This window comes from Aeromonas sp. 600724 (assembly GCF_049175135.1).
Taxonomy (GTDB): Bacteria; Pseudomonadota; Gammaproteobacteria; order Enterobacterales; family Aeromonadaceae; genus Aeromonas; species Aeromonas veronii_A.
In genome coordinates this window covers 1-57,671 of record NZ_JAAKUM010000023.1, presented here as the reverse complement: position 1 = coordinate 57,671, position 57,671 = coordinate 1, and the positions used below count along the sequence as shown (strand labels likewise).

Annotated in this window: 49 protein-coding genes (1 of these 49 running past the window's edge); 27 read left to right on the top strand and 22 right to left on the bottom strand. The window is 58.7% G+C overall.

Features of this window, described 5'->3' with window-relative positions:
- Positions 1–542: the 5' portion of an LON peptidase substrate-binding domain-containing protein gene (locus G5168_RS18960; protein WP_040069721.1), read on the bottom strand. 25 nt of this gene lie to the left of the window's left edge; the window shows 542 of its 567 coding nt (coding positions 1–542); the start codon lies at positions 540–542; its stop codon lies beyond the left edge, outside the window.
- Between the two features lie 310 nt (positions 543–852).
- Here G5168_RS18960 and argS point away from each other — a divergent pair, with 310 nt between their 5' ends.
- The 15 genes from argS to mgtE all read left to right on the top strand — a co-directional run bounded on the left by argS (position 853) and on the right by mgtE (position 18,729).
- The gene (gene argS / locus G5168_RS18955; RefSeq protein WP_421252577.1) at positions 853–2,598 is read left to right on the top strand and encodes an arginine--tRNA ligase; all 1,746 of its coding nucleotides are present in this window, start codon (positions 853–855) and stop codon (positions 2,596–2,598) included.
- 3 nt (positions 2,599–2,601) lie between these two features.
- A complete protein-coding gene (locus tag G5168_RS18950) occupies positions 2,602–3,444 on the top strand; it encodes an SPOR domain-containing protein (RefSeq protein WP_421252576.1) in 843 nt (280 codons plus the stop codon).
- 35 nt (positions 3,445–3,479) lie between these two features.
- Positions 3,480–3,674: a DUF1737 domain-containing protein gene (locus G5168_RS18945; RefSeq protein ID WP_227341620.1), complete on the top strand. Its 195-nt coding sequence runs from the start codon at positions 3,480–3,482 to the stop codon at positions 3,672–3,674.
- A gap of 186 nt (positions 3,675–3,860) precedes the next feature.
- On the top strand, positions 3,861–4,394 hold the full coding sequence (hslV, locus tag G5168_RS18940) for an ATP-dependent protease subunit HslV (protein WP_204384878.1): 534 nt from the start codon (positions 3,861–3,863) through the stop codon (positions 4,392–4,394).
- Between the two features lie 64 nt (positions 4,395–4,458).
- Positions 4,459–5,787, top strand: a complete 1,329-nt coding sequence (gene hslU, locus G5168_RS18935) for an HslU--HslV peptidase ATPase subunit (RefSeq protein ID WP_227341621.1) — start codon at positions 4,459–4,461, stop codon at positions 5,785–5,787.
- Positions 5,788–6,055: 268 nt separating this feature from the next.
- Positions 6,056–6,697, top strand: coding sequence for a TetR/AcrR family transcriptional regulator (locus G5168_RS18930; protein WP_201995017.1), 642 nt, complete (start codon positions 6,056–6,058; stop codon positions 6,695–6,697).
- Positions 6,698–6,782: 85 nt separating this feature from the next.
- Positions 6,783–7,751, top strand: coding sequence for a secretion protein HlyD (gene hlyD / locus G5168_RS18925; protein WP_421231160.1), 969 nt, complete (start codon positions 6,783–6,785; stop codon positions 7,749–7,751).
- Positions 7,748–9,517, top strand: a complete 1,770-nt coding sequence (locus G5168_RS18920; RefSeq protein ID WP_421231161.1) for an ATP-binding cassette domain-containing protein — start codon at positions 7,748–7,750, stop codon at positions 9,515–9,517. Before hlyD ends, G5168_RS18920 begins: the two co-directional genes overlap by 4 nt.
- The gene (locus tag G5168_RS18915) at positions 9,514–10,623 is read left to right on the top strand and encodes an ABC transporter permease (RefSeq protein WP_213320503.1); all 1,110 of its coding nucleotides are present in this window, start codon (positions 9,514–9,516) and stop codon (positions 10,621–10,623) included. The genes G5168_RS18920 and G5168_RS18915 overlap by 4 nt, the downstream gene beginning before the upstream one ends.
- A 3-nt stretch (positions 10,624–10,626) precedes the next feature.
- Positions 10,627–11,715, top strand: coding sequence for an ABC transporter permease (locus tag G5168_RS18910; protein ID WP_005355575.1), 1,089 nt, complete (start codon positions 10,627–10,629; stop codon positions 11,713–11,715).
- A gap of 296 nt (positions 11,716–12,011) precedes the next feature.
- A complete protein-coding gene (gene nirB, locus G5168_RS18905) occupies positions 12,012–14,558 on the top strand; it encodes a nitrite reductase large subunit NirB (protein WP_421231162.1) in 2,547 nt (848 codons plus the stop codon).
- Entirely contained in the window at positions 14,558–14,875 is a 318-nt protein-coding gene (gene nirD / locus G5168_RS18900) for a nitrite reductase small subunit NirD (RefSeq protein WP_039039697.1), read from the top strand. The genes nirB and nirD overlap by 1 nt, the downstream gene beginning before the upstream one ends.
- A gap of 57 nt (positions 14,876–14,932) precedes the next feature.
- Positions 14,933–15,745 carry a nitrite transporter NirC gene (gene nirC, locus G5168_RS18895; RefSeq protein WP_005340778.1) on the top strand — a complete coding sequence of 271 codons (813 nt, stop codon included), beginning with the start codon at positions 14,933–14,935 and terminating at the stop codon, positions 15,743–15,745.
- A gap of 12 nt (positions 15,746–15,757) precedes the next feature.
- Positions 15,758–17,158 (top strand): siroheme synthase CysG, encoded by a 1,401-nt coding sequence (gene cysG, locus G5168_RS18890; protein ID WP_421252575.1) that lies wholly within the window; start codon positions 15,758–15,760, stop codon positions 17,156–17,158.
- A gap of 146 nt (positions 17,159–17,304) precedes the next feature.
- The gene (mgtE, locus tag G5168_RS18885) at positions 17,305–18,729 is read left to right on the top strand and encodes a magnesium transporter (protein WP_219296754.1); all 1,425 of its coding nucleotides are present in this window, start codon (positions 17,305–17,307) and stop codon (positions 18,727–18,729) included.
- 80 nt (positions 18,730–18,809) lie between these two features.
- On the opposite strand, the gene G5168_RS18880 is transcribed toward mgtE, so the two are convergent.
- Positions 18,810–19,751: a hypothetical protein gene (locus G5168_RS18880; protein WP_421252574.1), complete on the bottom strand. Its 942-nt coding sequence runs from the start codon at positions 19,749–19,751 to the stop codon at positions 18,810–18,812.
- A gap of 364 nt (positions 19,752–20,115) precedes the next feature.
- Here G5168_RS18880 and G5168_RS18875 point away from each other — a divergent pair, with 364 nt between their 5' ends.
- On the top strand, positions 20,116–22,107 hold the full coding sequence (locus G5168_RS18875; RefSeq protein WP_421236183.1) for a bifunctional 2',3'-cyclic-nucleotide 2'-phosphodiesterase/3'-nucleotidase: 1,992 nt from the start codon (positions 20,116–20,118) through the stop codon (positions 22,105–22,107).
- A gap of 266 nt (positions 22,108–22,373) precedes the next feature.
- On the opposite strand, the gene G5168_RS18870 is transcribed toward G5168_RS18875, so the two are convergent.
- From G5168_RS18870 to G5168_RS18855, 4 genes are all read right to left on the bottom strand, one after another.
- On the bottom strand, positions 22,374–23,339 hold the full coding sequence (locus G5168_RS18870; protein ID WP_005342529.1) for an ABC transporter permease: 966 nt from the start codon (positions 23,337–23,339) through the stop codon (positions 22,374–22,376).
- A gap of 2 nt (positions 23,340–23,341) precedes the next feature.
- Positions 23,342–24,460 carry an ABC transporter permease gene (locus tag G5168_RS18865; protein ID WP_005357011.1) on the bottom strand — a complete coding sequence of 373 codons (1,119 nt, stop codon included), beginning with the start codon at positions 24,458–24,460 and terminating at the stop codon, positions 23,342–23,344.
- The gene (locus G5168_RS18860) at positions 24,460–26,025 is read right to left on the bottom strand and encodes an ABC transporter ATP-binding protein (protein WP_075116180.1); all 1,566 of its coding nucleotides are present in this window, start codon (positions 26,023–26,025) and stop codon (positions 24,460–24,462) included. Before G5168_RS18860 ends, G5168_RS18865 begins: the two co-directional genes overlap by 1 nt.
- An 85-nt stretch (positions 26,026–26,110) precedes the next feature.
- Positions 26,111–27,109, bottom strand: coding sequence for a BMP family lipoprotein (locus G5168_RS18855; RefSeq protein ID WP_005340803.1), 999 nt, complete (start codon positions 27,107–27,109; stop codon positions 26,111–26,113).
- 507 nt (positions 27,110–27,616) lie between these two features.
- Between G5168_RS18855 and uvrD the strand changes: the two genes are divergently transcribed.
- A complete protein-coding gene (gene uvrD, locus G5168_RS18850; RefSeq protein ID WP_005340805.1) occupies positions 27,617–29,788 on the top strand; it encodes a DNA helicase II in 2,172 nt (723 codons plus the stop codon).
- Between the two features lie 465 nt (positions 29,789–30,253).
- Here uvrD and G5168_RS18845 read toward each other — a convergent pair whose 3' ends face one another.
- From G5168_RS18845 to ydfZ, 3 genes are all read right to left on the bottom strand, one after another.
- Complete coding sequence (locus G5168_RS18845; protein WP_158653277.1) at positions 30,254–30,400, bottom strand: hypothetical protein; 147 nt, start codon at positions 30,398–30,400, stop codon at positions 30,254–30,256.
- Between the two features lie 413 nt (positions 30,401–30,813).
- Positions 30,814–31,344, bottom strand: a complete 531-nt coding sequence (locus G5168_RS18840) for an REP-associated tyrosine transposase (protein WP_421252579.1) — start codon at positions 31,342–31,344, stop codon at positions 30,814–30,816.
- A 272-nt stretch (positions 31,345–31,616) separates the two neighbouring features.
- The gene (gene ydfZ / locus G5168_RS18835; RefSeq protein ID WP_005342516.1) at positions 31,617–31,814 is read right to left on the bottom strand and encodes a putative selenium delivery protein YdfZ; all 198 of its coding nucleotides are present in this window, start codon (positions 31,812–31,814) and stop codon (positions 31,617–31,619) included.
- 311 nt (positions 31,815–32,125) lie between these two features.
- Between ydfZ and G5168_RS18830 the strand changes: the two genes are divergently transcribed.
- Positions 32,126–32,626 (top strand): DUF1993 domain-containing protein, encoded by a 501-nt coding sequence (locus G5168_RS18830; protein ID WP_421252573.1) that lies wholly within the window; start codon positions 32,126–32,128, stop codon positions 32,624–32,626.
- A gap of 101 nt (positions 32,627–32,727) precedes the next feature.
- Here the strand turns inward: G5168_RS18830 and G5168_RS18825 are convergent, their stop codons facing one another.
- The 7 genes from G5168_RS18825 to G5168_RS18795 form a co-directional block, all read right to left on the bottom strand.
- Positions 32,728–33,240 (bottom strand): cupin domain-containing protein, encoded by a 513-nt coding sequence (locus G5168_RS18825; protein WP_421252572.1) that lies wholly within the window; start codon positions 33,238–33,240, stop codon positions 32,728–32,730.
- Between the two features lie 125 nt (positions 33,241–33,365).
- Positions 33,366–33,728 (bottom strand): cystatin domain-containing protein, encoded by a 363-nt coding sequence (locus tag G5168_RS18820; RefSeq protein ID WP_042054283.1) that lies wholly within the window; start codon positions 33,726–33,728, stop codon positions 33,366–33,368.
- A 100-nt stretch (positions 33,729–33,828) separates the two neighbouring features.
- A complete protein-coding gene (locus G5168_RS18815; protein WP_040069930.1) occupies positions 33,829–34,485 on the bottom strand; it encodes a DUF3313 domain-containing protein in 657 nt (218 codons plus the stop codon).
- A gap of 389 nt (positions 34,486–34,874) precedes the next feature.
- Positions 34,875–36,005, bottom strand: coding sequence for an ABC transporter substrate-binding protein (locus G5168_RS18810; protein ID WP_227341630.1), 1,131 nt, complete (start codon positions 36,003–36,005; stop codon positions 34,875–34,877).
- 57 nt (positions 36,006–36,062) lie between these two features.
- Positions 36,063–36,698, bottom strand: coding sequence for a LysE family translocator (locus G5168_RS18805; protein WP_227341631.1), 636 nt, complete (start codon positions 36,696–36,698; stop codon positions 36,063–36,065).
- A 40-nt stretch (positions 36,699–36,738) separates the two neighbouring features.
- Positions 36,739–37,560: a helix-turn-helix transcriptional regulator gene (locus G5168_RS18800; protein WP_005357044.1), complete on the bottom strand. Its 822-nt coding sequence runs from the start codon at positions 37,558–37,560 to the stop codon at positions 36,739–36,741.
- 198 nt (positions 37,561–37,758) lie between these two features.
- Positions 37,759–38,970 (bottom strand): 3-deoxy-D-manno-octulosonic acid transferase, encoded by a 1,212-nt coding sequence (locus G5168_RS18795; protein WP_321537298.1) that lies wholly within the window; start codon positions 38,968–38,970, stop codon positions 37,759–37,761.
- Positions 38,971–39,206: 236 nt separating this feature from the next.
- Between G5168_RS18795 and G5168_RS18790 the strand changes: the two genes are divergently transcribed.
- Together G5168_RS18790 and G5168_RS18785 are read left to right on the top strand one after the other, a co-directional pair.
- On the top strand, positions 39,207–40,268 hold the full coding sequence (locus G5168_RS18790) for a glycosyltransferase (RefSeq protein WP_216952611.1): 1,062 nt from the start codon (positions 39,207–39,209) through the stop codon (positions 40,266–40,268).
- 52 nt (positions 40,269–40,320) lie between these two features.
- A complete protein-coding gene (locus G5168_RS18785) occupies positions 40,321–41,298 on the top strand; it encodes a hypothetical protein (RefSeq protein WP_216952610.1) in 978 nt (325 codons plus the stop codon).
- A gap of 38 nt (positions 41,299–41,336) precedes the next feature.
- Here the strand turns inward: G5168_RS18785 and G5168_RS18780 are convergent, their stop codons facing one another.
- The 4 genes from G5168_RS18780 to rfaD all read right to left on the bottom strand — a co-directional run bounded on the left by G5168_RS18780 (position 41,337) and on the right by rfaD (position 46,475).
- Positions 41,337–42,413 carry a glycosyltransferase family 9 protein gene (locus G5168_RS18780; RefSeq protein ID WP_421252571.1) on the bottom strand — a complete coding sequence of 359 codons (1,077 nt, stop codon included), beginning with the start codon at positions 42,411–42,413 and terminating at the stop codon, positions 41,337–41,339.
- On the bottom strand, positions 42,410–43,636 hold the full coding sequence (locus G5168_RS18775; RefSeq protein ID WP_227341634.1) for an O-antigen ligase family protein: 1,227 nt from the start codon (positions 43,634–43,636) through the stop codon (positions 42,410–42,412). The genes G5168_RS18780 and G5168_RS18775 overlap by 4 nt, the downstream gene beginning before the upstream one ends.
- A 3-nt stretch (positions 43,637–43,639) precedes the next feature.
- Positions 43,640–45,400, bottom strand: a complete 1,761-nt coding sequence (locus G5168_RS18770; protein WP_227341635.1) for a polysaccharide deacetylase family protein — start codon at positions 45,398–45,400, stop codon at positions 43,640–43,642.
- A 118-nt stretch (positions 45,401–45,518) separates the two neighbouring features.
- Positions 45,519–46,475, bottom strand: a complete 957-nt coding sequence (gene rfaD, locus G5168_RS18765; protein WP_040069912.1) for an ADP-glyceromanno-heptose 6-epimerase — start codon at positions 46,473–46,475, stop codon at positions 45,519–45,521.
- 158 nt (positions 46,476–46,633) lie between these two features.
- On the opposite strand from rfaD, the gene G5168_RS18760 reads away from it, so the two are divergent.
- The 5 genes from G5168_RS18760 (at position 46,634) to G5168_RS18740 (ending at position 52,689) form a co-directional block, all read left to right on the top strand.
- Positions 46,634–47,278 (top strand): TetR/AcrR family transcriptional regulator, encoded by a 645-nt coding sequence (locus G5168_RS18760; protein ID WP_227341636.1) that lies wholly within the window; start codon positions 46,634–46,636, stop codon positions 47,276–47,278.
- Positions 47,279–47,393: 115 nt separating this feature from the next.
- Entirely contained in the window at positions 47,394–48,584 is a 1,191-nt protein-coding gene (locus tag G5168_RS18755; protein ID WP_227341637.1) for a glycine C-acetyltransferase, read from the top strand.
- 55 nt (positions 48,585–48,639) lie between these two features.
- Positions 48,640–49,668 (top strand): L-threonine 3-dehydrogenase, encoded by a 1,029-nt coding sequence (gene tdh, locus G5168_RS18750; protein ID WP_005340852.1) that lies wholly within the window; start codon positions 48,640–48,642, stop codon positions 49,666–49,668.
- A gap of 197 nt (positions 49,669–49,865) precedes the next feature.
- Complete coding sequence (locus G5168_RS18745) at positions 49,866–50,321, top strand: c-type cytochrome (RefSeq protein WP_227341639.1); 456 nt, start codon at positions 49,866–49,868, stop codon at positions 50,319–50,321.
- Between the two features lie 85 nt (positions 50,322–50,406).
- Entirely contained in the window at positions 50,407–52,689 is a 2,283-nt protein-coding gene (locus G5168_RS18740; RefSeq protein ID WP_216979758.1) for a putative bifunctional diguanylate cyclase/phosphodiesterase, read from the top strand.
- Here G5168_RS18740 and rep read toward each other — a convergent pair.
- A complete protein-coding gene (rep, locus tag G5168_RS18735; RefSeq protein ID WP_227341640.1) occupies positions 52,686–54,698 on the bottom strand; it encodes a DNA helicase Rep in 2,013 nt (670 codons plus the stop codon). The genes G5168_RS18740 and rep overlap by 4 nt on opposite strands.
- 181 nt (positions 54,699–54,879) lie before the next feature.
- Between rep and G5168_RS18730 the strand changes: the two genes are divergently transcribed.
- Positions 54,880–56,100 carry an aminotransferase class V-fold PLP-dependent enzyme gene (locus G5168_RS18730; RefSeq protein WP_421252570.1) on the top strand — a complete coding sequence of 407 codons (1,221 nt, stop codon included), beginning with the start codon at positions 54,880–54,882 and terminating at the stop codon, positions 56,098–56,100.
- A 13-nt stretch (positions 56,101–56,113) separates the two neighbouring features.
- A complete protein-coding gene (locus tag G5168_RS18725; protein ID WP_227341642.1) occupies positions 56,114–56,548 on the top strand; it encodes a SufE family protein in 435 nt (144 codons plus the stop codon).
- A gap of 39 nt (positions 56,549–56,587) precedes the next feature.
- Here G5168_RS18725 and tcdA read toward each other — a convergent pair whose 3' ends face one another.
- Positions 56,588–57,406, bottom strand: coding sequence for a tRNA cyclic N6-threonylcarbamoyladenosine(37) synthase TcdA (tcdA, locus tag G5168_RS18720; protein WP_268011228.1), 819 nt, complete (start codon positions 57,404–57,406; stop codon positions 56,588–56,590).
- Positions 57,407–57,671: the final 265 nt, after the last annotated feature.

Here is a 57,671-nt window from a genome sequence, read left to right as displayed (position 1 = left end):
TTGAGCAGGGCGATGGCGGGCTGATTGTCGGCGGCAGCCAGCAGCAGTTGCTTCTGCTCGGGGGGGATCGGCAACACCTCCAGCCAGCGCTGGGCCACCCAGTTGCCATCGTCCCAGCAGGGGGCAGGATAGAGGGCGGCATAGTCGGGATAATCGGCAAACACCTCCCGCAGCGCATCAACCAGTGGCAGTTGATCGGGATGGAGCCGGCGGGGCGGCCAGGCCGTCAGCGGCGTCACCTCGCCGATACGCAGGCCATCCTGCTCCTGCCACAGATCCTCTATCTGCACCCGCTCCACCCCCTGCACCGTGATCCCCAGCATGCCGTCCGGCAGCCGGTCGAAATCGATGATGGTGACCCGGGTGGCGATGGGCAGCATGTTGCGCAGGGCGTCGGGCTGGCGAGGGTCCACCATGCAGAGGGCAAAGCCGGACTCCCCCGCCTCGGCGATCATCCGCTGGTATCTCGGTTCGAAGATCCGCAGCGGCATGACACCGCCTGGCAGCAGGTGGGCAGATAGGGGAAACAGCGCCAGTCGCATCGCAAACTCCTCGGTTGGGAACCTCTGTTGATACGCCGGGCCAGAGGGAGGAGATCATTCCCGTCAGCGGAAAGGAAAAACCCTTAACAATCAGGGGAAAATAGCCTGGACAAGCCGCTTCGATATGCAGTAGAAATGGATAAGCACCGTAATTTCCGCCCAATATTCTGGAATATGGCGCCAAACGCAGTGAAATATCCGCCCGACAGCGAGCGGCGGGTCATCCCTATAGTTTTCTCGAGCCGATGCGGGTAAAATTCACGCCCTTATATATCAGTCATTTTTCGACGCGCAACCTTGGTGGTCAGTTATGAAAGAGCATATTCATCATCTACTTGAACAAACGGTAGCCAATCTCAAGTCAGCAGGCGTCCTGCCGGCGGACCTGGAAGCCCGCGTGCAAGTAGACCGATGCAAGGAAAAAGCTCACGGCGACCTGGCTACCAACCTGGCCATGCTGCTGGCCAAGCCGGCCCGCAAGAATCCCCGTGAGCTGGCGTCTGCCATCATCGAGCACCTGCCTGCCTCCGACCTGATCGCCAAGGTCGAGATCGCCGGTCCCGGCTTCATCAACTTCTTCTTCGACCAGCGCTGGCTGGCCGGTCAGGTCGAGGCCATGGTGACCTCTGCCAACGCCAACGTACGGTTGCCCGCGCCACAAACCGTGGTGGTGGACTACTCCGCCCCCAACGTGGCCAAAGAGATGGCGGTGCACCACATCCGCTCCACCGTACTCGGTGACGTGGCTGCGCGCGCGCTGGAATTCCTCGGCCACAAAGTGATCCGTGCCAACCACATCGGCGACTGGGGCACCCAGTTCGGCATGCTGATCGCCTATCTGGAGAAAATGTCCAACGAGCACGCCAGCGACATGGCGCTCAAGGATCTGGAAGCCTTCTACACCCAGGCCAAGCGTTGCTACGACGAAGACGAAGCCTTCGCCGAGCGTGCCCGTAACTACGTGGTCAAGCTGCAGGGTGGCGATGAGTACTGCCGTACCATGTGGAAGAAGCTGGTCGACATGACCATGGAACAGAACCAGATCAACTACGACCGCCTGAATGTCTCCCTGACCAACAAGGACATCATGGGCGAGTCCATGTACAACGACATGCTGCCGGAGATCGTTGCCGACCTGAAAGCCAAGGGGCTGGCGGTCGAGAGCGAAGGCGCCACCGTTGTCTTCCTGGACGAGTTCAAGAACAAGGATGGCGAGGCCATGGGCGTCATCATCCAGAAGAGCGATGGCGGTTTCCTCTACACCACCACCGACATCGCCTGTGCCAAATACCGTTATGAAACCCTGGGCGCCGACCGTGTCATGTACTTCATCGACTCCCGTCAGCACCAGCACCTGATGCAGGCCTGGACCATCACCCGCAAGGCGGGTTATGTGCCGGAATCCGTGCCGCTTGAGCACCACGCCTTCGGCATGATGCTGGGCAAGGATGGTCGTCCCTACAAGACCCGCTCTGGTGGCACCGTCAAGCTGGTTGACCTGCTGAACGAAGCCGAAGAGCGCGCCGCTGCGCTGCTGGAGAGCCGCAACAGCGACCTCTCTGCCGAAGAGAAGGCCAATGTGGTCAACGCCATCGCCATGGGCGCGGTCAAGTATGCGGATCTCTCCAAGAACCGTACTACCGACTACATCTTCGACTGGGATCTGATGCTGTCGTTTGAAGGCAACACTGCCCCTTACCTGCAGTACGCCTACACCCGTATCCAGTCCATCTTCCGCAAGGCCAACATCGATGCCGAGACGCTGACCGGCAACGTGACCCTGAACGAAGAGGCCGAAGAGGTATTGGCCCAGAAGCTGATCCAGTTCTCCGACGCGGTCAACGGCGTGGCCGACAAAGGCATGCCACACCTGCTCTGTACCTACCTGTACGAGTTGTCAGGCAACTTCATGACCTTCTATGAAGCCTGCCCGATCAACAAGGATGGCGTGGACGAGGCAACCCGTCAGAGCCGTCTGCTGCTGTGCGCCGCCACCGCCAAGGTACTGAAACTGGGCCTCGGCGTACTGGGCATCCATACCCTGGAGCGCATGTAATAGATGGCAACCCGGGATTATGTCGGCAGCCGCCCGCGACGTCGGGCGGGTGGCCGCAATACCAAGAAAGCGGCCCCTCGCCGCTTTCCTGTTATTCCAGTGCTGCTGGTCGTGGCACTGCTGGCAGGCTTTGGTGGCTTCCTTTACATGATCAATGGCAAGGGCAGCGACGCCCCCACCATCGAAGAGCAGGTAAAGGCCAACAAGCCAAAACCACAGAACAACGGGTTGCCACAGGAGAAGTGGAGCTACATCGAACGGCTTGAGAACAAGCAGGTCGATGTTATCGAGCCACCGCCCCAGCCGGGCGTGCTGCCACCGCCCCCCGCCGATACTCTGACACTGCAGCCGGAAAAGCTGCCGCAACCGGTACCGACCGAGATTCCCCAACCGGGGACGCCCATCGGCCAGTCCAAACCCTATCAGACCAATCCGGCGACAACGCCTGACAACGGTGCGCCCGTTGCCAGCGCTCGGGAACAGGTGATCGATCGCCAGGCCGAACGGGAACGGATGGAGCGGGAGATCCGTGCCGAGCTGGAGCGGGAGCGGGCCGAAGCGGCCAAGGCCAAAGCGGCTACCCCGCCAGCCCAGACCGCAGCCGCCGACAGCAGTCGCTATATGATGCAGTGCGCGGCTCTGCGCTCGCAGGATTCCGCAGAGTCGCTAAAGGCACGTATCGCCTTCACCGCCGGTCTCTCTTCCAGCCTGCAGGTGGTCAACACGGCCAACGGCACGGTCTACAAGGTGATGGTGGGCCCCTTCAACGGCAAGGCGGCCGCCGACGCGGCCAACGGCAAGCTGCAGAGCTCCGGCATCAGCGGCTGCATTGCCAAGAAGGGTTAGCATACTGTCAGGCTGAACCAGCAGAGAACCAGAACATGACAAATTCGAAACAGCCACCAAATGGCCTTCCGGTTTACCGCTTGATTACTGGGCCTGATGACGCGGCATTTTGTTTTCGTGTCAGCGAAGCACTAGCTCAAGGCTACACGCTGTATGGTTCTCCCTCGGCGACGTTCAATGGCCAAACTGTGATCGTGTGCCAAGCGGTAGTCTGGTCTGAAACAACATAATGCGGACAGTTTGCAGCAGGGCCGGGTGGCAACACCCGGCCCTGTTCTTTTGGTGTCACTCGCACCCACCCTGATTGCTACCCCGTTTATCCCGACCAAAGGCAGGGTTGAAAAGCCCGTTTGCCATCCCCATCTTTCTTGCCATGCACAGTCAGGCCGTCATTCGGCTCAAGCGAGGTAAGTAAAGTGACTACCATAGTTTCAGTTCGCCGCAACGGTCAGGTCGTCATCGGTGGCGATGGCCAGGTCTCTCTTGGCAACACCGTCATGAAGGGCAACGCCCGCAAGGTTCATCGCCTCTATAACGGCAAGGTGCTGGCAGGTTTCGCTGGCGGTACCGCCGACGCCTTCACCCTGCTCGAACGTTTCGAAGCAAAACTGCAGGCCCATCAGGGTAATCTGGAGCGCGCCGCCGTGGCGCTGGCCAAAGATTGGCGCACCGATCGCGCCCTGCGCCGCCTCGAAGCACTGCTGGCCGTGGCCGACGAACACAAATCCTTCATCATCACCGGCAACGGTGACGTGGTGCAGCCGGAGCACGATCTCATCGCCATCGGCAGCGGTGGCAACTTCGCCCAGTCCGCCGCCATCGCGCTGCTGGAAAACACCGAGCTGGATGCCAGGAGCATTGTCGAGAAGTCCCTCAAGATTGCGGGCGACATCTGCGTCTTCACCAACGGCAACCACACCATCGAAGTGCTGGACTACGTTGCCAAATAAGGCGCCAGCCAACCCAATTTCCCAAGGGGTGGGCACTGCCCGCCCCGGATACAGGAACACCATCATGTCCGAGATGACCCCGAGAGAAATCGTCCACGAGCTGGATCGTCACATCATTGGTCAGGCCGATGCCAAGCGTGCCGTTGCCGTTGCCCTGCGCAACCGCTGGCGCCGGATGCAACTCAACGAAGAGATGCGCCATGAAGTGACCCCGAAAAACATCCTGATGATCGGCCCGACCGGTGTCGGCAAGACCGAAATCGCCCGTCGTCTGGCCAAACTGGCCAACGCCCCCTTCATCAAGGTGGAAGCGACCAAGTTCACCGAAGTGGGCTATGTCGGCAAGGAAGTAGACAGCATCATCCGCGATCTGACCGATGCCGCCATCAAGCTGGTGCGCGAAACCGAGATGGAGAAGATGAAATATCGCGCCGAGGAAGCCGCCGAAGAGCGCATCCTCGACGCCCTGCTGCCCAACCCGCGCAACACCTGGGGTGAGGAAGAGAAAGCCGACAACTCCAACACCCGCCAGATCTTCCGCAAGAAACTGCGGGAAGGTCAGCTGGATGACAAGGAGATCGAGCTGGAACTCTCCGCCTCCCCGATGGGCGTCGAAATCATGACCCCGCCGGGCATGGAAGAGATGGCCAACCAGTTGCAGGGGCTGTTCCAGAACCTGGGCCAGAGCCAGAAGAAGAAGCGCAAGATCAAGGTCAAAGAGGCCATGAAAGCGCTGATCGAAGAGGAAGCTGCCCGTCTGGTCAATCCGGAAGAGCTGAAGCAGAAAGCGATCGCCGCGGTCGAGAACAACGGCATCGTCTTCCTCGACGAGATCGACAAGATCTGCAAGCGTGGCGAGAGCTCGGGCCCCGACGTCTCCCGTGAAGGGGTACAGCGCGACCTGCTGCCGCTGGTTGAAGGTTGCACCGTCAACACCAAGCACGGCATGGTCAAGACCGACCACATCCTGTTTGTCGCCTCCGGCGCCTTCCAGATCGCCAAGCCGTCCGACCTCATCCCCGAGCTGCAGGGCCGTCTGCCGATCCGCGTCGAGCTGACCGCCCTGACCACAGATGACTTCGAGCGTATCCTGACCGAACCGAACGCCTCCCTGACCGATCAGTACAAGGCGCTGATGGCCACCGAAGGGGTCAACATCGAGTTCACCCAGGATGGCATCCGCCGTCTGGCCGAAGCGGCCTGGCAGGTCAACGAGCGTACCGAGAACATCGGTGCCCGTCGTCTGCACACCGTGATGGAGCGCCTGATGGAAGATATCTCCTATGACGCCTCCGAGAAGTCCGGTGAGACCTTTGTCATCGACACCGACTACGTCAACGCCCACCTCGGCAAGCTGATTGAAGACGAGGACCTGAGCCGCTTTATTCTGTAAGCGCGATCGATGGACCTGAAAACGCCTCCCTTGTGGAGGCGTTTTTATTTCCCTGCCACCCATTTCATCCCGCCTCCGTCGCCCGGACTCTAGCCCTATCTGCGGCGATCCATTCAATCCCAAGGCGCTTTCATACCTCCCCTTACGAAAGCCCACCGTTTTTCATCCCTGCTGAAATCTGCTCAAAAAAAGATCTATCAACTTCTGTGTGATTGATTTATACATACGTATAAATCAGATCGAAAGCTGCGCAACAGGAACCCGAAAGATGAATCCAACCCGGCAGAAACTGCTCGATACCGGCCTCGCCATCGCTACCGAGAAAGGGCTGCGCGGCCTGACGGTGCGCGAGCTGGCGGCGGCGGCCGAGGTGAACCTCGGCTCCTTCGTCTACCACTTCGGCAACCGCGACGCCTTTATCGACGAGCTGGTGGAGCTCTGGTACGCCCCCCTCTATGACGAGCTCAAGGCGGTGGCAGCCAAAGGCTCCTACCCCTCCGCCATCGCCATGTTCGAGGCGACCATGGAGGCGCTGATCGGGCTGGTGGCGCGCCAGCGCGGCTTTATCAACCACCTGTTTGGCGATGCGCTGGCGGGCGAAGGGGCGGCCCAGCGCTTTCTGCTCAGCCTGCCGCGCCGCCATCCCCTGCTGCTGATCGAGCAGGTACGGATGGCACAGGCGGAAGGGTCGCTGGTCGCGGGTCACCCGCTCCAGCTGATGATCTTCATCATGGGGTCGGTCGGCCTGCCGTTGGTGATCGCAGGCAGCGGTCGTCAGCTCGGCTGGCTGCCCGAACAGGCAGCCCCCTTTCTCAGCCAGATAGACAACCCCGAGGCCGCCAGACAGCGGCTGGTATGGGCCCTGCGCGGCCTGCGCCCCACCGACATCAAAGAAGGAGACGCTGCATGAAACAACGCATCGCGATGGCAGCTCTGCTGCTGGCCGCTCTCAGTGGTTACCTCTGGTTGCAGTGTCCTCTTCAAGGAGAAACGGTATGAAGCAACGCATTGCCATCGCAGCCCTGCTGCTAACCGTTATCGGTGGCTACCTCTGGTGGCAGGGGCGCCCCGCCGACGGCTCCATCCTTTACGGCAATGTCGATATTCGCGACGTCAATCTGGCCTTTCGAGTCGGCGGTCGCGTCGATCAGGTGCTGGTCGATGAGGGCGATAGCGTAAAAGCCGGTCAACTGCTGGCCCGCCTCGATCCGATTCCCCTCACCCACAGCCGCGACAGCGCCCGCGCCAATCTGGCTGCGCTCACTGCCGCCAACACCTTGATCCACAAAGGCTATCGCAGCGAAGAGACCGACCGCGCCCGGGCCGCACTGGACGCCGCCGAGGCCGCTGCACTGGAGGCAGACCAGCAGTGGCGCCGCCAGATCGCATTGGCAGCCACCGGCGCCATCTCCCGCGGTCAGCTCGATACCGCCCGCTCCCAGCGGGATCAGACCCGGGCGCAGGTGCGCTCCGCCCGCGAGCAGCTCGCCCAGCTCGAAACCGGCTACCGCCCGGAAGAGATTGCCCAGTCCGATGCCCAACTGGAAGGGGCCAAAGCGGCGCTCGCCAGTGCCGAACTGGCGCTGGCGGATGCCAGCCTGACCGCCCCCAGCGACGGCATCATCATCAGCCGCGCCGTCGAAAACGGCAGCATGGTGCAGAGCGGTGCAACCGCCTTCAACCTCTCCATGACCGCACCGGTCTGGGTGCGCGCCTATGTGGAGGAGCCCTGGCTCGGCCACTTCCCGAGCGGCGCCAAGGTGACCCTCACCACCGACTCGCGGCCGGATCAGCCCTATCACGGGGTAGTGGGCTTTGTCTCGCCGACCGCCGAGTTCACCCCGAAATCGGTGGAGACGCCGGATCTGCGCACTCACCTCGTCTACCGGCTGCGTATCGTGGTGCAGGACCCCGACCCGGCCCTGCGCCAGGGGATGCCGGTCACCGTCAGGCTGGCGCCATGAGCTGCGCCATCTCTATTGAGGGGCTCACCAAACGCTTTGGCGAGCGGGTCGCCCTCAACGCCATCTCGGCCACCATTCCGGCTGGCGGCATCACCGGGCTGGTCGGCCCCGACGGCGCGGGCAAGAGCACTTTGCTGCGCCTGCTGGCCAGTCTGCTGATCCCCGAAGCGGGCACCATCCGGGTGCTGGGGCTGGACCCGGTGAGCGAGGGGGATCTGCTGCGCCAGCGCCTCGGCTACATGCCCCAGCAGTTCGGCCTCTACGAGGATCTCAGCGTGCTGGAGAACCTCACCCTCTACGCTGACTTGCGCGGCGTACTGGAGCCCGAACGCACCCCTACCTTCGCACGGCTGCTCGCCTTCACCGACCTCGCCCGCTTCACTGCGCGACCCGCAGGCAAGCTCTCTGGCGGCATGAAGCAGAAGCTCGGGCTGGCCTGCGCCCTGCTCGGCACCCCGGATGTGCTGCTGCTCGACGAACCGGGGGTCGGGGTCGATCCCATCTCCCGCCGCGCCCTCTGGCAGATGGTACGCGAGCTGGCCAAGGGAGGGATGACGGTGCTCTGGAGTACCGCCTATCTCGATGAGGCGGAGCTGTGCGACCACGTGCTGCTGATGGCGGATGGCGAGGTGCGCACCAGCGGCACCCCGGCCGATCTGATGGGGGCCATGGCCAGCCGCTGCTGGCTGCTGGAGGCGGGGCAACTGGATGGCCGCGAGCGGCGCGCCCTGCTGCGCCGGGCACTGGCTCACCCGGCAGTGATGGATGGCGCGGTGGCGGGGGAGCGGGTTCGCCTGCTGCTGCACCCGGGCATGACGCCCCCGCCGCTCCCGGAGCTGCATCTCGCCAACGGCACCTTTCAACCGGCCCAGCCCCGGCTGGAGGATGCCTTTATCGACCTGCTCGGCGGCGGCCCCGGTGGGGAGTCGAGTCTGGCAGCCGGGATGCGGGAAGCCGAACTGCCGCAGGGGGTCTCCCCCGAGGCGGTGATCGAGGCGCGCCACCTCACCAAGCGGTTCGGCGATTTTGCCGCCACCGATGATGTCAGCTTTGCAGTGCGCCGCGGCGAGATCTTCGGCCTGCTCGGCCCCAACGGGGCGGGCAAGTCCACCACCTTCAAGATGGAGTGCGGCCTGCTGCGCCCGAGCGAGGGACAGGCGCTGGTGACCGGCATCGATCTGGCCCACAGCCCCTCGGCGGCGCGCCAGCGCCTCGGCTACATGGCGCAGAAGTTCTCCCTCTACAAGCAGCTTACCGTAGCGCAGAACCTCTCCTTTTTCGCCGGTATTTACGGCCTGTTCGGCCGCCACCAGCAGACGCGGATCGACGCCATGGTGACTGCCTTTTCCCTCGCCCCCTGGCTCGATCAAAAGGCGGAATCCCTGCCGCTCGGTCTGCGCCAGCGCTTATCGCTGGCCTGCGCCCTGCTGCACGAGCCGCCGCTGCTGTTCCTCGACGAGCCCACCTCCGGGGTCGATCCGGTGACCCGGCGCGAGTTCTGGTCGCACATCAACGCGCTGGCCGACCACGGCGTCACCGTGCTGGTCACCACCCATTTTATGGACGAGGCGGAGTATTGCGACCGCATCGCCCTCATCTATCGCGGCAAGCTGCTGGCGCTCGGCACCCCGGACGATCTCAAAGGGCTGGCCGCCAAAGAGGCGGCGACCTCTTTGCCAACCGGCTCCTTGCCGACCTGTTCTTTGCCAACAATGGAAGAGGCCTTTATCACCCTGGTCGAGCGGGCCAGCGAGGAGGACGCATGAGCATCAACCGTCGGCGACTGCTGGCCCTCTGCCGCAAGGAGACGCTGCAAATCGTCCGTGACCCGAGCAGCATCCTCATCGCCTTCATCATGCCGGTGGTGCTACTGGTGGTGATGGGTTACGCCATCAATCTGGATGTGGACCATCTGCGCCTCGGCATCTGGCGTACCGATAGCGGCGCCCCAGCGGTGCGGCTGGAGCAGGCCCTGCGCGGCTCTACCGCACTGGAGATCCACAGCGGCCCGAGCAAGGAGTCCCTGCTCGCCAGTCTGGCCCGTGGCGAGATCCGCGGCCTGCTGGTGATCGACGACGGTTTCTCCCGCGCGCTGGCCGGTCAGGGCAATGGCACGCCGCAGGCGCTGCTGCTCACCGACGGCTCCGAGCCCAACACCGCCAACTTCGTCACCAACTATGTGCAGGGGATCTGGCAGGGGTGGCTCGCTGGCGAGGGGGTCGCCATGCCGGTGTCGATAGAGAGCCGCGCCTGGTTCAATCCGGCGCTGGTGAGCCGCAACTTTCTGGTACCGGGCTCCATTGCGGTGGTGATGACCATCATAGGCGCCCTGCTCACCTCGCTGGTGGTGGCGCGGGAGTGGGAGCGCGGCACCATGGAGGCGCTGCTCGCCACCCCGGTCACCAAGGGGGAGCTGCTGCTCTCCAAACTGTTACCCTACTATGGCCTCGGCATCATCGCCATGCTGCTCTGCCTGCTCTTCTCGGTGGCGGTAATGGGCGTGCCATGGCGCGGCTCCCTGCTGCTGCTCTTTCTGGTCACCAGCGTCTTTCTCGGCAGCGCGCTCGGACTCGGGCTGTTCCTCTCCACCGTGATGCGCAGCCAGTTCAATGCCGCGCAGGCAGCGCTGATCGCCGCCTTTCTGCCCGCGGTGATGCTGTCGGGCTTCGTGTTCGAGATCGCCAGCATGCCGCCTTGGCTTCGGGCCATCACCCACCTCATTCCGGCCCGTTACTTCGCAAGCTCGCTGCAGACCCTCTATCAGGCGGGCAGCGTCTTCTCGATCCTGCTGGTCAACGGTTTCTGTCTGCTGCTGCTGGCCGGTTTCTGGCTGGCCCTGACCGCCCGCAAGACGCGGCGCACTCTGGAGTAACCCATGCTGATCCGACTCTGGTGGCTGATCCGAAAAGAGCTGCAGGCCCTGATGGGCAATACTCAGGGGCGCTTTCTGCTCATCATGCCGGTGCTGCTGCAGACCGCCCTCTTCCCGTTCGCCGCCACTCTGGAGGTGACCGGCAACACGCTGGCCATCTACAACCAGGATGGCGGTGCCCAGAGCCGCGAGCTGCTGGAGCGCCTCACCCATATGCCCGCCTTCACCACCATCATCCCGGTGCAAGGCGAGGCGGGCATGACCGAGGCCATCACCGGGCAGCAGGCACTGCTCGGGCTGATTATTCCAGGGGATTTCTCGCGTCGGCTGGCGCGGGGCGAACCGGCCAAGGTGCAGCTGATCATCGATGGCCGCCGCTCCAACGGTGGTCAGGTGGCGGCTGGCTACATCAGTCAGGTGATCGCCCGCTGGCAAAGTGAGGGCAAGGGGCAACCCGAGCTGGCGGTACGCAACCTCTACAACCCCAACGTCGAGTTCCACTGGCATATCCTGCCAGCGCTGGTGGCCATCATCACCACCACTGGCTGCCTGATTGTCACCGCCCTCTCGGTCGCACGGGAGCGAGAAGAGGGCACCTTCGATCAGCTGCTGGTCTCCCCCCTCACCGCGGGCTGGATCATGGCGGGCAAGGCGGTGCCCGGCATCATGGTGGCGGTGGGGCAAGGGTGCATAGTCGCGCTGGCCGCCCGTTTTGTCTTTCACCTCCCCTTTGCCGGCAGCCTCAGCCTGCTGATGGCGGGCATGGTCTGCTACGGGCTGGCACTGGCCGGGATCGGGCTCTTCATCTCGTCGTTCTGCTCGACCCAGCAGCAGGCCTTTCTCGGGGTCTTCTCCTTCACCGTCCCGGCGGTGATCCTCTCGGGCTACATCTCGCCGGTGGAGAACATGCCGCAGGTGTTCCAGTGGCTGGCGGCCATCGACCCCCTCACCCACTTCATCGTGCTGCTCAAGGGGGTCTTCCTCAAGGGGTTTGACTGGTCGGCCGCCTGGCCCCTGCTCTGGCCGCTGCTCGCCATCGCCGGCGTCACCCTGTCGCTGGCGCTCGCCATGTTCCGCCGCCATATCGCCTGACGCGCCACCTTGTTCAGCTGATGCCGGTCTCGCCCAGTGCGAGGCCGGCCATTTTCCGCCAGAAGTTTTCACTCCCCGGCCGTGGGTAAACCGGGCTTTCCCTCCACCATCCCTCACTCCAAGCCAGCGCAGAAATCATCAACTGGTATACCTATTTTTGTATATCTTTGAATTTTATCGAATTACCCCTGACGAGATATATAAATAGACACTTGATTTGCATCAATTGCCCGCCCCGACTGACTGGGTAGCCTAGCCCCAGAATGATGTTTTATTACTCCAAACTAGAGGCAATCATGAGCAAAGTCAGACTGGTCGTTGTGGGCAACGGCATGGTGGGGCACCGCTTCATCGAAGAGTTGATCGAGCGGGCCGAGCCGGGCCGCTACGAGATCACCGTCTTCGGTGCAGAACCCCGTCCCGCCTACGATCGCGTCCATCTCTCCTCCTACTTCTCCCATCACACCAGCGAAGATCTCTCCCTCGTCAAACCCGGCTTCTACGACAAGCACGGCATCCGCCTGCTGCTCGGCGAAGCGGTGAAAAAAATCGACAGGGCCAACCGCGAAGTGCACTCCAACAAGGGCACTGTGGTCGGGTACGACAAGCTGGTGCTGGCCACCGGCTCCTACCCCTGGGTGCCGCCCATTGCGGGCAGTCAGCACCACGAGTGCTTCGTCTACCGCACCATCGAGGATCTGAAAGCCATTCGCAGCGCCGCCAGGAGTGGCAAGAGCGGGGTGGTGATCGGGGGCGGCCTGCTTGGCCTCGAAGCGGCCGGTGCCCTCAAGGCGCTGGGTCTCGAGACCCACGTTGTGGAGTTTGCTCCGGTACTGATGGCCGAGCAGCTCGACGGTCAGGGCGGCCAGCTGCTGCGCCGCAAGATTGAATCCATGGGCGTGCAGGTGCACACCAGCAAGAGCACCAGCGAGATCCTGATGCATGGCGGTGAGCAGGCGAAACACCGCCTCGCCTTTGCCGATGGCAGCCAGCTGGAAGTGGATGTGGTGGTCTTCTCCACCGGCATTCGCCCGCAAGATACCCTCGGCCGTTACGGTGATCTCGCCATCGCCGAGCGCGGCGGCATCGTCATCGACGATCACTGCCTCACCTCAGACCCCGACATCTATGCCATCGGCGAGTGCGCCGCCTGGCAGGGCCGCTTCTTCGGGCTGGTAGCGCCGGGCTACAAGATGGCCCAGATCACCGTCGACCATCTGCAGGGCGGCGACAGCCGCTTCGAAGGGGCGGACATGAGCGCCAAGCTGAAACTGCTCGGCGTCTCCGTCGGCTCCATCGGCGATGCTCACGGCCGCACCCCGGGCAGCCACAGCTATGTGTTTCAGGACGATCAGGCTGGCGTCTACAAGAAGATCGTGGTGAGCGAAGACAACAGCCGATTGCTCGGCGCCGTGCTGGTGGGTGACGTGGAAGATTACGGCAACCTGCTGCAGATGATGCTCAACGCCCTGCCGCTGCCGAGCCACCCGGACACCCTGATCCTGCCCGCCTACGCCGGAGCCAAACCGACGCTGGGGGTGGATGCCCTGCCGGAAAGCGCCCAGATCTGCTCCTGCTTTGACGTCTCCAAAGGCGACATCGCTCAGGCGGTGGCCGAGGGTCACACCACCCTGGCCGCCATCAAGCAGCACACCAAGGCCGGAACCGGCTGCGGCGGCTGTGTGCCGCTCATCAGTCAGGTACTCAACGCCGAGCTGGTGAAGCAGGGCATCGAGGTCAACAACCACCTCTGCGCCCACTTCCCCCACTCCCGTCAGGAGCTGTTCCATCTGGTCAAGGTGGAGGGGATCAAGAGCTTCGACGAGCTGCTGGCCAAGCACGGTCAGGGCTATGGCTGTGAGGTGTGCAAACCGACCGTCGGCTCCATCCTCGCCTCCTGCTGGAACGAGCATGTGCTGAGCCCGCGCAACATCCCACTGCAGGACACCAACGACATCTTCCTCGGCAACATGCAAAAGGACGGCAGCTACTCCGTCATCCCGCGCATGGCCGGCGGTGAAGTGACCCCGGAAGGGCTGCTGGCGGTGGCCGAAGTGGCCCGCGACTACAAGCTCTACACCAAGATCACCGGCGCCCAGCGCATCGGCCTGTTCGGGGCTCAGAAGGATGACCTGCCCGCCATCTGGCGCAAGCTGCTGGCAGCCGGATTCGAGACAGGTCAGGCCTATGCCAAGGCGCTGCGTATGGCCAAGACCTGTGTCGGCAGCACCTGGTGCCGCTTCGGCGTGCAGGACAGCGTTGGCCTCGGGGTCTTCCTCGAGAACCGCTACAAGGGGATTCGCACCCCGCACAAGATGAAGTTCGGCGTCTCCGGCTGTACCCGCGAATGTGCGGAAGCCCAGGGCAAGGATGTCGGCATCATCGCCACCGATGCGGGCTGGAACCTCTATGTGGGCGGCAACGGCGGCATGAAACCGCGCCACGCCGATCTGCTGGCTTCTGACCTTGACCGCGAAACCCTCATCAAGCTGATCGACCGCTTTATGATGTTCTACGTCACCAGCGCCGACAAACTGCAGCGCACATCGGTCTGGCTCGGCAATCTGGAAGGGGGTGTCGACTACCTGCGCGAGGTGATCGTCGACGACAAGCTGGGGCTGGCCGAGACGCTGGAGCGCGATATCCAGACCCTCATCGACAGCTACGAGTGCGAATGGTCGCGCACCCTTAATGAAGAGGAGGCGCTCAAGCGCTTCAGCCACTTCATCAACAGCGACAAGCGTGACCCGGACGTCCAGTTCGTCAGCGAACGCGACCAGCACCGACCGGCGACCCCGGCCGAGCGCATCCCCGTCTACCAGATCGAAGTGGAAACCAAATGATGAAATTCGCCTGCCAACTCAACGACATCCTGCCGGGCACCGGCGTCTGCGCACTCATTGAGGGTCGCCAGATCGCCCTGTTCCGCCCGAGCGCGGCCGCCGAGGTGTTCGCCATCGACAACCGGGATCCCTTCTTCGCCGCCAACGTGCTGTCGCGGGGTTTGATCTGCGAACACGACGGCGAGCTCTGGGTCGCCAGCCCGCTCAAGAAGCAGCGCTTTCGTCTGAGCGATGGCCACTGTTTCGACAACCCCGCCATGTCGGTTCAAAGCTACCCCGTTGAAGTGCGCGACCAGCAGGTCTGGGTCGCTGTCTAAAGACAAATTCACTCTCTTTCGGGCTGCCTGTGGGCAGCCCTTTCAAGGACTCACAAGATGTACACGGAAACCATCAACAAGTGCGCCGCCAACGCGGCCCGCATCAACCGCTTCGAGCGCAGCGACAAGCTCGGCTTCTGGCTCAGCTCCGCCATGGCGGGGGCCTATGTGGGCCTCGGCATCATCCTGATCTTCACCCTCGGCAATCTGGTGGATCCCGCCATCCGGCCGCTGGTGATGGGGGCCACCTTCGGTATCGCCCTGACGCTGGTGATCATCGCCGGCTCCGAGCTGTTTACCGGCCACACCATGTTCCTCACCTTCGGGGTGAAGACGGGCAAAATCACCATGGCCGACCTGCTGCGTATCCTGCCGCAGACCTGGGCGGGCAACCTGATTGGCTCCGTTGTGGTGGCGCTCATCTACTCCTACGGCGGCAGCCTGCTGCCGGATGCGGGCAGTCTGGCCCACAAGGTGGCGCTGGCCAAGACCCAGGCTCCGGCCCTGACCCTGTTTATGAAGGGGATCCTCTGCAACTGGCTGGTCTGCCTCGCCATCTGGATGGCGCTGCGCACCGAAGGGGCCGCCCGCTTCATCGCCATCTGGTGGTGCCTGCTGGCCTTTATCGCCTCCGGCTACGAGCACTCCATCGCCAACATGACCCTGTTCGCCCTCTCCTGGTTTGGCGCCCACTCCGAGGCCTACACCCTGGGCGGCATCGGCCACAACCTGCTGTGGGTGACCCTGGGCAACACCGTCTCCGGCGTCCTCTTTATGGGCCTCGGCTACTGGTATGCCACCCCGAAAGCTGAACGCCCGGTTGCAGTGAGCGAGACCACCAGCACCGCCAACCAGACCCGAACCGCCTGATCCGGAGGCCCCATGGACTACTTGCCCATCTTTTGCCGACTCGACAACAAACCCGTGCTGCTGGTCGGCGGCGGCGAGGTAGCGGAGCGCAAGGCGCGCCTGCTACTGGATGCCGGTGCCCACCTCACAGTAGTCGCGACCGAGCTCGACCCCGAGCTGGCGGAACTGGCTGCCAACGGGAGCATCGAGTGGCTGGCCGGTGAATTTGTGCCGGAACAACTGGCGGGCAAGTGGCTGGTGGTGGCCGCCACCGATCGGCGCGAGGTGAATGCGCTGGTCTACCAGAGCGCCAATCAGGCGCGGATCTTTGCCAACGTGGTGGATGACCCGAAACGCTCCAGCTTCATCATGCCGTCGATCATCGACCGCTCGCCGCTGATGGTGGCCATCTCCTCCGGCGGCAAGGCACCTGTTCTGGCCCGGCTGCTGCGGGAAAAACTGGAAGCCCTGCTGCCGCAACATCTGGGGGCCGTGGCGACCTTTGCCGGTAGCCTGCGGGAGCGGGTCAAGGCCCGCTTCGCCAGCATGGGGGAGCGGCGTCGCTTCTGGGAGCGGCTGCTCGGAGCGGATCGGCTCGGTCAAGCGCTGGCCCGCGGTGATAGTGCCTCTGCCCACCAATTGGCCGACAACCTGTTTGCCGACGGGAGCCAGACCGGAGGCGAGGTGGTACTGGTGGGAGCCGGCCCCGGCGATCCGGGTCTGCTCACCCTGCACGCCCTGCGCCAGATGCAGCAGGCGGACGTGGTGGTTTACGACCGGCTGGTCTCGGACGAAGTGATGGCGCTGGTGCGCCGCGACGCCAAACGCATCTTCGTCGGCAAGCAGGCGGGCAACCACTGCGTGCCGCAGGAGGGGATCAACCAGCTCTTGCTGGAGGAGGCGAAGAAGGGGCAACGGGTGGTGCGTCTCAAGGGGGGCGATCCCTTTATCTTCGGCCGTGGCGGCGAGGAGCTGGAGACGCTGGTCGGCACAGGCATCGGCTTTCAGGTGGTGCCCGGCATCACCGCGGCCAGCGGCTGCGCCGCCTACGCCGGCATTCCGCTCACCCACCGCGACCACGCCCAGAGCGTGCGTTTCGTCACCGCCCACGGCAAGGGTGGCGCCCGGGATCTCGACTGGCCGCTGCTGGCCAAAGACAAACAAACCCTAGTGTTCTACATGGGGCTATCGAGCTGCGCCACCATCCGCGAGCAGCTGCTGGCCCACGGCAAGGGGGGCGACACCCCGGTGGCGCTGATCGAGCGCGGCACCCAGCCCTGCCAGCGGGTCATTCGCGGCACCCTTGATGAGCTGCCCGCGCTGGCGGTGGGGGTCGAGAGTCCTGCCCTCATCATGGTGGGCTCGGTGGTGACCCTGGCCGACCGGCTCGCCTGGTTTGGCGAGGCCCCGCAGCGCCAGCAAGCCCTCGCCTGAGGGATCCTCGGCAACTCGCCATGAGGCCACCAGCAGGTGGCCTCACTTTTACCTCCCTCTTCTCCCATCACGGTCATAACCTGTTGTTTTAAGTCTGGTATCCTATGGGCATTGAGCCCTTGGCTACCATCTCAGGAATTCATCCCATGTCTCTTCCCATCAAGAACAGCGCCCGGCAGCGCGCGGATGACAGATCCCGCATTCTCACCCTGCTGCTGCGCGATGATGCCCTCACCGACAGCCTGCTCGACCCGCAGGTGGTGCAGGATGCCGAGCAGCGCGATCAGACCAGCGAACTCACCACGCTGGTCAACGGGTTGCCCGCCGCCGACGTCGCCGATGCGCTGGAATCGCTGCCGCCCGATGAGCGTCATGCCCTGTGGGCGCTGGTGGAGGAGGAGAAACGCGGCCAGATCCTGGTCGAAGCGTCGGAGACGGTGTGGGACAGCCTCATCAGCGGGATGAGCGACAAGGAGCTGCTGCACGCCCTGCGCACCCTGGATATCGACGACCAGATCTATCTGGGCCAGTACCTGCCGCGCAACCTGATGGGGCGGCTGCTCACCTATATGGCCCCCGCCGACCGGGATCGGGTGCGGGAGGTGATCCGCTACGGCAAGCACACCGTCGGCGCCATGATGGACTTCGAGATCATCACCATCCGCCCCGAGGTGACGCTCGCCACGGTGCAGCGCTATCTGCGGCTGCGCGGCAAGATCCCCGCCAACACCGACAAGCTGTTCGTCATCGATCGGCGCAACCACCTGCTGGGGGAGCTGGCCCTCACCACTGTACTGCTGCACAAGCCCGCCACCTTGGTGAGCGACGTGATGGAGCGGGATCCGGTCACCTTCGATCCGGAGGATAACGACGAAGCGGCGGCCCGCACCTTCGAACGGGATGACCTGCTCTCCGCCGCCGTGGTGGATGGCAAGGGCAAGCTGATGGGCCGCCTCACCGTCGAAGAGGTGGTGGATCTGGTCTATGAGGAGAGCGACACCGACCTGCGCCGGATGGGGGGTATCAGCGAGGATGAAGACGTGTTCGCCCCGGTCTCCAAGGCGGTCAAGACCCGCTGGGCCTGGCTTGCCATCAACCTCTGCACCGCCTTTGTCGCCTCGCGGGTGATCGGCCTGTTCGAGCACACCATCTCCCAGCTGGTGGCACTGGCGGCCCTGATGCCCATCGTCGCCGGGATCGGCGGCAACACCGGTAACCAGACCATCACCATGATAGTGCGGGCGCTGGCGCTGCAGCACATTCAGGCAGGCAACCTCTCCTTCCTGCTGCTGCGGGAACTTGGCGTCGCCTTTATCAACGGGCTGGTGTGGGGCGGCACCATGGGCATCGCCACCTATCTGCTCTATCAGGATGCGGCGCTCGGCGCCGTGATGACCCTGGCCATGATGCTCAACCTGCTGGTGGCCGCCCTGATGGGGGTCATCATCCCCATGACCATGACCCGCCTCGGCCGCGACCCGGCAGTCGGTGCCAGCGTGATGATCACCGCCATCACCGACACAGGCGGCTTCTTTATCTTCCTCGGGCTGGCGACACTGTTCCTGCTGTAAACCGTGCGTTGAAAACAACAAGGGAGCCACTGGCTCCCTTGTTGTTTCAGGCGCGTTTGCCCGCCCCTGCCGTTAGCTGCTTATCGCTTGTCAGCGGTGATCAGCAAGCCATTGGTATCGGGGAAGCCGATGACCAACGCATCTTTTTTGGCATCCGTGGTATAGGTGGTGACATAGGCGACGCGGTTATCCATCGCCCGGGCCAGAGCAGCATTCCAGAGGTTTTCGATCGGCGTGGCGGCAGCGGATTGCTTGAAGTTGCACTTGCCAAATCCGGTCATGGTCAGCTTGCTCAACCCTGCAGTGGCACTCCCCTCGCCCACCAGCGTACAACCTGCCGCCGGGAACTCGATCGCCACCGTCAGCTTGCCACCGTTGTTGGTGGTATCCACCTTGCCCACAATGTCGCTGCTGAAGCCATCGCTGCCCGTGGCACTCCAGCTGGCCGTGGTCACCGCTTTGGTGGTCAGGGCCGTCACCGCCACATGACCGCTGAAACCGGAATAGATGGGGGAGTTGTCGGAGAACTTGGTGCCGGTCCGGGTGAAATCAAAAACCCAGCGCTTGATCTCCTTGCCCTGCAGATCGATGACCGGCTGATCCTGGAAGGTGATGAGGTTGTGGTCGTTGGTCACCGAGCTGAGCGCCGTGCTGGTGCCGAGCCGTTCGCTGTTGCGGATCAACTGCACCGGGTAGATCCCGTCTTTGTCGGCTTTCTGGTCAGCCTGACCCAGCCACTGGCTGTTGGTCTCGACCTTGCCCACCTGATGATCCACCCAGACACCCCAGTGCTGCAGGGTTTCACCCTTCGGGTAGACCAGCGCCAGACCATCCAGATCCTTGATCATGCGCGGTGTCGCCTTGTCGCCGTCGCGGCTCATCAGATTCGCTTGGTATAGACCCGCCTCCGGCAGAGCCAGAGGCACCCGCTTGGCGATGCTGTTGGCAGCTTTTTCGCTGTCACAGGCAGACAGGGCCGCAGCGCAGGCGATGGCCAGCAGCGCTCTGTTGTGCATTTTCATGAAGTTTTATTCCTTGCTGTCGCTTTGTAATTTTTTAGATGCAATCAATCGCCGCTGAATTTAAGGGAAAGGTCATCTATCAGTCGAATGGAGATCTGTAACCAACCATTACAGCCTCGCAGGAGCGGCAGACCGCTCCGCTTGCCCCGACCGCACAGCGGTGACGACAACAGGGTGACTAACAGTGAAATAGCATTGAGGGTGGCGGCCCTGAAGAAAGATAAAAAAAAGAGATTAAAATCAGAGCCATAACTCTATTAACAGGAAGGCAATTAACCCGAATTGCCAGCCGGCTCACAATAGGATTCTTTTGCTATCGATAGAATGCTCCACGCTGGCATACCCATAACAAGAGAATTCAACAATGAAAACCACCCTCAAACTGAGCGCGGTGGCAGTTATCTTTTTGCTGTCCGGCTGTGACGACAACAACTCTCAGGCCCCCGGTGATCTCACCCTGCGGCTGATCGAAACCTCTGATATCCACTCCAACCTGCTGAGCTACGACTACTACCAGAACAAGCCGGATGCCTCGCTGGGCTTTGCCCGCACCGCAGTGCTGATCCGCAAGGCCCGCGAAGAGAACGCCAACAACTTACTGGTCGACAACGGCGACCTGATCCAGGGCACCCCGCTGGCCGACTATATCCACGACCAGCAGGTCAAACAGCAGTGGTTGAGCAAGCAGACCCATCCCGCCATCAAGGCGCTCAACACCATGAGCTATGATGTCGGCAACCTGGGCAACCACGAATTCAACTTCGGTCTCGACTTCCTCTCGGAGACCCTGAAAGGGGCCAACTACCCCTACATCAACGCCAACGTCTTCCAGGCCGATGCCTTCAGCCGTGATGGCAAGGGCACCATCGACTGGAGCAAGCAGAAGTTCAAACCCTATGTGGTGCTGGATCGTCAGGTGAAGGATGCCAACGGCAATACCCAGACCATCAAGGTCGGTGTGCTGGGGCTGACTCCCCCCCAGATCACCCAGTGGGACAAGCGCAATCTGGAAGGCAAGGTGGTGGTGGCCGATATGGTCGAGACCGCCGAGCACTATGTACCCGAAATCCGCGCCAAGGGCGCTGACATCGTCGTGGTCGTGGCCCACACCGGCATCATAGGTGACCCGCGCGAACCCATGATGGAGAACGCCGCCCTGCCGCTGGCCAAGGTGAAAGGGGTTGATGCCCTGCTGCTGGGCCACGCCCACCGTACCTTCCCGGGTGACTACCCCAACATGACCGACGTGGACAACGAGAAAGGCACCCTGGCGGGGGTACCGACCGTGATGCCGGGCGTCTGGGGCAACCACCTCGGCATCATCGACCTGCACATGACCTGGAAAGAGGGTCGCTGGGAAGTGGCCTCCAGCCAGTCCCAGCTGCGCAAAATCGACAGCAGCGCCACCAGCACCGAAGATCAGGCGGTAGTCGATCAGGTCATTGCCGAGCACGAGCAGGCCAACCAGTGGCTGGACGAGCCCCTCAGCAAGATCACCAAGCCAATCCACAGCTTCTTCGCGCTGGTACAGGATGACCCCTCCATCCAGATCGTCAGCGACGCCCAGCTGTGGCACGCCAAGAAACTGCAACAGGATGGTCAGCTCAAGGAGAAATGGCCCATCCTCTCCGCCGCCGCGCCATTCCGTGGCGGTCGCAACGGCCCGACCGACTTCACCTATGTACCGGCTGGCGATATCTCCCTGCGCAACGTGGCCGACCTCTATGTCTACCCCAACACCCTGCAGGTGGTCGCCATCAATGGCGCGACCGTACAGGAGTGGCTGGAGAAGAGCGCCGTCCAGTTCAACAAGATCGATGCCGCCAGCACCGCCACCCAGTGGCTGGTGAACGAGAAGTACCGCACCTACAACTTCGACGTGATCGACGGGGTGAACTATCAGGTCGATGTGACCAAACCCGCCCGTTACGATGTGGATGGCAACAAGGTGAGCGACAGCTACCGCATCACCAACCTCACCTATCAGGGCAAGGCAATCGACCCGGCCCAGATGTTCTACGTGGTGACCAACAACTACCGCGCCAGTGGTGGTGGCAACTTCCCGGGCATCAACGCCAAGGTGATCGTCCATGAAGATCAGTTCGAAACCCGCGAAGTGCTCTCCGAATACCTCAAGGATCTGGCAGAGAAGAATCCGGCCGGTTTCGAGCCCCCAGCAGACAACAACTGGCAGCTGGCACCCCTGCCCGCCAATCTGGATCTGCGCATCTACAGCTCGCCACGCAGCGAGGCGCAAGCCCTGACCGGTGGCAAGCTGAACTATGTGGAGACCCTGCCACCCACCGATGCCAAACACCCCGGCTTTGGCGTCTACAAGCTGGTGCTGGCACCCTGAACCTCAGGGTTAATCCGGCAATAACCTCTGCAACCCCCTCCTGATACGAGGGGGTTTTTAATGGTACTGGCAGCGGGATATGCACCTGTAAGCCAGCCGCTCCCCGCAGCAACTCACGCAGCCCCTTTATCCCTTCACGCCATCGCCTCCCTCTATCACACCATCCAGATCCCGACTGATCTGTCCCATCCCGCCCATAAAAAAACAGGCCCACCGAAGTGGGCCTGCTCTTATTTGCTTGGGTGGGAGTATCGCGATAAAGGGCGCTACTCCCGCTCCTTCACATAGGGTGTACCAAGCGCCTTCGGCGCCACCGCGCGGCCGATAAAGCCGGCCAGCAGGAACACGGTCAGGATGTAGGGCAGTGCCTCGATGGCCTGCACCGGAATGGCGAAGCCGCCAATGCTGACCCCTTGCAGCCGGATGGCGACCGCATCGAGGAAACCGAACAGCAGGCAGGCTGCCATGGCATTCCAGGGGCGCCACTTGCCGAACACCAGCGCCGCCAGCGCCATAAAGCCCTTGCCCGCACTCATGTTGGGGATGAACTGGGCCGTCTGGGCGACCGCCAGATAGGTGCCACCGATACCGGCCAGCAGGCCGCCGATGATGAGCGCGGTGTAGCGCATCCGCACCACAGAGATACCGGCGGTATCGACCGCTGCGGGCGCCTCGCCCACCGCCCGCAGACGCAGACCGAAGCGGGTACGGAACATCACCCACCAGGCCAGCGGTACGCAGGCGAACGCCACGTACTCCAGCAGGGAGTGGCCGCTCAGCAGTTCGCTGTAGAGCTGGCCGATCACCGGCACATCCCACAGCTCCTTGGCATAGGGCAGATCGATGGGGGCGAAACGGGCATCACCGGAGAGCGCTGGAGTCTGGCCCCCCTGATCGAACCAGTAACGACCCAGGGTCACGGTCAGACCGGCCGCCAGAATGTTGATGGCCATACCGCTCACCACCTGATCACCGCGGTGGGTGATGGTGGCAAAGCCGTGCATCAGAGCAAACAGGATGGAAACACCCACCCCGGCACCCAGACCTACCCAGGCAGAACCGGAGACCGCCGCAGCCGCACCACTGGCGAACGCCGCCGCCAGCAGTTTGCCTTCCAGCGCGATGTTGACCACCCCGGAGCGCTCGCAAAACATGCCCGCCATGGCGGCCAGAATGAGCGGCGGCGCGGTACGGATGGTCGCATCCAGCATCAGGATCAGAATTTCAAACATGATCAGACTCCTTTAGCTTGCGCGGCTGAGCGGTTGGCAAACGCCAGATAGAGCTGCTCGATGCGCGGACGCATCATGTGCTCAAGGGCGCCACAGAACAGGATCACCAGACCCTGCAACACCACCACGATGTTGCGGTCGACACCGAATTCGAAGCTGAGCTCGGCTCCCCCCTGATAGAGGAAACCGAACAGCAGGCTGGCGATGATGACGCCGACCGGATGATTGCGCCCCATCAGCGCCACCGCGATACCGGTGAAGCCGAACCCTTCCACGAAGTTGAGCTTGATCTGGTGCAGCTCCCCCTGCAGCACGTTGAGGGCAAAGAAGCCCGACAGCATGCCGGAGATGACCATCGCCAGGATCACCACCTTGGGATAGGAGATACCGGCGTAGGCGGAGGCGCTTTGGCTGGCGCCGACCGAGCGGATCTCGTAACCCCAGCGGGTGTGCCAGATAAAGACCCACACCAGCGCCGCACAGATCAGCGCCCAGAAGAAGCTGATATTGAGCGGGCTGTTGGGGATCTCCATCCCGAACAGGTTCGCCAGCCCGCTCATCTTGGGCAGCCAGCTTGCTTCGGCAAACACCTTGCTCTCGGTCGCCATCGAACCGGGCGGCTTGAACACCTCCACCAGCAGATAGGCCATCAGCGAGGCGGCGATGAAGTTGAACATGATGGTGGTGATCACGATATGGCTGCCGCGCTTGGCTTGCAGCCAGGCCGGAATAAAGGCCCAGGCCGCACCGAACAGACCACCGGCAATGATGGAGAGCGGCAACAGCAGGGCAAACGGCAGCACATCGCCGAGCATCAGACAGACCAGACCGACACCGAGACCGCCGATATAGGCCTGACCTTCACCACCGATGTTGAACAGACCGGCGTGGAAGGCGACCGCCACCGACAGACCGGTAAAGATAAAGCCGGTTGCGTAGTAGAGGGTGAAACCGACCCCTTCACCGGTGCCGAACGCGCCGTACCACATGATCTTGGCGGCATCGACCGGGTTGATGTCGAGGTAGTAGAACAGAATGGCCGACACCAGGAAGGCCAGCAGGATGTTGACCGCAGACAAGACGCCTACGGAGACCCAGGCAGGAATACGTACTTGGCTCATCAGTGGGCCTCCTTGGCAACTTCGTCCGGCACTATGTTCGCCATCATCAGACCAATGGTGCGCTCATCCGCCTTGGCACCATCCAGCTCGCCGACGATACGACCATCGGCAATGACCAGGATCCGGTCAGCGAGGCTCATGATCTCGTCCAGCTCCACCGAGACCAGCAAGACGGCCTTGCCCTTATCGCGCATGGCGATGATCTGCTGATGGATATACTCGATGGCGCCGATGTCGACCCCGCGGGTCGGCTGGCCGATCAACAGCACATCCGGGTCCTGCTCCACTTCACGGGCGATCACCAGCTTCTGCTGGTTGCCACCGGAGAAGTTGGCGGTCTTGTGATCGGGATGGGGCGGGCGCACGTCCCACTTCTCCATCTTGGCCTGACAATCCTGCTGGATCGCCTCCTTGTTCTGCAGCCACCCCTTGTTGTATTGCGGGCGGCGGTGATAACCGAGAATAAAGGCCTCTTTCGCCTCGAAGCGGTTGATCAACCCCATCTTGTGGCGATCTTCCGGCACATGGCCGAGGCCGTAGTTGCGCACCAGCTCGGGATCGGCCGGGTGCTCAGCGCTCACCTTGTGCACGCCGCTGCGGCTGCTGATGGTGAAGCTGCCTTTGCTCGGCTTGAGAATGCCGCCAAGCAGACTGAGCAGTTCGGACTGGCCGTTGCCGGAGACCCCGGCGATGCCGACCACTTCACCGGCCCGCACCTCGAAGCTGACCGATTTGACCCGCTCCACCTTGCTGGCGTCGAAGTAGCTGAGCCCTTCGATCTTCAGCTTGGCTTCACCGGGCTGGGTTGGCCCCTTGTCGACCTTGAGGCGCACCTTGCGGCCCACCATCAACTCGGCCAGCTGCTCCTTGTCGGTATCCTTGGTGGCGACGTGTGCCACCATCTCGCCACGGCGCATGATGGAGACCTGATCGGTAATGGCCAGGATCTCCCGCAGCTTGTGGGTGATGAGGATGATGGTTGCCCCCTGATCCCGCAGCTTTTTCAGCACCTCGAACAGGTGATCCGCCTCTTGCGGGGTCAGTACCCCGGTCGGCTCGTCGAGGATCAGGATGCGGGCGCCGCGATAGAGCGCCTTGAGAATTTCGACCCGCTGTTGCAAGCCAACCGGCAGATCTTCGACCTTCTCGTGCAGCGGCACGTCGAGGCCATAGTCTCGCGCCAGTTCGCCCAGCAGCTTTTCGGCTGACGCCACGCTCTGCTGAAGGTGCCAGCCGTTCTCAGCGCCGAGGATGACGTTTTCCAATACGGTGAAGTTATTGACCAGCATGAAGTGCTGGTGAACCATGCCCACGCCTGCGGCAATCGCATCTTGTGAGCCATGGGGTTTGAAAGGATTCCCGTCGATCAGCATCTCGCCTTTGTCGGCATGGTAGAAACCATAAATGATGCTCATCAGGGTGGACTTACCGGCGCCATTTTCGCCGACAATGCCGTGGATACTGCCTTTGCGAACCTTAAGGTCGATCAGCTTGTTGGCGTACACTTCGCCGAACCGCTTATCGATACCTCTTAATTCGATGGCATAGCGATCTGTCTGGTCCATGATGCAGCCCTGCGTTTCATGAAATAAGACTAAAAACCGGCCCGTGCGGGCCGGTGGTGCGTTGAGAGTCGTAGCAACTATCTAATTAGTATTTGCAGGTGTTATCGCTCATGTAGTCATGAACCTTGACCTTGCCAGCGATGATTTCAGCCTTGATGGCATCTACCTTGGCTTTCATTTCCGGGGTGATCAGCTTCTCGTTGTCCTTGTCGAGTGCCCAATCCACACCGCCTTCGGCCAGACCCAGGTTCTTGATACCCGGCTTCCACTCGCCTTTGGCAGCGTCATCCCAGGTCTGGTAAGCGGCCAGACCCACAGACTTGACCATGGAGGTCAACATGGTGCCCGGTTGCAGGTGGTTCTGGTTGGAGTCCACACCGATGGCGAACTTGCCGCTGTCCTTGGCTGCCTGATAGACACCGATACCGGTACCGCCGGCTGCGGCGTAAACCACATCAGCGCCCTTGGCGAACTGGGACTTGGCCAGCTCGGCACCTTTCGCCGGGTCAGCAAACGCGGCCGGGGTAGAGCCCGCCATGTTCTGGAACACTTCGATCTTCGGATTGACGAACTTGGCACCCTGCTCGTAACCGCACTGGAATTTGCGGATCAGCGGGATATCCATGCCGCCCACGAAGCCGACCTTGCCGCTCTTGGAAGCGATGGCAGCCAGTGCGCCCACCAGGAAGGAACCTTCATGCTCCTTGAAGATGACGGACTGGACGTTCGGCTTGTCGACCACCATGTCGATGATGGTGAACTGGGTTTTCGGGAATTCGGTCGCAACCTTCTCTACCGCAGAACCCATGTTGAAACCGACCGCCACGATCGGGCCGTTGCCACGGCTGGCCAGACGACGCAGACCCTGCTCGCGCTGGGCTTCGTTCTGGGGTTCAAACTCTTTGACCTTGACGCCCTTGTCCTTGTTGTAGAGCTCGACGCCGTTACGGAACACGGCTTCGTTGAATGATTTGTCATACTTGCCCGCGGTGTCATAAATGACGGCTGGCTCGGAAGCAGCCTGAGCAGAGAGAGCAGCGAGAGTGAGGGAGGCCACAGTGGCCAGCTTGAGCACTTTAGTCACGATCGTATCCTTGATTGTTATTAAGTGAGGGAACTTGCTTGCCTGTCAGAGCAGGCTATCTAGCACGCAGGCTTACTCTAAGTCAGCCCCGATGCGGGTCAAGCAAATGATAAGGGAAAAACGTTTGCGTTAACGGTTTGAATTCTAAGCAAATAACCTTATAAGCAGTTGTTTTTTAGCTACTTTTCAGTTTTTTATGCTAACAACCAAAAGACCCAAACGACATTTCTCTTATTGTTCAGCAAGTTACTGTAAACCGTTTTCCCCTGTTATTCATCCAGCCCCCCGGCAAGCCCGTGATCCGGCTCGCAAAATCCCCACAAACCGCGCGAGCAAGGATTGGCTACAGCTGGAGACCTCCCCGTCCCGTTCTCTCTGCTCCAGCCAAAAATGGCCGCACCGGCCCCCCTGCAAGACCCCATCTCGCCCCTCCCCCCGAGTTTGGATTTGGTCTGGCAGGGGGGATGGCCGTATAATCCCCGCCTGTATAAATAAACAGGAGTGGTGATGGACGTTTCAACCCTGCTCGACGGGCTCAACGACAAGCAAAGAGATGCCGTTGCGGCGCCCCGCAGCAACCTGCTGGTGCTGGCCGGTGCCGGTTCGGGCAAGACCCGGGTGCTGGTGCACCGTATCGCCTGGCTGATGCAGGTGGAACGCTGTTCACCCTTCTCCATCATCGCGGTCACCTTTACCAATAAGGCGGCGGCCGAGATGCGCGGCCGGGTCGAGAAGGTGATCGGCGACGGCGTGCGCGGCATGTGGATCGGCACCTTCCACGGCATCGCTCACCGATTGCTGCGGGCCCACCATCTGGATGCTGGCTTGCCGCAGGATTTCCAGATCCTCGACTCCGACGACCAGTACCGGCTGATCCGCCGGGTGCTCAAGGCGCTCAACCTCGACGAGAAGCACTGGGCCCCGCGCGCCGTGATGGGCTACATCAACGGCAAGAAGGATGAGGGCTTGCGCCCCGGCGACATCGACCTCTACGGCGATCCCGTCACCCGCACCTATCAGCAGATCTACAAGACCTATCAGGAGACCTGCGATCGCTCCGGTCTGGTGGACTTCGCAGAACTCTTGCTGCGGGCCCACGAGCTGTGGCTCAACAAGCCGCACATCCTCGAGCACTACCGCGACCGCTTCCAGAACATCCTGGTGGACGAGTTTCAGGATACCAACGGCATCCAGTACGCCTGGCTGCGGATGCTGGCGGGCAACAGCGGCAAGGTGATGATCGTCGGCGACGATGACCAGTCCATCTACGGCTGGCGCGGCGCCAAAATCGAGAACATCCAGCGCTTCCTGACCGACTATCAGGGCGCCGAGACCATCCGCCTCGAGCAGAACTACCGCTCCACCGCCAATATCCTCAAAGCGGCCAACAGCGTCATCGCCAACAACGCCGAGCGCCTTGGCAAGGAGCTGTGGACCGAAGGGGCCGAGGGCGAGCCGATTTCGCTGTACGCCGCCTTCAACGAGGTGGATGAAGCCCGCTTCGTGGTCGGCCGCCTCAAGGATTGGAAGGAAAAGGGCGGCCTCCTGGCCGACTGCGCCATCCTCTATCGCTCCAACGCCCAGTCACGGGTGCTGGAAGAGGCGCTGATGCAGGACGCCATGCCCTATCGCATCTACGGCGGCCTGCGCTTCTTCGAGCGGCAGGAAATCAAAGACGCCATGGCCTACCTGCGGCTTATCAACAACCGTGGCGACGACGCCAGCTTCGAGCGGGTGGTCAACACCCCGACCCGCGGCATCGGCGATCGCACCCTCGAGATCCTGCGCGGCAACGCCCGCGATCAGGGGCTCAACCTGTGGCAATCGGCCAAGGCCCTGCTCAACGACAAGGTGCTGACCGGTCGCGCCGGCAACGCGGTGCGCGGCTTTGTCGAGCTGATCGACGCGCTGGAGGAGCAGGTCTCCCTGCTGCCGCTGCACCAGCAAGCGGATATCGCCATCCAGAACTCCGGCCTCAAGGCGATGTATCTGGCGGAAAAAGGCGAGAAATCCCAGGCGCGGGTAGAGAACCTGGACGAACTGGTCACCGCCTGCCGCCAGTACCAGCGCCCGGACGAGCTGGAGGATATGAGCGATCTCTCCGCATTCCTCGCCCACGCGGCGCTGGAATCCGGCGAGAATCAGGCGGACGAATATGCCGATGCGGTGCAGCTGATGACATTGCACAGTGCCAAGGGCTTGGAGTTCCCGCTGGTGCTGCTGGTCGGCGTGGAAGAGGGCATGTTCCCCAGCCAGCAATCCACCGAGGAGTCGGGCCGGCTGGAAGAGGAGCGGCGCCTCTGTTACGTCGGCATGACCCGCGCCATGGAGAAGCTCTACATCTGTTATGCCGAGAGCCGCCGCATCTACGGCCGCGAGATGTTCCACAAGCCGAGCCGCTTTATCCGCGAGATGCCCGCCGAGTGCCTGGAAGAGATCCGGCTGCGCACTCAGGTCAGCCGCCCCACCCAGTACGGTCGCTTTAGCCAGAACGAGGTGCAGCAGAGCTTCGACGCCAGCGGCATCAAGCTCGGCCAGCGGGTGCTCCATCCGAAATTCGGCGAAGGGGTGGTACTCAACTTCGAAGGGGTCGGCCAGCAGAGCCGGGTGCAAATCCAGTTCGACGACGTCGGCGCCAAATGGCTGGTGACGGCGTATGCCAGATTGGAAGCGCTCTGATTTTTCCTGCCTTTTGAAATAACCAACCCGGCTTAGGCCGGGTTGATTTTTATATGACCCATCGCGACAACTTTAAATACGCGATCGTCCGAATACGCTTCGCTATTCGAACCTACAGCTGTGTTTAAGCTGTGGAAGAACAATATTTGTCCCATATTGGACAAGGTATATTCAACTTAAGTTTGCTATTAAAAAAGCACCCTTTTCGCAAGCAAAAAAAGTTATTTAAATTTTCCATCCTTGATCGGGAGACTTGTATTTAGCGGAGCGGACGGATGAAAACCCGCTCAGTGTGAGTGGATACTCACAGACAGAGTGGGACTCACAATTTATCCACAGCACGCCAGTTATCCACACATTGCAACTATGTCTCTGCACCATTATCTTGTGTTACGAAGCGGCAGGAGCACCACATATAGTGGTTTTACATCAAATGAGGAGCAACTCATGGTGATAAACGAAGTATCAAAACCCTTCCCGGGCAAAACTATGTCCATCCCATGGCAAATGATGGAGGTTATCCATGCCAAAAAGACCACGACGTTCACGTCGTTCAACACCAAAGGCTACAAATGATAAAGCCACCCTTCCAAAGTGGATCAGGTGGCTCATATCAGGGTTCCTAGACGCTTTAAGGCAAAAGCTTGTAGGATTTGTGTTTTTACTTCTGCTTAGTGCAGTCCCGCACGATTACAACGATTACTCTTGGAGTACCAGTCCAGAGGCAATCAAAGTGCAATACTACCAGATCTAACCAGGGGCCTTCGGGCCCTTTTTTACACCCTTAACTTACAATTTGTGAGTCAAATGTGTAACCGGAATCATGGACAATCGTGACCTAGCCGTCAATGAAAAAATATCACTATTTGTGATACACCAACGTTCAGAGAAGCACAAAACCACAATATATTCATATTGTTAAATGACGCAGGACCGTAGGTTCGATTAGCGAAGCGTAATCGGACGATCGAGTAATCAGACGTTCGCGTAATCGAACGCTTACAACGGAACAACCCTTTAGGGGTTTACTCCAATCCCCCCAACACCCCAGCCCCCGACCCGCACCAATCCGGCGGATAGACGCCGCTCGCCACGTAACGATGGAAGGTGGAATACGGCCAATCGGCCACCCGCGTGACATGACCATGCTTGAGCGGGTTGATATGGACGTAATCCATATGGTGGCGGTAATCCTGCTCATCCCGGATCAGGTGTTCCCAATAATGGCGTTGCCAGATGCCCCGCTCCCCGTGGCGTAAGCGGGTCTGGCTGCGCCGCTCGTTCAGCGGCAAGGCACGGGAAAAGTGGCTTTTGATCAGCCGCCACCGCAGGGGGAAATCGGTGTCCCCTTCCGGCAATGAGAGAATGCAGTGGAGATGGTCTGGCAACACCACCCATGCGTGAATGGCAAAGGGATGAGCCTGTTGCACCTTGGTAACGCTTTGACGCAGCAGGTCAATCTGCTCCACCAGCAGCCGGTTGTTGCGCCGCTCCAGCAGGTTGACGGTAAAGAACCAAGTTCCGCCGGGCCACCATGCCCGCCGCCAGTTGGCCATCCCTTTCCCCTCATCGAGACCGAAAAGCCAAGCATAGCCTTGCCTCACTTCGATCTGCTTGCAGGCGTGATGGTGCGGATGTTCCATTACGCGGATGTTCGCTTACGCGATCGTCCGATTACGCTTCGCTAATCGAACCTACAAGGCGACTCAAAGCGGCTTGCAGCGATTCGTTAGACGAGTGGGCAAAACAGGTAGGGGGAGATCAGAAACCCGGCCGTCAGGCGCGGCGGCCGGGTGAATTGTAAAGAGTAGGGTGACAGGGAAAGGGATCAGCCTAGTCTAATCAACTCGATGGGGGCGTAGCGCTCACCGGAGTTTGCCAGCAGCACGCACTTCTCATGCTCCGCCTGATAGGGGGTCATATTGTCGGTGTGGGCCTCTTTCAGAAAATCGACTGCGCCAGTGGCGGCAATCATGACGCGCTGACCCAGATTCAGCACATTGCGGTTACGGTCATAGATCTTCATTTCATTCTCCTTTTCTTGTGTCCTGGCGAATGCGCAGGCGCGTGTCCAGGACAACCGCATTCAGCCTACGCCCCTGAAAAAAGGTGATTTATGTCACAGATCAAAAAAGGGGCGATAAGGGACTCATAGGTTCAAAAAGCGAGCATGGCCGCTTGGCCAGTGGTTGTCGCGCGAAGTAGCGCTACCCTGCCCTTTTCGTCGTGGCGGGCTCGAACCCGGCAGCGGTTGGGGTATATTGGTGGTCGATTAGCCAGTCTCATTCACCGTGGCCGCGCAAGCGGGCCGCTGTTTCAACAAGATGGAGAGTGCTCATGAATCGCGATATCACTGCCCAGTTCATCAAGATGCTGACCAATCTGGATCACTGTCTGGCCAAGGCCGAAGCCCACGCCGCGGCGAAGCAGTTCAACGTGGAGAACTTCTTCGGCGAGCGGCTGATCGTCGATATGCTGCCGCTGTCCAAGCAGGTGTTGATCTGCTGCGATTCGGCCCGCGCCGTGGTCGCCACCGCCAGCCACAGCGAGCTGCCGGTGCTGGGAGATGACCCCAAAACCATCGCCGATCTGCGCGCCCATATCGGCAAGACCATCACCTATCTGCAAGGCAAGCTGGACGCGGACTACAGCCAGTATGCCAGCGGCCGTTACCTGCCCCACTGGGCGGGCGGCAAGGGGATGGATGGCCATACCTGCGTCCATGAGTACGGCATTCCCAACTTCTACTTCCACCTCACCATGGCCTACGCCCTGCTGCGCCGCGCCGGGGTCGATCTCGGCAAGCGCGACTATCTGGGCGGGCTCAACCTGCAATAAGCGCCGCTCGCTACAGGCGGCAAACAGATAGCAAAAGCCTGCCACGCGGCAGGCTTTTTTATATCGGGTGGTGCAGATCTGGTGCGCAGAAGGGCTGCGCTCTAGAAGGGGCCGTTGCTCTCGCGCAGCTTGTCGGGCAGGCCGTCGTGATCCCCCAGCTCACGCTCGGGCACGTCATCCCAGTGCAGCTTGCCGAGGGTGATATTGCGCTCGGGGTGCACGGCGTAGTGGATGCGGTTGTCCTCCCGATCGGTATCGCCGATGCAGAGCAGCCGGACAGTCTCTTCGGTGTTGTTGATAAAGGCGTGGGACAGCCCGTCACCGGCCTTGAAACCGACCGAGTCACCCGGTTGCAGCCGATAGAGCACGCCGTCGAGCCAGACATCCGGAGTCCCTTGCAGCACATGGACAAACTCGTCTTCGGTCTTCTCGGCATGGGGCCAGCTGGTGCGATGGCCGGGTTCGACAATCTCGTGGTGAATGCCGATGCGGCTAAAGCCGAAGTGCTTGCCGAGGGCGCAGCCGCGAGAAAGGGGCTCCTGACTGCCGGAGTAGTAGCGCGGCGTCTGCTCTTGCAGCTCGCTCCAGTGTTTGATGCAGGGGTGGCGATTCATAGCGGTTCCTTTTCTATGAGGATGCAGTCACGGGAGGGGTCATCCTGACTGTCAGAATGCGGGGAGAAAAGCAGAAATTTTCTGGTCAGATGAGCCCCTCTGACGAGGGGCTCAACAAGCAGGAATTACTTGGCCTTGACGCAAGGCAAGGGAGGAAGCTCGCCCTGTGCAGCCGGGCGGGTCATCTGGTAGTTGCCGGCAAGATCCCGATAGACACGGGTGTTCCACACCTCTCCGTTGTCGAGCTGGAACTCGATGTCGTAGTTGACCCCGGAGACCACCTGGCTGCGCACCTCGCGGATGCTCTGCAGTTTGGCGGCCGTGTTCATGCGAGCCAGCACGCTGGCCAGCGCAGCCTCCCCTTCCGCATTGGGCAACGGCTGACTCTGCCAGCCACCCGCCATCGGTGCACACTCCGGCGTGGGTGACGAGGTGCTGCAGGCACTCAACAGGCCAGCAACAAGGATGGGTAACAACACGCGTTTCATATCATTTTCTCCTGCCTGCAAAATGACCACCTTATCAACATCTTGCCATTATTGCAGCCCAAAAGGCTCCCGCTGCGCCCCGCTTGGACGCACCAATCGATCAGCGCCCCAGATTGTCCGCCAGCTGTTTGGCACGGCTGGCCGCCCACTGGTCGATCATCTTCTCCATCTCCTCGGCGGTGATGGGCTCATCCTTGTGGGTGGTATCCGTGCTCTCACGGGCATCCATCACCCGTACCAGCAGCTTGCCACTCTGGGAGTCGAGCAGCTGGGCCATGCTGCCCACCTTGAGCAGATAAGGCTCCTTGCCGATCACTTCGCGGGTGACGTTGATGGCGATCTTGGCCGGCAGCAGGTCACGCAGCTTGGGGTCGGGGCGGGTCAGGTCGAAGTTGGTGACAGCGGCCTGGATCCGCATCACTTTCGGGCCGGGGGCGGTGGCGATCTTTACGCCCTGCTTGATCAGCTCGCTCTGGAACTTGTCGTGGTAGTAGCGGCCAATCTGGTTCTGTTCATTGGCGGTCAGCAGATACCACTGACCGTTCTCCTGACGAATAAACTGCAGCGGATCGAGCAGCACCTCATTGTATTGGCGCAGATCAACACCCGGCTCCTTGTAGACGCGCTGATTGGGGTTGCTCTCGCTCTGCTGGAAGGCTGTCAACGGGATCGCCTGCAAGCTGTGGGATACCTGATTCTTGACGGCGCAGCCACCCAGCAGGGCCGCAGCCACGGCAACCATCACGACCTTTTTCATATTTGCTCCTGCATTTTACTGTTTGTTTTTGCGGTGGATTTCGCACCACATGGCTGGATAACCCGTGCCGGATGCCGCCAATGTCACAGAGAAATAACCTATTCATCACCTTCCCACAAGGGACAGATCAGGATTGTTCAGCTCACATCCAAGTTGTCACAATTGAGGCACTTTTGTACAGGGTCAGCCAGGGTACGAACGGCAATCTGGCGAGGGTTCGGTTGTTTAATCCGGCTAAATGGGGCTGCGGAAAGCGCTCAGTTTTTTCAAACGATGCGAGCCGCGGGCGGCATGAGTTGAACGGGGGAATGCCCTGGAACGGGCGATGACCGATCATCAATCATCTTGCGCAAACTTGCCTGCCACCGGAGAAGCGGCAGGCTCATTCATCAGTTATCGAGATCCCAGGGGCACTGCTTGACCAGCCCCTCTTTGCCGCTGGCGACGATCGCCTGCTGCACCATCCGTTTGTAGCGATTCTTGATATGGGCGGGCAACGCGGGCACCAGCAGTCGCTCGTCAAACTCCGGCAGCGGGCGATCCGGCAGCACCGCCTGCTCCTGCGGGCTGAGAGGTGGCCGGGAGGCAATATTGCTGGCCGAAATGGTGGGCGTGCCCACCAGCATCTGGCGTTGCAGCGGCGCGCTCAGCAGAAAATCCACCAGCAGGTAGGCGGCCTTGAGCCGTGCAGGATCATCGCCAACATGACGGGCGATGGAGATCGCATCGAGGGCATAGATGGCCCCCTCCTGCACCATGGCGATCCGCCACTGCTGCTCGTTCTGCTTGTTGCACTCCACCAGCTCCAGCCCCCAGGTGGTGGCAAAGGTCTGCTGGCGCAGATCCTCGCAGCGGTTGGCCTGATTGAACCAGAAGCCGCGACTGGCTCGCAGCCGCTGCGAGAGCTGCTGCTCCACCTCTTGCTGCAAGGTCTTGTCGGCCAGCATCTCGCCGCTGGCAAACAGGGCGGGCGACTTGCCCAGCGAGAGCAGTACCGAAAAGAGCAGCGGCTCGAACTGGTCGCAGAACTCGGCAAACTGACCGGGCGGCGAGCTGTTGGCGAGCACCTGCCAACTGGTGGGCGCTTGCGGCACCTGCTTGCTGTCATAGGCGAGGCTGAACATGGCGTAGGAAAAGGGCACCGAGTAGTTGCGCTCCCCCTGCTTGTCATACTCGGTGTTCTTGAGGGCGGGCTTCACCTCGGGGTAGTGCTGCAGGCGATTGAAATCGATGGGGAGCAGCAGCTTGAACAGCGGCTGGTGATGGGCCTTGTAGAAGTAGCTGGTCGGCAGCACCACATCGGCGCTGCGGGTGCGCAGGGCGCGGTAGACGCTGTCGAAATCGGTCAGCAGCGGCTCGATCCGGCTGACCGTCGCCTCCACCCCATGGGCTTTGGCATAGTCGGCAAACTGTTGTTCATAACCCGCTGGCAGATAGCCCCACTCCAGCAATTTGAGATGAACCGGGGCCGCCAGCGCCGGGGTCATCCCCAACAACCAGCAAAGAGGCAGTAGACGCATGGCCGGGTACTCCTGACAGGTAAACCTTGTTGGAGTATAGGCCCATGCGCCGACTCGTCAGACTATCAGCTCGGCGCCCATGCTCGCCAGAATGGAGAGGCTGACCACCGCAAACAGCACGCCGGTCACCAGATTGAGTGGTCGCTGTACCCGTAGCAGCAGGCGCTGGGCACGATCGGTGGAGAGGCTCCACGCCAGCAGCCCGAACCAGCAGAGGGAAATGATGAAGAGCTCGCCCACCAGCAGGCTGCGGGTCATTCCATCCACCTCTGGCGTCACCATGGCGGCCAGCAGACCGATAAAGAACACCAGCGCCTTGGGGTTAAGCAGATTGGTCGCAAGGCCAGTGCGCACGCCCCTGCCCCAGCCGCGCAGCTCGTTGGCGGCGCTGGCCATCAGGGTGCTGCTCTGCTGGCGAGCCGCCATCAGGGCGCCCCACCCCAACCAGCCCAGATAGAGGGCGCCGCAGCACTTGATCACCATAAACAGCAGCGGGTGACTGGCGATCAGCATGCTGATCCCGGTCAGGCTCAGGGTGGCGTGCACCATGATCGCCAGCGAGATGCCCAGCGCCGCGCCAAGGGCGGTCGGCCGGTGCAGGCTGGTGCGCAGGATCAGGGCGAAATCGGGGCCGGGGCTGGCCAGTGCAATCAGGTGCATCAGGCCGAGGGTAACGAACAAACTGGTCAGCATAACAACTCTCGCTTTAACGACGGAGAGCCAGCATGGCGGATCAGCGGGGGGCGCGGCTTGTAAAAGATTGCATCTGGGCACGAAATTCGGCGGGTGTCAGACCGAATGCCTGGCGAAAGCCGTGATGGAAGTGACTCTGATCGAAGAAACCGACCGCCAGCGCCACCTCGCTCACCGCCATGCCGCTCGCCAGCAGCCGCTTGCCCTGCTCCAGCCGCAGCCGTTTCAGCCAGGCATAAGGGGTCATGCCGCTGCGCTTCTTGAACTGGCGTAGGAAGGCGAAACGGTCAAGCCCGAGCAGCCCCGCCAGCTCTTCCAGCGAGTGGGGCTCGTCGAGGGCCGCCATCAGGTAGTCGCGCAGAAATCGCAACTGGGGATCCGCCAGCTGGTGTACCTCGGGGGCCAGATGCAGCAGCTCCCCCAGCAGGGCGAGCAGCTGGCTCTCGATCAGCAGGCCATCGGCCTTGGGGTTGTCGAGATAGCCGTGCAGTTGGGCAAAGCCCTGATAGAGGTCGGGGCGGCTCTGCAATCCCTTGTCGAAGAAGGGTTCCGGCTGCTCCGGCAGCCAGAGCGCCAGCTGCTGCGGATCGATGGCGAAGACCCGTACCTCATACCCTTCCGGCAGCAGGCTGAGGCCGTCGTGCACCTCGTCCGGGTTGACGGTAGAGAGCACCCCGCGCACCAGATGGTGGCTATTTCCCTTATGGATAAACTTCTGGCCACCCCGCTGCACCAGCCCGATATGGTAGTCGAGATGGACATGGCGGCCGTAGCTGAACGCCCTGTGGTGAGAGTGCGACAGCTCGACCCCCGGCAGGTGCGGGGATTGCCAGTAGCGGATGAGGGAATCGGTGGTATTCATGGGTTATAGATACACCGCAAACAAGCTGAAAGCTTGTAGATTATTGCATTCCGGCTATGCCTTTGCAGCTGGTGCAATGGCAACCAAAGCAGGTCGGCTACGCCACCAGCGATAACCGGCAACCACAACCCGCTTATTGAGCTACGGAAAAAGCAAAGGGAGGCATTACGCCTCCCTTCGACTGATCACACAACCCAGTTACTTGGGTTGCAGCTTCATCTCCTGCAAATACTCCTGCACCTGCTGCTTGTAGTCCGCCTGATAGGAGAACTTGGTGCTGTCGCTCGCCGCAATCAGGTTCACAGCGGTGCAGAACAGGGTGGCTGCCAGCAGCCCCTTGCCAACCCACTGAGGATGGTTGCGGCTCCAGCTAACCAGCAACAGCAGGATCGGGAACAGGGCATAGGGGAATATCAGCATCAGGTGCCAATAGTTAAAGATGATGGGCGAGAGCGCCGCACTCACCAGCACAGCCAATACGGCCGCCAGCGCATAGAGGCCGAGCCAGCTCGTGCCGTCCACTGATGCACGGTCGCTGCGCAGCAGACGCGGCTTGAGATCCCGCCACAGTTGCCAGTTGGCCTTGGCCGCCAGCAACACGGTGGCAGAGCCCACCCCGTAGATCACCACCCGCCACAGCCAGACTGCTGTCATCTGCAAATATTCATGACCCGCCAGCCAGATGAACTGGGTGTCGTTGACCAGCTTGCTGGCAAACAGCCAGGAGCCGTAACGCAGCCAGTAGATCACCGATTTCAGCACCGGATAGACATGCACCAGCCCCCATCCGATATAGCGCTGACGCGCTTCGGGATCGACGTTCTGGGTGATATGGCTGTTGCTCATCACTTCCATGGCGTAAGGGATCAGAGATGCACCGATCAGCAGGGCTGCGACCACCGCCCCGCTCCAGCTCACCTTGAGGATTCGGCGCCAGAAGAGGTAGGTGGAGATCACAGCCAGCAACGGCCAGGAGTAGTGCAACTGCATCGCCATACCGATAGCCAGCAGATGAACAATCATGTGCCAGAAGGAGGCCCGCTCGCGCATATGCCAAGCCGACCAGCAGTGCATGGCCGAGAAGAGGAAGAGATAGGAGGGGTTGTAGAGCAAACTCTCATACTGGAACCAGGGGTTGAGCCAGCAGAGCACCAGAAACAGCAACCGCGCATTGCCCTTCGATACGGGGTCAACAAACACCTGGCGGATAACCGCATCAAATAGCAGAAAACCGACCAACCGCATCACCAGCAGCAACACCATGGGGGCATAGGGAGAATCCCACAGTAGCAGCGGCCCACCAATCAGCCAGGACGACAAGCTCCCCGGCACATTGCCCACCGCACTCGCCGCATTGCCATAGCTGAGCCAGACCCCCTCATAGGCTCCAAGGTAACCCTTGTAGAGCATCTGGGTCTGGTCGCCGGTGAGGAGCTGATTAACAGTAAACAACCAGGAGAGCAGCAGCCCAGCAAATATACAGACCGCGAATAATGCGTTATGGTAGCGCCCACTAAGACCAATCATTGATCTACACCTATTGAAAAAATTGCTAACGACTTTAACAGTTGCCACCTGATTTTGCTCGTTTACGATTCACATTTTTAGTAGATTTACCAGTCAGTTATGAGACCCGCGGAGCAGTTATGACCCCACCAGTTAAAAAGTTTTTATTCATTGTTGAAGACTTGTATGGTGGTGGTGCGGAAAAGGTTCTGCTCAATACCGCATCCTTGCTAAAAGATGCAGGTGTCGATGTTACCTTGTTTACCTTGCGGGAAAAAATAGACCATACGCTACCTGACAACATTCACCCGATTAATCTTGGCATTGTCACAAAGCTGACTAAAGCCATATCCAATGTTGCGGTTGAAAAAATACAAGCATCTCTGATCTTGAAAAAAGTCCAAGAGATCTCGCCTGACGTAATTATCTCATGCTCATGTGACAAAATTACCAGACACCTGCCTGATACACTGAATATTTATTACTGGATCCACGGAAATGTCACCGGCTTTGCCAAAGACAATGCCAAAGGATATGAAAAATTCAAGCGTTTCTATAATGGCAAGAAACTGATCTGCGTATCTCGAGGCATCGCGGACGACATTTTGCACAATGTAAGAGCCACACCAAAATCGTGTCAGGTTATCTACAATCCGTTTGATATCGAGAAAATTCAGGCGTTGGCCGATGAGCCTTTCAACAAGCCATTCGACAAGTATTTCATCCATGTCGGCACTTTCGAAGAACGAAAACGCCACGATCGTCTCTTGCAGGCATATCAGCTAAGCGGCGTTGCTACGCCACTCGTTCTGATGGGCAAAGGGGAGCGACGCCCTCACATTGAAGCCATGATCGAGGAGATGAACCTTGCCAACAAGGTGAAGATCATCGACTTTCAGAAGAACCCCTACCCCTATATCAAAACCGCTCAGGCGCTCATCCTGACATCCGATGCTGAAGGGCTGCCAACAGTGCTTATTGAAGCACTCATCTGCCATACCCCGGTAATCAGCGTGGATTGCCCGTCTGGACCGGCAGAAATTCTTACTGGGCCACTGCAAGATAACCTTTGCTCCCTTTTTGACATTCCCAAAATAGCGCAAAAAATATCTCGTATGGATATTGATAAAATGCATATACCAGATCATTTTTACAGCCCATTCTCTAGTACAGAGACCATAAAATCATTTATGTCACTTTAGTTTATTAAATTTAATGAAATAACATTGAAATGTCATTTTGAGAGCTAATCCAATGAATATCCTATTAATAGGTATTGATAACGCAGGGCTCATTACCCCGATAGTTGAAGAGATGCGACAACAAGGACACGTGGTTACATTTATTGAGAATGGAGAAATATCTAGATATGATTACCTGCACCCAGTAGAGAGAATATCAAACTTAATTTCAAAGGCTCTGTTTAAAAGAAATTTAAAACAAGAAAGAAGCTGGCTGTCGACCACCCAGTTTTTGAATGGTTTTACAAAAAACCGCCACTTTGATATCACTATCCTCACTAATCCTGATATTTACACGGCAGAACATCTGACACAGCTCAAAAAATGCACCAACAGGATGATTTGCCACCTGTGGGACAGTACTCTCAGAATGCCAAATAATATCAAAAACATTTCACTTTTTGATAAAGTTTTGAGCTTTGATCCGCAAGATGTTAAAAAATATGGCTTTACACCAGTAACTAACTACTATAAAAAGAATTTAACCCCACTCCAACCAAACAGAAACTATGATGGTGATGTGTTTGGTATTTTTAGCTTTGATCGTGAACGCTACGCCTTTATGACTGCATTTCTGGATGCCAACCCAGACTTAAAAATTAAAATCATGATTTATGTTGATCACCACCGAAAGATCAAAAAAATAAGAGACAAGAGAATCGAAATAATTACCAAGCCAATTACTGGTGATGAACTATTGGCAATCTCATCGGCTTATCACTGTATTCTTGATATAGGATACCAGTCACAAAAAGGCTTGTCTTTTAGATTCTTTGAGTCTCTTGCCTATGAACAAAAAATAATATCAAATAACAATACCGCAGAGACATTTCCGTTCTTTCATCCCAACAATATATTTTGCATAACAGATACAGATCTAAAAGTCTCACCTGACTTTTTAACGATCCCTTATCATCACATATCTGACGAGATAAAAAATCAATACAGACTAGATATATGGGTAAATAAATACATAAAGGCGATGCTTTAATTTTTATTCTGCACCAGGCTATGGTGCAGAAATCTAAATTATTGTGCTATGTACTGAATATACCAATCATTAAATTGATTCTCAAACTCCTCCATATTAATGTAGTTTACATTTTGTTCTTTTTTGGCATCAACATACATTACCATGGCTTTCTCAAAATTTGGTAACCACTCCCGGTTTTCACCTTTACCAAAATTATCATTATATATTCCAAATATAGGTTTTTTCAGCCCTGCGGCAATGTGTACTGTCGCCGTATCTACAGACACGATACCGATACTATTTCTTATTTGAGCGAATAGAACACCTAAAGAATGGGATGAGTCATGTGTGATAACTCTTTCCCTTAAGATATCAGGCATTCTCCTGATATTGTGTTCTGTTTCAATTTTCTTTATCGGTGGATAGAGCAAACATACATTATATCCAGGCTTGCTCAACATAACCTTCAGGATCTCGATAATTTTTTCATCATTAAATGTTCGTGAGCTGCCACTACCGTAAGGATTAAAACAGATTGTGGGATTATCAGGCCAGCTAGATTTAACGCTTGACTCATCTTCAAGATATTCTGGAACAATATAATCTGTATCGGGGTTATCAACCCCCATTTTATTAACGGCCAAGGCAAACTTCTGTGAGAAGTGAATATTCTTGGTTAAATGACCAATTTTAATATTCACACATTTTATTTTGTCATCTATACCAATAACATTTTTTACAGATAATTTTGAGATAAAGAAAATATCTTTCATCTTCATTTCATTAGTAAGATGAACAAGATATTCAATATCTCCTATATCTCTAGCCAATGAGGCGAGTGCTGCATAACTTGGTCTTTTCGGAATAGAATAAACTTCATCAAAAAGAAATTGGTTTTTAAATAAAGACCTCATCTCAGGGGTTGTAATTGCAACTACTTTTTTGCCTGGAAACTTCTTTTTTATTTCACGAGCGACCCAAGATGATACTATGGCATCCCCCAATTTGGCATCCCAACGAACAAAGACTATAGCACCATCTTTACTTGAAGCTGATTTCAAAGATCGGTCAAAAAGCACAACCCCTATTTTACGACGAATGATATCGCGCCATGATTGCAATTTCTTAATCATTTTCTTCCCTCCAAAGGCGATACCTTTATTGTGGTAATTAAAGCCGAAAATAAAAACATGAAGAATATCATCCCGGAGTTATGACTTATAAATGCTTGACTCAAGCTATAATCAACAAGAGTTAATGATGAAACCGCCAACATACTACTGACCAATAAGTTATCTCTATTTTTACTCGCAACCCAAAGTGGATAAAAGTACAGCAGAGCTAACATCAAGAAGCCTATAATGCCGCGTTTAGCCAATTCATCTAAAAATTGATTATGTGCATGTGAGTTAAAATTATAAATGAACTCGGATATAGAACCATTATTATATTGGTTTAATTGTGATAAGCGAATGCCGTTATTTCCCCAACCAAAAATTGGTTTTTCCAAAAAAGAGTTATATGCACTTTCCCACAACTGCAATCGAATGCCTAGAGATGTATCCGGATTCACACCATCAAAATAATGAACAACATCCGCTTTTGCATTATATATCCTATCCATTACGCCACTTTGCGGAAGCATAGCCAAGAAAAGCAACAAGGCACATACAGTGCTTGCATAGAGACCATCTTTGAGGGATAGCTGTTTTCTAAAATAAAAAACTATTGTAAACAAGACGATTGGAAGTAAAACCCAGCCACCTCTGGTCCCGGAGAGAAAACTGCCTATCCCCCCCATTAAAAATGAAAGAAGCATAAAGGCAGCAATGTTTTTCTTCCCTAAATGGCGGAACCAGAAAAAAGCACACAGACATAACAATGCCAATGTCATGCTGATGTTTCCTGACTGAATTGGCATGCTTTCATCAAAAGCTCGAGGCATTCCAAGATAAAACTTTTCATATATTGCGATTAGACCTGAACTCACTGCTCCTATAGAGAGGCCAGCAATAAGAACGTTTATGTTAATGGGGAACACACTTAATAAAGGTAAGGTCATTGCAGCCATTAACAAGCGACTTGGTCGGTCTAACTCTTTGAGAGCGCCACCATCAATCCCGATTGATACTGCTTGGATGACAAAAAAAGAGATGAATATATATGATAATATTTTCACCTCTGAACTCATTGCCAAATAATATTTTTTACGCCAAAAGACAAAAACACTTGCCAAAACTAAAATGCTGGGCCCATATCCATAGCCACTGGGGACCGTTAAAACTATTGCGCCAAATAAAAAAGCTGCAAATTGCACAATAATATTTAGTCGTAGGCAATTATTATCTAAATTCACAAGTTATTTCCTGAACACATAATTCCCACGAATTTTTCGCCACAGCCCGAATACATCGGTACGGGGGAAGATGGCAATCCGGCGGATCTGGAAAGGGTCCTGGTGCATTGCTTTGGGGCCGCTATTGGTAGCGACAGCAAAACGATACCCGGCGGTGATAGCCTGTTCCTTGGCACTCTCATCCATATCTCCGTAAGGGTAGGCAAACGAGAGCAGCGGATGGCCAAGCAGGGCCTCCAGTTGGCGTTTATTCTCCTGAATTTCATGGGCTTGTTGTTCGGGTGTGAGCTTGCTCAAGCGGGGATGGGTCAGGGTATGACCACCAATTTCCACATGACCGCTGGCGGCCAGCGCTTTGACCTGCTCACCACTCATTAGCGAAACCTTGGTATCCGGATTGGTCGGATGCTCCACATCCCAACGGTTATAACCTTCACCTGTGACTACGTACACCACAGCTTTGTAACCATATTTTTCCAGCAGTGGCAGCATGCGGGTCAGGTTGTCCTGATAGCCGTCATCGGCGGTGATCATCAGGTACTTCTTGCCGTATTGCAGACGGTGGATAAAGCCTTTGTCCGCCAAATCGCGGAAAGTCAGGGTCTCGTAGCCGAGCCACTTCATCAGGCGCAGATGCTTCTCGAACATGGTGATCGGCATCCAGGTGCCGTGCACCCCTTTCTCGCTATCCTGTTCGATAAAGCGGTGGTACATGATGACCGGCATCTCGCGGCGCAGGGTTTCAACCACCGCATCCTGATAGATGGTTTCGAGGCCGGATACTACCCCCTGCAAGCCATACTCATCCTGAATGCGCTGCCGAATGACTTCCGGCACCACCTTGCTTGCGAGGGCGGATTCGATTTCTCCCTTCAGGGCAGCAAAATCGATAGCCAGATCCTTGGGACCGATATCGCCAAAATTACTCGCCAGCGCCTCGTCCAGATTTCGTTCCGTCACCAGACCAATGGCCCTGGCTTCACCAATGGCAAAGGCGGGCCGACCACAGAGCAGTGCTTCCATCGCTACCCGACCGGCACCAATCACCAGATCGCAACTCGCCAGCAGAGCGGGCACATCATCGACATAGCCAACAAACTCGGTGCGTCCTTCGAAACGGGCAAAGCGCTCCGGTACCTTGGTACCGCTGACAATCCGCACCTTGCAGGCATCCAGGTCGAGCACTTCATCGAGCAGACGGTAACAGAGCTCTCCTTTGGGGCCACTCAGGCGCCCGATGATGGCAATCACCGGCTTTGGGTTGTCCGGCACAAGCACAGGCTGGAATTTGTCGGTCTCGATACCGTTGCGCAGCACCTGCACGATCGCGGGATCTACCCCCAGATTGTCGACAATCTGATGGGCAATATCCTCACAAACGGCAACCGCCCGATAGCCGAGTGCATGGAAGGCCTTGCGCGAAGCGTGCACTGGCTGGCGACCATGCACCGTGGTGATCATCGGGGTGCCAGTCAGCTTGCAAGCCACATAGCTGCTCCAGCCGGAGGCGCGGGAGTGAGCATGCACCAACTGGATATGGTGCTTCTTGATGAGATAGATAAGGTAGAAGACGTGCCAGAAGCGGCGCAGAATACTGCGCTTGTTGAATCTCAGTTTGAAGACGGGGCCAAGCGTCGGCTTGGTCAGGGTATCTGACACATAAAAGACGTTGTGACCACGCCGGGTCAGTTCGTTACCGACCGTGGTGGCATAGACCTCAGCTCCCGTTACCTCGAGTTGGGAGAGAGCCATCAATATATTCATCGCGTGGTTACCCGGTAGAGAAGAGAGGAACGGCAAGCAGCCACAGAGACCAGAAACCGGAAGCAGGCGAGTGCCCACTTCCGGTTTTGCGCTCAAACTGCCGCGTTGTGCTCACCCGTTAGCGGTTGAGCCAGGCCATGTAATCCGCTACCCCTTCGGCAACGGTTTTGAACTCGGCGTCATAACCCACGCTGCGCAGCTTGGTCATGTCGGCCTGGGTAAAGCTCTGGTAGCGACCCTTGAGGTGATCCGGGAAGGGGATGTATTCGATAGAACCCTTCTGATGATGCTTGATCACCGCTTCGGCCACGTTCTGGAACGGCTCGGCACGGCCGGTACCACAGTTGAAGATGCCGGAGTGCTGCGGGTTCTGCCAGAACCAGAGGTTTACCTTGCAGACGTCGTCGATATAGATGAAGTCACGCATCTGACCACCGTTCGGGAAGCCATCGCAACCTTCGAACAGCTTGGGATTCTCGCCCTTCTTCACCTGGGTATTGAGGTGGAAGGCGACGGAAGCCATAGAGCCTTTGTGCTGCTCGCGCGGGCCGTAGACGTTGAAGTACTTCAGGCCAACGACCTGAGAGTTGATCTCCGGCATCCAGCGGCGCACGTACTGGTCAAACAGCTGCTTGGAGTAGCCATAGACGTTGAGCGGCTGCTCGAACTTGGGATCTTCGATGAAGTTGTCGTTGCGGCCACCGTAGGTCGCGGCAGAAGAGGCGTAGATGAACGGAATTTCACGCTCGATGCAGTAGTGGAACAGATCCTTGGAGTACTCGTAATTGACCTCCATGATGAACTTGCCGTTCCACTCGGTGGTGGCAGAGCAGGCACCTTCGTGGAAGATCACCTCGATGCCGTTGTCCCACTCTTCAAACTCGTCACCGGAGACGATGCGCGCCTGAAACTCATCTTTGTCCATGTAGTCAGCGATGGTCAGATCGACCAGGTTGACGAACTTGGTGCCGTCGGTCAGGTCATCAATGACCACGATATCGGTCCGTCCTTGAGCGTTCAGCTGCTTGACCAGATTGCTGCCGATAAAGCCAGCACCGCCAGTTACTACGATCATGGAGTTTGCCTCTCGTACGTTGATGGCTACATGTGACTGCTTGTTAAAGCTGTGTATAGTGAGCCAATTTGAAATTGCCGAAAAGTTTATCACGGGCCGTCCGGGGATTCGACCTTGTTCAAAACTGCCCCGAGCGGAACCTGTTGGAGGAATGAGTGATGAAAACCAGAGACAGGATCATTCACAGCGCGACCGAGCTGTTCAACGATCAGGGTGAACGCAACATCACCACCAACCACATTGCGGCGCACATGGGTATCAGCCCGGGCAACCTCTACTACCACTTCCGCAATAAAGAAGACATCATCCACTCCATCTTCGACCAGTATGCCCGTCACCTGAGCGAGAGCTTCGTGCCGACCCGCAACCATGAAATCACCCTGCAGGATCTGATGGGCTATCTCGATGCCATCTTCTATCTGATGTGGCAGTTCCGCTTCTTCTACGCCAACCTGCCGGACATCCTGAGCCGTGACGAACCGCTGCAACAGAAGTACCTCAAGGCCCAGGAGCAGATGCGTTCTTCCGTGGTCGCGCTGCTCAGAAGCCTGCGCGAAGGGGGCATTATCGATGTCAGCGATGAAGACCTGCCGGATCTGGGACAGACCATCAAGATGGTGGTGACCTGCTGGATCCCCTTCCAGATTGCCCAGGCCCCCAACACCCGCATCACCAAACCTCTGCTCTATCAGGGCGTGTTGAAGGTGCTGTTCCTGCTGCGCCCCTATGTGCAACCCCAGGTAGCCGGACAGATCCAGCAGCTGGAACAACACTACCGTCAGCTGGCCCAACCAGCTGGGTGAGATCTGTTTCACATTTGTTGAATATCAGCACAATCATTTGAATTTACCGCAACAGATTGCAGTAAAATGTCGCCCTCTGTTGATACGCAGCTGAAATAGCCACTAAGGATCGAGGATGTCTAACGGATTCTATCGTCACCTGACCGAGCAACTGAACCAGGTGCAAGCTGAAGGGTTGTACAAGCAGGAGCGCATCATCACCTCCGCCCAACAGGCCAGCATCGCCGTCGGCGGTGAGCAGGTACTGAACTTCTGTGCCAACAACTATCTGGGATTGGCCAACCACCCGGATCTGATCGCCGCCGCCCATCAGGGACTCGACAGCCACGGCTTCGGCATGGCCTCGGTACGCTTCATCTGCGGCACCCAGGATCAGCACAAAGCGCTGGAGCAGAAGATGTCTGCCTTCCTCGGCACTGAAGACACCATCCTCTACTCCTCCTGCTTCGACGCCAATGGCGGCCTGTTCGAGACCCTGTTCGGCGCCGAAGATGCCATCATCTCCGATGCCCTCAACCACGCCTCCATCATCGACGGCGTGCGGCTGTGCAAGGCCAAGCGTTATCGCTACGCCAACAACGACATGGCCGAACTGGAAGCTCAGCTCAAGCAGGCTGATGCCGACGGCGCCCGCTTCAAGCTGATCGCCACCGACGGCGTCTTTTCCATGGATGGGGTCATCGCCGACCTCAAAGCCATCTGCGATCTGGCAGACAAATACGATGCGCTGGTGATGGTGGATGACTCCCACGCCGTCGGCTTTATCGGCGAAAACGGTCGCGGCACCCACGAATACTGTGGCGTGATGGATCGGGTCGACATCATCACCGGCACTCTGGGCAAGGCGCTCGGCGGCGCATCCGGCGGCTATACCTCCGGCAAGAAAGAGGTGATCGACTGGCTGCGTCAGCGCTCCCGCCCTTACCTCTTCTCCAACTCGCTGGCCCCCTCCATCGTTGCCGCCACTATCAAGGTGATCGACATGCTGGCCGAGGGTCACGACCTGCGCGCCCGCCTGAAAGAGAACAGCCGTTACTTCCGCGAGCGGATGAGCGCCGCCGGTTTCACCTTGGCAGGCGCCGACCACGCCATCATTCCGGTGATGCTGGGGGATGCCAAACTCGCCTCCGAAATGGCAAGCCGCATGCTGGCAGCCGGCATCTATGTGGTGGGCTTCTCCTTCCCGGTCGTGCCCAAGGGTCAGGCGCGCATTCGCACCCAGATGTCTGCCGCCCACACCCGCGAGCAGCTGGACAAGGCGATCGACGCCTTTATCCGCATCGGCCGTGAACTCGGCGTTATCTGATTTGAATCAAGGGGCTGCAGCCCCTTTTTTCTGCATTCATATTGAAGGAACAGCCATGAAAGCACTCTCCAAACTGCACAAAGAGGTCGGCATCTGGATGACGGATGTGCCGGCCCCCGAGCTCGGCCACAACGACCTGCTGATCAAGATCCGCAAAACCGCCATCTGCGGCACCGATATCCACATCTACAACTGGGACGAGTGGTCCCAGAAGACCATTCCGGTACCCATGGTGGTCGGCCATGAATATGTTGGGGAAGTGGTCGCCATCGGTCAGGAGGTGCGCGGCTTCGCCATCGGCGATCGGGTCTCCGGTGAAGGGCATATCACCTGCGGTCACTGCCGTAACTGCCGCGCTGGCCGCACTCACCTCTGCCGCAACACCATTGGTGTTGGCGTCAACCGCCCGGGCGCCTTTGCCGAGTATCTGGTGATCCCCGCATTCAACGCCTTCAAGCTGCCGGACAATATCCCGGACGAGCTGGCTGCCATCTTCGACCCGTTCGGCAATGCGGTGCACACCGCCCTCTCCTTCGATCTGGTGGGTGAAGATGTGCTCATTACCGGGGCAGGCCCCATCGGCATCATGGCCGCCGCCGTCTGCCGCCATGTGGGTGCGCGCCACGTGGTGATCACCGACGTCAACGAATATCGACTGGAGCTGGCCCGCAAGATGGGCGCTACCCGCGCGGTCAACGTGGCCAAGGAGAAGTTGGCCGACGTGATGAGCGAGCTGGGCATGACCGAAGGCTTCGACGTGGGGCTGGAGATGTCCGGCGTCCCGAGCGCCTTCCAGGAGATGCTCGACAAGATGAACCATGGCGGCAAGATCGCCATGCTCGGCATTCCCCCCTCCACCATGGCCATCGACTGGAACAAGGTGATCTTCAAGGGGCTGTTTATCAAAGGGATCTATGGCCGCGAGATGTTCGAGACCTGGTACAAAATGGCCAGCCTGATCCAGTCCGGGCTGGATCTCTCCCCCATCATCACCCACAGATTCCACATCGACGAATTCCAGCAGGGGTTCGATGCGATGCGCTCCGGCCACTCCGGCAAGGTGATCCTGAGCTGGGATAAATAGGCCGTTTCACCCCTTGGTTAACCGAAACCCGGCGAATGCCGGGTTTCTTTTTATCTCCACCGCCCGAATTGCCGTGATATCGGCCAAAACTTTGTACGCAGAGTGTTTAACACTTCACACACAAGCGTTTAAATGGCTGTAACTATTCGGTTATAATCCCGTCGTTTACATGGATAATAAAAGACTGCTGGGAGTATATGAGCGTGTTGAAAAAACTGAGCTATTTGCTGGCTGTCGGGATGACGGCCGCCAGCTTGTCTGGGGCAGTGCTTGCTGCCGATGAGATGTCACCGGAGGCCATTGCCGAGCGGATCAAACCAATCGGTCAGGTCTATACCGCCAAGGATCTGGAAGGTATTGCCGGCGCGAGTGCTGCACCGACGGCGGCCGCCTCTTCCGGTCCCCGCGATGGCGAAACGGTATACAAGGGCGCCTGCTTTGCCTGTCACGACACCGGCGCCGCCGGTGCCCCCAAACGGGGTGACAAGGCCGCCTGGGATCCTCGCATCGCTCAGGGCATTGATACTCTCAAGAAACATGCCATCGAAGGCTTCACCGGCAAGTCCGGCATGATGCCTCCACGCGGCACTTGTGCGAGCTGCAGCGACGAAGAGATTGAAAACGCCATTCACTACATGACTGACAACCTCTAAGTATTTGAAAGGGCCGCAATTGCGGCCCTTTCAATCTATCGGCTTCCGACTACTCTTGTAGGGTAGGCATAGTCGGGAGTTGCTCATGTCGCCCCATTCCACCGAATCCCACTACTCAACTCCTCTGCTGGCGTTGGTCTCTGCCATTATGGATTTTCCGGCTCCCCCTACAGCGCAGAGCAGCGATTATGATGATCTGATAAAGCAGATAAACCAGCTCTGCCCGTTGCAGCATTTCGGCATGCTGGGCCTCTCCGACAGTGGTCTGAACTGGCTCTACGCCTACAAAATCAGCGATACCTTCAAGCAACAACTGGGGCGGGAGCAGTCCCGCATCACCGATCAGCTCACCCAGCTCGATGAGGCCGAAGGGTGGTGCGTCTTTCCTATCGAACATGGTCAGGTGCAGTGGCTGCTGGCTCGCGGCGAACCATCCGACCTGCCCACATTACGCCTGCTGCTGGAGTGTCTATCCAAACGGCTGACCGAAACCCAAGCGGGCTCCCATCTCACCGAGCTGCCTTCTCCGCTGATCCGCAAAGACCCGAACTGGAAAAAGAAAATCGAGAGCATCAGCCGCATCATGCGACTGGCCAACACCCTGCCCGGTCAGGCGCTCTTCTCCCAGCTGGAGGCGGTGCTGCGCCAGATGCTCGCCATTGAGGATATGCTGCTGGTCAGGCTCCACAGCCATACGCTTGAGAAGATTTATCCCGCACATCCTCGTCAAAGCGACGAATTCATCAGCGGTTTGTGCCACAGCACCAGCAATATCGAGGTCAACAGGGAGGCAACCTACTGGCACAGCATGCCGCTACGGCTGCAACAACAGTACTTCGCCCACTTCATCATCAGCACCGCGCAACCGCTGGAGACAGACGACAAGCTGTTTCTCGACTTCCTGCGTGGTCAGCTCACCCTGCTGTTGGAGCTGAAGCGGATCCGCCAGCAGCTTAACGACATCAATAGTGAAGACTCCATCAACCAGCGGCTGCAACAGCTGCGTCAGACCAACCTCAGGCTGCAAAAGCAGCTCAAGCAGCATCAGGAGCTGGAACGGCGGCTGCAATTCGATGCGCTTCACGACCCGCTGACCCAGCTACCGAACCGGGCACTGTTGATGAACCACCTCAATCAAGCCATGACCCACTACAACCGCTACAAGTCACCGGGGTTTGCGGTGATCTTCATCGATGTGGATCACTTCAAGCAGATCAATGACACCCTGGGCCACAGTGCTGGTGATCAGCTGCTCAAGGAGGTAAGCCGCCGCCTCCAGACCTGCATCCGGCAAAACGATATGGTGGCCAGATTGGGGGGCGACGAGTTCGTCATCTATCTCGATAGCAGCAAACATGAAGATGACATCAGCCCGGTGCTCAACCGTATCATCAGCCGCCTCTCCTATCCGTTCCGGCTGCTTGGCAATGAGCTGAGTATTACCGTCAGCCTGGGGGTATCGAGTGTGTCCGAACAGACATCGGATATCAGCCAGTTACTCCACCAGGCCGATCTGGCCATGTACCAGGCCAAACGCAATGGCCGCAGCCGCATCGTCAGCTACTCGGATGATTGCATCAACCAGAACTGGAATTCGCCGGAAGAGATGCTGGCTCGGGCCCTGCGGGAAGGGCGTATCGTCCCCTACTACCAACCGGTGATCCGGCTACAGGATAGCCGCCTGACCGGTCTGGAGGTGATGGCGCGCTGGCTGACCGAAGAGGGAATTCTGAAGGATGCATTCGACTTTATTCCGCTGGCGGAGCAATGTGGCCTGATTCTGGAGCTGGATTATCAGATCCTGCGCCACACCTGCCAGCAACTGAAAGTGTGGCTTCCGATCTCGGGCCAGAGCAAGTTCAAGGTCGCCATCAACCTCTCCGGCAAACATCTGGTCAACCATGATCACATCATGCGGTTGGTGGACATTATCGATGAGGAGGGGATAGCACCAGGCTATCTGATCTTTGAATTCAACGAGCGGGAGCTGTCGCGGCAGGATTCCGATGCGCTGGCCTCCCTGCATGAACTGCGTGCCAAGGGCATTCAGATCAGCCTGGACGACTTTGGTACCGGCTTCTCCTCCCTCAACGCCCTGTTCCATTTCCCGGTAGATTACATCAAGGTGGATGACAGCTTTACCCAGCGGATGCTGCAGTCCCCCAAAGATCTGGCGCTGATCCGCGCCATGCGGGATATCTGTCAGGATCTCGATTACACCCTTGTGGTTGAAGGCATTGAGAACCAGCAGCAGTTACAGAAGCTGATAGATATCGGCTGCCGGATGGGGCAAGGACGCTATATATCTCCCCCCATGCCGGGAGCAGACATCATTCCACTGCTATCCCCCGGCAACGCAACCTCCTAATCTTTCTTGAACATGGCGCGCAGATTGGCCACCGCCATCTGCCCCTTCTGCTGGCGCTCCTCGGCAGTCACCTTCTTCTGGTTTTCCCATTCAAGGTCATCCTGCGGCAGCTCCAGCAGGAAGCGGCTCGGCTCTGGCCGTACCGACTCGCCAAACTGGCGCCGCTCCTTGCAGAGGGTAAAGGTCAGCTCGGTCTGGGCCCGGGTGATGCCCACGTAGGCGAGACGCCGCTCCTCCTCCACATTGTCCTCATCGATGCTGGTCTGGTGGGGGAGCAAGCCCTCCTCCATCCCCACCATGTAGACATAGGGGAACTCCAACCCCTTGGAGGCGTGCAGGGTCATCAACTGCACCTGATCGGCATCATCCTCCCCCTCGTTGCGCTCCATCATATCGCGCAGGGTGAGGCGAGTGACCACCTGTGCCAGCGTCATCGACTCCTCAAGCTCATCCCCTTCCAGCATCTCGGTGATCCAGCGATAGAGAGTAGAAACGTTCTGCATCCGCATCTCGGCCGCTTTCGGGCTGGGGGAGGTCTCGTAGAGCCACTCTTCGTAGTGGATCTCCTTGATCATATCCCGCACCGCCTCCACCGGATTGCCACGCAGCGCCTGATCGCCAAGGCGAACCAGCCAGTTGGTAAATGCCTGCAGGGCCGCAAGGCCACGACCGGAGAGGTGTTGCTCCAGCCCCAGCTCGAAGCTGGCGGCAAACAGGCTCTTGCCACGCTGATTGGCATACTGACCCAGTTTTTCGAGGGTGGTGGGGCCAATCTCGCGGCGCGGCAGGTTGACCACCCGCAGGAAGGCGGTGTCCTCATCCGGATTCACCAGCAGCTTGAGGTAGGCCATGATGTCCTTGATCTCGGTGCGGGAGAAAAACGAGGTGCCGCCGGAGATACGGTAAGGAATCCGGTTGGTCATCAGCGCCTTCTCGAAGATGCGCGACTGATGGTTGCCCCGATAGAGGATGGCGTAATCCTTGAACCGGGTGCGGTTCATAAACTTGTGACCCATCATCTCGGCGGCGATCCGCTCCGCTTCGTGCTCCTCGTTCTTGGCGAACAGTACCTTGAGCTTCACCCCTTCATCCAACTCGGAGAAGAGCGCCTTGTCATAGACGTGCGGGTTGTTGGCGATCAGGATGTTGGCGCACTTGAGGATCCGCCGCTTGGAGCGGTAGTTCTGCTCCAGCTTGATCAGCTTGAGGCTGGGGAAATCTTCACTCAGCAGCACCAGATTCTGCGGCTTGGCACCGCGCCAGGAGTAGATGGACTGGTCATCGTCCCCTACCACGGTAAAACGGGCACGCTCGCCGACGATCTGCTTCACCAGCTCGTACTGGCTGGTGTTGGTGTCTTGGTACTCATCGACCAGCAGATAGCGGATCTTGTTCTGCCAGCGCTCACGCACCTCCTGATTGCTCTTGAGCAGCAGGGTCGGCATCACGATGAGGTCGTCAAAATCCAGCGCGTTATAGGCCACCATCTGGCGGTGATAGCGCTCGTAGAGCTGGGCCATCAGCACCTCTTCCGGCCCGCGGGCGATGCGCATGGCACGGGCGGGCAGGATAAGGTCGTTCTTCCAGTTGGAGATTTGGCTGATAAGGGCCGAGAGCTTGTCCTTGTCGTTGTCGAGCTCGTCTTCAGTCAATTCTTTCAGCAGCGCCAGCTGGTCGGTGTCATCGAACAGGGAGAAGTTGGCCTTGAGATTCAGGCTCTTGTGCTCACGACGAATGATATCGAGACCCAGTGTATGGAAGGTGGAGACCATCAGCCCCCGCGCCTCCTTACGTCCCAGGGTCTGGCCGACCCGCTCCTTCATCTCCCGCGCCGCCTTGTTGGTAAAGGTGACCGCAGCGATGTTGCGCGCACTGTAGCCGCACTGCTGCACCAGATAGGCAATCTTGTTGGTGATGACGCGGGTCTTGCCCGATCCGGCACCCGCCAGCACCAGGCAAGGGCCGGAGACATACTTGACCGCTTCGTTCTGATTGGGGTTGAGCTTCATGGGCCGGATCTCTTGGCTTATGATGAGGGGCGGCATTGTACCAGAAATCACCCGACGAGCCGTACCTGCTGCACGGCAGGCAACCGCCCATCTGGCTTATCGCGCCTTGTGTTCGGGCGCTATTTTCAGGATCATGGCCGACCTTTCGAGATGATGACTTTTTCCAGATGATGAGGGGAACATGAATCAGCAACAGCACGACCAACTGCGCAGCCAGTTTCCGGCCTTGGCGCAGGAGGTAAACGGCCACCCTCTGGTCTATCTGGACAACGCCGCCACCACCCAGAAGCCGCAAGCGGTTCTGGATGCCATCGCTCACTACTATGGGGCCGACAACGCCAACGTGCACCGCGCAGCCCATGCGCTGAGTGGTCGCGCAACCCGCGCCTTCGAGGCCGCCCGCGAGACGGTCGCCCGCTTCATCAATGCACCCCGCAGCCAAGAGGTGATCTGGACCCGCGGCACCACGGAAGCGATCAATCTGGTAGCCCAGAGCTGGGGGATGAGCGAGCTCAAGGCGGGGGAGGAAATCATCCTCAGCACGCTGGAGCACCACGCCAATATCGTCCCATGGCAGCTGGTCGCCCAGCGCACCGGCGCAGTCATCCGGGTTATCCCCCTCGATGAGCGGGGCGATCTCGATCTGGCCGCCTATCACGCCATGCTGGGGCCACGCACCCGGCTGGTGAGCGTGGCCCACGTATCCAATGCCCTTGGCACCGTCAATCCAGTCAAAGAGATGGTGGCGGCCGCCAAAACGGTTGGCGCCGTGACGCTGATCGACGGCGCCCAGGCGGTGGCTCATCTCGAGGTGGATGTACAGGCCATCGGTTGCGACTTCTATGCCTTCTCCGGCCACAAGCTCTATGGCCCGACCGGCATCGGCGTGCTGTGGGGCCGCACCGAGCTATTGGAACGGATGCCGCCCTGGCAAACAGGTGGCGAGATGATCGATCGGGTCAGTTTCAGCGGCACCACCTTCAACACCCTGCCTTTCAAATTCGAGGCGGGCACCCCCCATATCGCTGGCGCTATCGGCCTCGCCGCCGCCATCGACTTTGTGATGGCGCAAGATCGGCAATGGCTCGCCCAACATGAGCAGGCACTGACCGACTATCTGGTCGCTGGCCTGCAACAGGTGCCGGGGTTGCGTCTGGTCGGCGAACCCAGCCAACGCGCCGGTGCGGTCTCTTTCTTGCTCGACGACATCCACCCGCAAGATGCTGCTACCCTGCTCGACATGCAGGGGATCGCCCTGCGAGTCGGCCATCACTGCGCCATGCCGCTGATGGAGTCGCTCGGGATCGGCGGCACCATGCGCGCCTCGCTGGCTTGCTACAACAATCGGGATGATGTCGACACCCTGCTGGCCGCCCTGCACAAACTCAGTGACTTCTTCTAAGGCAGACAACCGAATGAGTGACCTCGCAAGCTATACCCAGATTGGCCTTGAGCCCAACGCCGACACCATCCGCCAGCAGTTTGCCGCCGCTCACGGCTGGGAGAACCAGTACCGGCTCATCATCCAGCTCGGCAAACAGCTGCCAGCGCTACCCGGCGAATGGCAGCAGGAGGAGTTCCGCCTCAAGGGTTGTGAAAGCCAGGCGTGGCTGAAGGGAGAGCAAAGCGAGGATGGTTGCTGGCACTTTGCTTGTGATTCCGATGCCCGCATCGTGCGGGGCCTTATCGTCATCGTGCTGGCAGCGCTCAACCACCAATCGTCTGTAGCGATCCAGGCCTTTGATATGGAAGGCTATTTCACCGAACTGGGGCTGGAGAAGCACTTGAGCCCGTCACGGGGTAACGGGCTCAGAGCGATCGTGCTGGCGATCCGGGAACAGGCTGTCTAACCCGCTCTGTTCAGCGGTCGATTAGGCTTCGCCAATCGATCAAGCTTCTTCATTCCCGCTATCTTTCTCGGCGCGGGCGCCCCGCTCGGCAATCTTCTTCAATACCCGGGACGCGGCAACCATCCCGAAGGTTGCCGTCACCGGCGTCACGGCGCCAAAACCGGAGGCGCAATCCATCTTCATGGTGCCATCGCTGGCCGCTTTGGCCTGACAGGTACCGCCATTGCCATCCGGATAACTCAGCTGCTCGGTTGAGAAGACACACTCCACCCCGAATTTGCGCGCCGGATTCTTGCTGAAGTTGTGCAACCGGCGCAGGTCGGAGCGAACCTTCGCAGCGAGCGGATCCTGAATGGTCTTGGCCAGATCGGCCACGGTGATTTGGGTCGGATCCATCTGCCCGCCGGCACCACCCGCGACGATCACCGGGATCTTGTTGCGCTTGCAGAAGGCAATCAGCGCCACCTTGGCCTTGACCGAGTCGATGGCGTCCACCACATAGTCAAACTCCCGCTTGATATGCTCGGCCAGGTTATCGGCGGTGACGAAATCATCCACCTCGATCACCTCGCAATCCGGGTTGATGGCGCGAATACGCTCGGCCATCACCTCGGTCTTGAGGCGACCGACCGTACCCTGCATAGCGTGGATCTGGCGATTGATGTTGGTGATGCAGATATCGTCCATGTCGATCAGGGTGATCTGGTTGATACCGGCACGGGCCAGCGCCTCGGCCGCCCAAGAGCCCACACCGCCGATCCCCACCACACAGACCTTGGCCTGGCTAAAGGAACGCAGGGCGTTCTGACCATAAAGACGGGCAATGCCCCCGAATCGCTGTAAATATTCTGCTTTCATACCACCACCTTGCTTGAGGGCGGCCATTATAGCGACAACCACCGCCAGCGGCGATGGCAGTTGCGGAGAAAATTGAGGAGTGAAAACAGACTAAACAGCAAAAGAAGAGGTAATAAAAGGTCAATAATCAGACGATTTGCTGATTTTCAGGCAATAAAAAACCCCGCTCATTGAGCAGGGTTTCTTGTATTGGGTGCCTGGCAGTGTCCTACTCTCGCATGGCGAATGCCACACTACCATCGGCGCTACCGCGTTTCACTTCTGA

What these genes read in the sequence shown, in the direction of transcription:
- argS (WP_421252577.1), top strand. Translation starts at nt 853, where the DNA reads ATGAAAGAGCATATTCATCATCTACTTGAACAAACGGTAGCCAATCTC.
- G5168_RS18950 (WP_421252576.1), top strand. Translation starts at nt 2,602, where the DNA reads ATGGCAACCCGGGATTATGTCGGCAGCCGCCCGCGACGTCGGGCGGGT.
- G5168_RS18945 (WP_227341620.1), top strand. Translation starts at nt 3,480, where the DNA reads ATGACAAATTCGAAACAGCCACCAAATGGCCTTCCGGTTTACCGCTTG.
- hslU (WP_227341621.1), top strand. Translation starts at nt 4,459, where the DNA reads ATGTCCGAGATGACCCCGAGAGAAATCGTCCACGAGCTGGATCGTCAC.
- G5168_RS18930 (WP_201995017.1), top strand. Translation starts at nt 6,056, where the DNA reads ATGAATCCAACCCGGCAGAAACTGCTCGATACCGGCCTCGCCATCGCT.
- hlyD (WP_421231160.1), top strand. Translation starts at nt 6,783, where the DNA reads ATGAAGCAACGCATTGCCATCGCAGCCCTGCTGCTAACCGTTATCGGT.
- G5168_RS18920 (WP_421231161.1), top strand. Translation starts at nt 7,748, where the DNA reads ATGAGCTGCGCCATCTCTATTGAGGGGCTCACCAAACGCTTTGGCGAG.
- G5168_RS18915 (WP_213320503.1), top strand. Translation starts at nt 9,514, where the DNA reads ATGAGCATCAACCGTCGGCGACTGCTGGCCCTCTGCCGCAAGGAGACG.
- G5168_RS18910 (WP_005355575.1), top strand. Translation starts at nt 10,627, where the DNA reads ATGCTGATCCGACTCTGGTGGCTGATCCGAAAAGAGCTGCAGGCCCTG.
- nirB (WP_421231162.1), top strand. Translation starts at nt 12,012, where the DNA reads ATGAGCAAAGTCAGACTGGTCGTTGTGGGCAACGGCATGGTGGGGCAC.
- nirD (WP_039039697.1), top strand. Translation starts at nt 14,558, where the DNA reads ATGAAATTCGCCTGCCAACTCAACGACATCCTGCCGGGCACCGGCGTC.
- nirC (WP_005340778.1), top strand. Translation starts at nt 14,933, where the DNA reads ATGTACACGGAAACCATCAACAAGTGCGCCGCCAACGCGGCCCGCATC.
- cysG (WP_421252575.1), top strand. Translation starts at nt 15,758, where the DNA reads ATGGACTACTTGCCCATCTTTTGCCGACTCGACAACAAACCCGTGCTG.
- mgtE (WP_219296754.1), top strand. Translation starts at nt 17,305, where the DNA reads ATGTCTCTTCCCATCAAGAACAGCGCCCGGCAGCGCGCGGATGACAGA.
- G5168_RS18880 (WP_421252574.1), bottom strand. Translation starts at nt 19,751, where the DNA reads ATGAAAATGCACAACAGAGCGCTGCTGGCCATCGCCTGCGCTGCGGCC.
- G5168_RS18875 (WP_421236183.1), top strand. Translation starts at nt 20,116, where the DNA reads ATGAAAACCACCCTCAAACTGAGCGCGGTGGCAGTTATCTTTTTGCTG.
- G5168_RS18870 (WP_005342529.1), bottom strand. Translation starts at nt 23,339, where the DNA reads ATGTTTGAAATTCTGATCCTGATGCTGGATGCGACCATCCGTACCGCG.
- G5168_RS18865 (WP_005357011.1), bottom strand. Translation starts at nt 24,460, where the DNA reads ATGAGCCAAGTACGTATTCCTGCCTGGGTCTCCGTAGGCGTCTTGTCT.
- G5168_RS18860 (WP_075116180.1), bottom strand. Translation starts at nt 26,025, where the DNA reads ATGGACCAGACAGATCGCTATGCCATCGAATTAAGAGGTATCGATAAG.
- uvrD (WP_005340805.1), top strand. Translation starts at nt 27,617, where the DNA reads ATGGACGTTTCAACCCTGCTCGACGGGCTCAACGACAAGCAAAGAGAT.
- G5168_RS18845 (WP_158653277.1), bottom strand. Translation starts at nt 30,400, where the DNA reads ATGAGCCACCTGATCCACTTTGGAAGGGTGGCTTTATCATTTGTAGCC.
- G5168_RS18840 (WP_421252579.1), bottom strand. Translation starts at nt 31,344, where the DNA reads ATGGCCAACTGGCGGCGGGCATGGTGGCCCGGCGGAACTTGGTTCTTT.
- ydfZ (WP_005342516.1), bottom strand. Translation starts at nt 31,814, where the DNA reads ATGAAGATCTATGACCGTAACCGCAATGTGCTGAATCTGGGTCAGCGC.
- G5168_RS18830 (WP_421252573.1), top strand. Translation starts at nt 32,126, where the DNA reads ATGAATCGCGATATCACTGCCCAGTTCATCAAGATGCTGACCAATCTG.
- G5168_RS18825 (WP_421252572.1), bottom strand. Translation starts at nt 33,240, where the DNA reads ATGAATCGCCACCCCTGCATCAAACACTGGAGCGAGCTGCAAGAGCAG.
- G5168_RS18820 (WP_042054283.1), bottom strand. Translation starts at nt 33,728, where the DNA reads ATGAAACGCGTGTTGTTACCCATCCTTGTTGCTGGCCTGTTGAGTGCC.
- G5168_RS18815 (WP_040069930.1), bottom strand. Translation starts at nt 34,485, where the DNA reads ATGAAAAAGGTCGTGATGGTTGCCGTGGCTGCGGCCCTGCTGGGTGGC.
- G5168_RS18810 (WP_227341630.1), bottom strand. Translation starts at nt 36,005, where the DNA reads ATGCGTCTACTGCCTCTTTGCTGGTTGTTGGGGATGACCCCGGCGCTG.
- G5168_RS18805 (WP_227341631.1), bottom strand. Translation starts at nt 36,698, where the DNA reads ATGCTGACCAGTTTGTTCGTTACCCTCGGCCTGATGCACCTGATTGCA.
- G5168_RS18800 (WP_005357044.1), bottom strand. Translation starts at nt 37,560, where the DNA reads ATGAATACCACCGATTCCCTCATCCGCTACTGGCAATCCCCGCACCTG.
- G5168_RS18795 (WP_321537298.1), bottom strand. Translation starts at nt 38,970, where the DNA reads ATGCTCTACAAGGGTTACCTTGGAGCCTATGAGGGGGTCTGGCTCAGC.
- G5168_RS18790 (WP_216952611.1), top strand. Translation starts at nt 39,207, where the DNA reads ATGACCCCACCAGTTAAAAAGTTTTTATTCATTGTTGAAGACTTGTAT.
- G5168_RS18785 (WP_216952610.1), top strand. Translation starts at nt 40,321, where the DNA reads ATGAATATCCTATTAATAGGTATTGATAACGCAGGGCTCATTACCCCG.
- G5168_RS18780 (WP_421252571.1), bottom strand. Translation starts at nt 42,413, where the DNA reads ATGATTAAGAAATTGCAATCATGGCGCGATATCATTCGTCGTAAAATA.
- G5168_RS18770 (WP_227341635.1), bottom strand. Translation starts at nt 45,400, where the DNA reads ATGAATATATTGATGGCTCTCTCCCAACTCGAGGTAACGGGAGCTGAG.
- rfaD (WP_040069912.1), bottom strand. Translation starts at nt 46,475, where the DNA reads ATGATCGTAGTAACTGGCGGTGCTGGCTTTATCGGCAGCAATCTGGTC.
- G5168_RS18760 (WP_227341636.1), top strand. Translation starts at nt 46,634, where the DNA reads ATGAAAACCAGAGACAGGATCATTCACAGCGCGACCGAGCTGTTCAAC.
- G5168_RS18755 (WP_227341637.1), top strand. Translation starts at nt 47,394, where the DNA reads ATGTCTAACGGATTCTATCGTCACCTGACCGAGCAACTGAACCAGGTG.
- tdh (WP_005340852.1), top strand. Translation starts at nt 48,640, where the DNA reads ATGAAAGCACTCTCCAAACTGCACAAAGAGGTCGGCATCTGGATGACG.
- G5168_RS18745 (WP_227341639.1), top strand. Translation starts at nt 49,866, where the DNA reads ATGAGCGTGTTGAAAAAACTGAGCTATTTGCTGGCTGTCGGGATGACG.
- G5168_RS18740 (WP_216979758.1), top strand. Translation starts at nt 50,407, where the DNA reads ATGTCGCCCCATTCCACCGAATCCCACTACTCAACTCCTCTGCTGGCG.
- rep (WP_227341640.1), bottom strand. Translation starts at nt 54,698, where the DNA reads ATGAAGCTCAACCCCAATCAGAACGAAGCGGTCAAGTATGTCTCCGGC.
- G5168_RS18730 (WP_421252570.1), top strand. Translation starts at nt 54,880, where the DNA reads ATGAATCAGCAACAGCACGACCAACTGCGCAGCCAGTTTCCGGCCTTG.
- G5168_RS18725 (WP_227341642.1), top strand. Translation starts at nt 56,114, where the DNA reads ATGAGTGACCTCGCAAGCTATACCCAGATTGGCCTTGAGCCCAACGCC.
- tcdA (WP_268011228.1), bottom strand. Translation starts at nt 57,406, where the DNA reads ATGAAAGCAGAATATTTACAGCGATTCGGGGGCATTGCCCGTCTTTAT.